Source organism: Streptomyces sp. NPDC091387, assembly GCF_044756945.1.
Taxonomy (GTDB): Bacteria; Actinomycetota; Actinomycetes; order Streptomycetales; family Streptomycetaceae; genus Streptomyces.
This window is the reverse complement of sequence record NZ_JBIVTZ010000007.1, coordinates 1-57671: the sequence shown is the minus strand read 5'-3', so window position 1 is coordinate 57671 and position 57671 is coordinate 1. Positions and strand designations below refer to the sequence as shown.

The 57671-nt window shown below is 71.1% G+C and carries 36 protein-coding genes and 3 pseudogenes (1 of these 39 running past the window's edge); 26 read left to right on the top strand and 13 right to left on the bottom strand.

Annotation, left to right across the window (positions count from 1 at the left end):
* From ACIQM0_RS15865 to ACIQM0_RS15845, 5 genes are all read left to right on the top strand, one after another.
* Positions 1-177, top strand: the 3' portion of a protein-coding gene (locus ACIQM0_RS15865) for a helix-turn-helix domain-containing protein (RefSeq protein ID WP_401286531.1). The gene continues 93 nt to the left of window position 1, outside the view; the window shows 177 of its 270 coding nt (coding positions 94-270); its start codon lies off the left edge, out of view; it ends in the stop codon at positions 175-177.
* A 60-nt stretch (positions 178-237) separates the two neighbouring features.
* The gene (locus ACIQM0_RS15860; protein WP_401286529.1) at positions 238-618 is read left to right on the top strand and encodes a PPOX class F420-dependent oxidoreductase; all 381 of its coding nucleotides are present in this window, start codon (positions 238-240) and stop codon (positions 616-618) included.
* Positions 619-771: 153 nt separating this feature from the next.
* Positions 772-2163 carry a hypothetical protein gene (locus ACIQM0_RS15855; RefSeq protein ID WP_401286527.1) on the top strand — a complete coding sequence of 464 codons (1392 nt, stop codon included), beginning with the start codon at positions 772-774 and terminating at the stop codon, positions 2161-2163.
* A gap of 190 nt (positions 2164-2353) precedes the next feature.
* The gene (locus ACIQM0_RS15850) at positions 2354-3196 is read left to right on the top strand and encodes a nitrilase-related carbon-nitrogen hydrolase (protein ID WP_363020805.1); all 843 of its coding nucleotides are present in this window, start codon (positions 2354-2356) and stop codon (positions 3194-3196) included.
* Positions 3193-4476: an aspartate aminotransferase family protein gene (locus ACIQM0_RS15845; protein WP_401286526.1), complete on the top strand. Its 1284-nt coding sequence runs from the start codon at positions 3193-3195 to the stop codon at positions 4474-4476. The genes ACIQM0_RS15850 and ACIQM0_RS15845 overlap by 4 nt, the downstream gene beginning before the upstream one ends.
* 95 nt (positions 4477-4571) lie before the next feature.
* Here the strand turns inward: ACIQM0_RS15845 and ACIQM0_RS15840 are convergent, their stop codons facing one another.
* Entirely contained in the window at positions 4572-5507 is a 936-nt protein-coding gene (locus tag ACIQM0_RS15840) for a hypothetical protein (RefSeq protein ID WP_401286524.1), read from the bottom strand.
* A gap of 328 nt (positions 5508-5835) precedes the next feature.
* Here ACIQM0_RS15840 and hydA point away from each other — a divergent pair, with 328 nt between their 5' ends.
* The 3 genes from hydA (at position 5836) to ACIQM0_RS15825 (ending at position 9865) form a co-directional block, all read left to right on the top strand.
* Positions 5836-7236: a dihydropyrimidinase gene (gene hydA / locus ACIQM0_RS15835; RefSeq protein ID WP_401286522.1), complete on the top strand. Its 1401-nt coding sequence runs from the start codon at positions 5836-5838 to the stop codon at positions 7234-7236.
* Between the two features lie 11 nt (positions 7237-7247).
* Positions 7248-8249 carry a TIGR03842 family LLM class F420-dependent oxidoreductase gene (locus tag ACIQM0_RS15830; RefSeq protein WP_401286521.1) on the top strand — a complete coding sequence of 334 codons (1002 nt, stop codon included), beginning with the start codon at positions 7248-7250 and terminating at the stop codon, positions 8247-8249.
* A gap of 65 nt (positions 8250-8314) precedes the next feature.
* Positions 8315-9865, top strand: coding sequence for an NCS1 family nucleobase:cation symporter-1 (locus ACIQM0_RS15825; protein WP_401286520.1), 1551 nt, complete (start codon positions 8315-8317; stop codon positions 9863-9865).
* Here the strand turns inward: ACIQM0_RS15825 and ACIQM0_RS15820 are convergent.
* A complete protein-coding gene (locus ACIQM0_RS15820; protein ID WP_401286518.1) occupies positions 9828-10598 on the bottom strand; it encodes a hypothetical protein in 771 nt (256 codons plus the stop codon). The genes ACIQM0_RS15825 and ACIQM0_RS15820 overlap by 38 nt on opposite strands.
* 198 nt (positions 10599-10796) lie before the next feature.
* Here ACIQM0_RS15820 and ACIQM0_RS15815 point away from each other — a divergent pair, with 198 nt between their 5' ends.
* The 3 genes and pseudogenes from ACIQM0_RS15815 to ACIQM0_RS15805 form a co-directional block, all read left to right on the top strand.
* Entirely contained in the window at positions 10797-11159 is a 363-nt protein-coding gene (locus tag ACIQM0_RS15815; protein ID WP_401286516.1) for a hypothetical protein, read from the top strand.
* Positions 11160-11353: 194 nt separating this feature from the next.
* Complete coding sequence (locus ACIQM0_RS15810; RefSeq protein WP_401286515.1) at positions 11354-12805, top strand: amidase; 1452 nt, start codon at positions 11354-11356, stop codon at positions 12803-12805.
* Between the two features lie 52 nt (positions 12806-12857).
* A pseudogene (locus ACIQM0_RS15805) lies at positions 12858-13238 on the top strand (response regulator transcription factor); the annotation flags it as partial.
* Between the two features lie 42 nt (positions 13239-13280).
* Here the strand turns inward: ACIQM0_RS15805 and ACIQM0_RS15800 are convergent.
* Positions 13281-14345 (bottom strand): biotin/lipoate A/B protein ligase family protein, encoded by a 1065-nt coding sequence (locus ACIQM0_RS15800; protein WP_401286514.1) that lies wholly within the window; start codon positions 14343-14345, stop codon positions 13281-13283.
* Positions 14346-14619: 274 nt separating this feature from the next.
* Between ACIQM0_RS15800 and ACIQM0_RS15795 the strand changes: the two genes are divergently transcribed.
* Together ACIQM0_RS15795 and ACIQM0_RS15790 are read left to right on the top strand one after the other, a co-directional pair.
* Complete coding sequence (locus ACIQM0_RS15795; protein WP_401286512.1) at positions 14620-14874, top strand: hypothetical protein; 255 nt, start codon at positions 14620-14622, stop codon at positions 14872-14874.
* 1077 nt (positions 14875-15951) lie between these two features.
* Entirely contained in the window at positions 15952-16692 is a 741-nt protein-coding gene (locus ACIQM0_RS15790; protein WP_401286510.1) for a hypothetical protein, read from the top strand.
* 96 nt (positions 16693-16788) lie between these two features.
* Here the strand turns inward: ACIQM0_RS15790 and ACIQM0_RS15785 are convergent.
* The 4 genes and pseudogenes from ACIQM0_RS15785 to ACIQM0_RS15770 form a co-directional block, all read right to left on the bottom strand.
* Positions 16789-17295: pseudogene (locus ACIQM0_RS15785) on the bottom strand (transposase family protein); the annotation flags it as partial.
* A gap of 167 nt (positions 17296-17462) precedes the next feature.
* A complete protein-coding gene (locus tag ACIQM0_RS15780) occupies positions 17463-18173 on the bottom strand; it encodes a hypothetical protein (RefSeq protein ID WP_401286509.1) in 711 nt (236 codons plus the stop codon).
* Complete coding sequence (locus tag ACIQM0_RS15775) at positions 18173-21127, bottom strand: hypothetical protein (RefSeq protein WP_401286507.1); 2955 nt, start codon at positions 21125-21127, stop codon at positions 18173-18175. The genes ACIQM0_RS15780 and ACIQM0_RS15775 overlap by 1 nt, the downstream gene beginning before the upstream one ends.
* 41 nt (positions 21128-21168) lie before the next feature.
* Complete coding sequence (locus ACIQM0_RS15770; protein WP_401286505.1) at positions 21169-21735, bottom strand: DUF2690 domain-containing protein; 567 nt, start codon at positions 21733-21735, stop codon at positions 21169-21171.
* A 1251-nt stretch (positions 21736-22986) separates the two neighbouring features.
* Between ACIQM0_RS15770 and ACIQM0_RS15765 the strand changes: the two genes are divergently transcribed.
* Together ACIQM0_RS15765 and ACIQM0_RS15760 are read left to right on the top strand one after the other, a co-directional pair.
* Complete coding sequence (locus tag ACIQM0_RS15765) at positions 22987-24042, top strand: cytochrome P450 (RefSeq protein WP_401286503.1); 1056 nt, start codon at positions 22987-22989, stop codon at positions 24040-24042.
* A gap of 155 nt (positions 24043-24197) precedes the next feature.
* A complete protein-coding gene (locus ACIQM0_RS15760) occupies positions 24198-25205 on the top strand; it encodes a JmjC domain-containing protein (RefSeq protein ID WP_401286501.1) in 1008 nt (335 codons plus the stop codon).
* A gap of 920 nt (positions 25206-26125) precedes the next feature.
* Here ACIQM0_RS15760 and ACIQM0_RS15755 read toward each other — a convergent pair.
* Positions 26126-27073 carry a methionyl-tRNA formyltransferase gene (locus ACIQM0_RS15755; RefSeq protein ID WP_401286499.1) on the bottom strand — a complete coding sequence of 316 codons (948 nt, stop codon included), beginning with the start codon at positions 27071-27073 and terminating at the stop codon, positions 26126-26128.
* Between the two features lie 249 nt (positions 27074-27322).
* On the opposite strand from ACIQM0_RS15755, the gene ACIQM0_RS15750 reads away from it, so the two are divergent.
* The 5 genes from ACIQM0_RS15750 to ACIQM0_RS15730 all read left to right on the top strand — a co-directional run bounded on the left by ACIQM0_RS15750 (position 27323) and on the right by ACIQM0_RS15730 (position 45912).
* Positions 27323-28672, top strand: a complete 1350-nt coding sequence (locus ACIQM0_RS15750; RefSeq protein ID WP_401286497.1) for a lysine N(6)-hydroxylase/L-ornithine N(5)-oxygenase family protein — start codon at positions 27323-27325, stop codon at positions 28670-28672.
* A 120-nt stretch (positions 28673-28792) separates the two neighbouring features.
* Positions 28793-29836 (top strand): iron-siderophore ABC transporter substrate-binding protein, encoded by a 1044-nt coding sequence (locus ACIQM0_RS15745; protein WP_401286496.1) that lies wholly within the window; start codon positions 28793-28795, stop codon positions 29834-29836.
* 124 nt (positions 29837-29960) lie between these two features.
* Positions 29961-44270 (top strand): amino acid adenylation domain-containing protein, encoded by a 14310-nt coding sequence (locus ACIQM0_RS15740; RefSeq protein ID WP_401286494.1) that lies wholly within the window; start codon positions 29961-29963, stop codon positions 44268-44270.
* Positions 44267-44476 carry an MbtH family protein gene (locus tag ACIQM0_RS15735; protein ID WP_024493728.1) on the top strand — a complete coding sequence of 70 codons (210 nt, stop codon included), beginning with the start codon at positions 44267-44269 and terminating at the stop codon, positions 44474-44476. Before ACIQM0_RS15740 ends, ACIQM0_RS15735 begins: the two co-directional genes overlap by 4 nt.
* Positions 44477-44691: 215 nt before the next feature.
* Positions 44692-45912, top strand: a complete 1221-nt coding sequence (locus tag ACIQM0_RS15730) for an alpha/beta hydrolase family protein (protein ID WP_401286492.1) — start codon at positions 44692-44694, stop codon at positions 45910-45912.
* Between the two features lie 49 nt (positions 45913-45961).
* On the opposite strand, the gene ACIQM0_RS15725 is transcribed toward ACIQM0_RS15730, so the two are convergent.
* Both ACIQM0_RS15725 and ACIQM0_RS15720 read right to left on the bottom strand, forming a co-directional pair.
* Positions 45962-47746, bottom strand: a complete 1785-nt coding sequence (locus tag ACIQM0_RS15725; protein WP_401286490.1) for an ABC transporter ATP-binding protein — start codon at positions 47744-47746, stop codon at positions 45962-45964.
* Between the two features lie 65 nt (positions 47747-47811).
* Positions 47812-49509, bottom strand: coding sequence for an ABC transporter ATP-binding protein (locus ACIQM0_RS15720; RefSeq protein WP_401286489.1), 1698 nt, complete (start codon positions 49507-49509; stop codon positions 47812-47814).
* A 243-nt stretch (positions 49510-49752) separates the two neighbouring features.
* On the opposite strand from ACIQM0_RS15720, the gene ACIQM0_RS15715 reads away from it, so the two are divergent.
* The 4 genes from ACIQM0_RS15715 to ACIQM0_RS15700 all read left to right on the top strand — a co-directional run bounded on the left by ACIQM0_RS15715 (position 49753) and on the right by ACIQM0_RS15700 (position 53587).
* Positions 49753-50820 carry a FecCD family ABC transporter permease gene (locus ACIQM0_RS15715; RefSeq protein WP_385352161.1) on the top strand — a complete coding sequence of 356 codons (1068 nt, stop codon included), beginning with the start codon at positions 49753-49755 and terminating at the stop codon, positions 50818-50820.
* Positions 50817-51917, top strand: a complete 1101-nt coding sequence (locus tag ACIQM0_RS15710) for a FecCD family ABC transporter permease (RefSeq protein WP_401286487.1) — start codon at positions 50817-50819, stop codon at positions 51915-51917. The genes ACIQM0_RS15715 and ACIQM0_RS15710 overlap by 4 nt, the downstream gene beginning before the upstream one ends.
* A 77-nt stretch (positions 51918-51994) precedes the next feature.
* A complete protein-coding gene (locus tag ACIQM0_RS15705) occupies positions 51995-52891 on the top strand; it encodes an ABC transporter ATP-binding protein (RefSeq protein ID WP_401287187.1) in 897 nt (298 codons plus the stop codon).
* Positions 52892-53053: 162 nt separating this feature from the next.
* Positions 53054-53587 (top strand): GNAT family N-acetyltransferase, encoded by a 534-nt coding sequence (locus ACIQM0_RS15700; RefSeq protein ID WP_401286486.1) that lies wholly within the window; start codon positions 53054-53056, stop codon positions 53585-53587.
* A 46-nt stretch (positions 53588-53633) separates the two neighbouring features.
* On the opposite strand, the gene argB is transcribed toward ACIQM0_RS15700, so the two are convergent.
* The 3 genes from argB to ACIQM0_RS15685 all read right to left on the bottom strand — a co-directional run bounded on the left by argB (position 53634) and on the right by ACIQM0_RS15685 (position 56070).
* A complete protein-coding gene (argB, locus tag ACIQM0_RS15695; RefSeq protein WP_401286484.1) occupies positions 53634-54554 on the bottom strand; it encodes an acetylglutamate kinase in 921 nt (306 codons plus the stop codon).
* A gap of 32 nt (positions 54555-54586) precedes the next feature.
* Positions 54587-55243, bottom strand: coding sequence for an isochorismatase family protein (locus tag ACIQM0_RS15690; protein ID WP_401286483.1), 657 nt, complete (start codon positions 55241-55243; stop codon positions 54587-54589).
* A gap of 107 nt (positions 55244-55350) precedes the next feature.
* Positions 55351-56070, bottom strand: coding sequence for a DUF2470 domain-containing protein (locus ACIQM0_RS15685; protein ID WP_401286481.1), 720 nt, complete (start codon positions 56068-56070; stop codon positions 55351-55353).
* 134 nt (positions 56071-56204) lie between these two features.
* Here ACIQM0_RS15685 and ACIQM0_RS15680 point away from each other — a divergent pair, with 134 nt between their 5' ends.
* Positions 56205-56795 carry a GNAT family N-acetyltransferase gene (locus tag ACIQM0_RS15680; RefSeq protein ID WP_401286480.1) on the top strand — a complete coding sequence of 197 codons (591 nt, stop codon included), beginning with the start codon at positions 56205-56207 and terminating at the stop codon, positions 56793-56795.
* A 429-nt stretch (positions 56796-57224) separates the two neighbouring features.
* A pseudogene (locus ACIQM0_RS15675) lies at positions 57225-57671 on the top strand (1,3-beta-glucanase); the annotation flags it as partial.

The following is a 57671-nucleotide window of genomic DNA, read 5'->3' as shown; positions in this document are numbered from 1 at the left end:
GACATCGCCCGCAACGCCGGAATCTCGGCCGAGACACTGCGCAAGATCGAGACCGGCCGCGCCCCCACCCCCGCCTTCTTCACCGTCGCTGCACTGGCCGGCGCGCTCGGCCTCTCGATGGACGAGCTGCTCATGCGCTGCGCCCCGGAGCCGGACGTCGTGCCGCTGGCCGGGTAGCCGGAGCGGAAGGGGTGAGGTGGGAGCGGGCCGCGCCCCTGCGGTGCGTAGGGTTGCGCCATGAGCCTCCAGGAGTTCGCCCGAAGCGAGTACGTCAGCCTCACCACGTACCGGAAGAACGGCACGCCCGTCGCCACACCGGTCTGGGCGGCCGTCGACGGGGACGAGCTGCTCATCTGGACCAAGACCGATTCGTGGAAGGTCAAGCGGCTGCGCAACGACAGCCGCGTCCTCGTCACCGTCTGTGATGCCCGCGGCCGGATCGCGCCGGGCGCCGCGAGCGCCGAGGGGACCGGCCGGCTCCTCGACGCCGAGGGCACCGATGCCGTGCGCCGGGCCATCAGCCGCAAGTACACCTGGAAGTACTGGCTGCTGGACTACCCGGCGATGATCGTCCGGCGCGGCAAGCGGCCGCACACCGGGATCGCCGTCACCTTCTGAGCCCCGGACGCCCGTACCGCCGGCGGCGCGCGCCGCCGAGCTCGTGCGCCGCTCGCACCAAGGCCGAAAAGAGCGCGTAGTCGTCCCGTAACACACCTGCGGTCGAATGCCTGCGGACTGGAAGGTTCCAGCCGACGGCGGCCGAGGGCGACGGTGACGGTGCATCAACATGCGGTGTCCATAAGCGAGTTCGCGCGCTACCTGCGATACCTGACGCAGCTGCTCGATCCCGCGCGGGGCTGGTACGGGGTCTTCCACGGACGCGATCCGGAAGGGATGCGGGCCTGTCTGGAGGGCGCCGAGATCCCGCCCTGGGATGTGATGGAGTCGCTCCTCGCGGATCTCGCGACGGCGCGCGGCACCGTGTTCGCCGAGCTGGAGTCGGTACGCGCGGCCGAGCTCTACGCCGCCTCGGCCGCGGCCCACGACCGCCGCCCCGGTGGGAGGCAGCAGCTCGTGGAGCGCCTGGAACTGATGCTGCGGGAACAGGCGCACGCCGCCCGGCGGCTGCGTACGGCCCATGCGGGAGGCGAGACGGTCGCGCTGGACGCCGAGTCGGCCGCCTGGGCCCGCGACGACCACGAACGCGCCTCGGCCCGCTGCGCGGAGCTGCGCCGGCGGCTGGCGGCGCTGGCGGTGCCCGGGGGCTGGTTCCGCGACGAGACGGATTCCGTGGCCGGGGCGCCCGGCGACGGTGCGCGGGCGGGTTGGGACGCCGCCCCCGAAGCCGTACCGGAGCCCGCTCAGCCTGCTGGACCCCCTGAGCCCGCTGAGTATGCCCCCGTCCCGCCCGGCCTCTCCCTGCCCGACCCGGGCCCCGCCCCCGCCCCGCCCGTGCGCGGAAGGCCGCGGGGCGCCCGGTTCGCCGGGCTCGACGTGGACGACGAGAGCCCGGTCTCCGTGGCGCCCCTCCTGCCCGTGCCACCGGTGACGGCCGCCGTGCCGCGCGGCGCCCGGTTCGGCGGCGCGCGGGGCGAGGACGGGGACCCGGCCACGCGTGCCGCCCCCGCTCCGGACCCCGCGGCGCTGAAGTCGGCCCGGGACACCGTCGCGGTTCTGCTCCGGCTGCGGACGGAGGGCCGCAGCGGGGAGGCGCACGGGGTGCTCTGCGAGGCGGCCGGGCTGCCCGCGGACCGGTTGCCGGTGCTGGCGGCGGAATTCCAGCGGGCGGGGCTCGACGCGGACTGGGGCACGCTGCTGTGGGAGGTCTCCTCGCTGTCCCCGGCCGTCCTCGCGGCGGCGGCCGCCGCACTGGCCGGGGCGGGGCGGCCGGAGGACAGCGGCCGGCTGCTGCGCCAGGGGGTGGCGCGGCCCGCCGCCGAGATCGCCGATGCCGTGGTCGCGCTCGACCGGGCCGGCCGGGGCACCCAGGCGCAGGCGCTGCTCGGCGCCTTCGTCCGGGTCAGGACCCCGCAGGACGCGGCCAGGATCGCGGAGGGCGATCCGCGCCATCTCGTACCGCAACTGCTGGCGGCGGCCCGCGGGGTGTCCGAGGCGCGGGAGCGGGACGTGGTGCACGCGCTGCGGGTGGCGGGGATCGGATAGCACCGGGACCCGCCCACCGGCCCTGTTTCCCGGGCTGGACCGCACGGGTGCGAAACATGATCGACTCCGCTGGTTCACGGCGATGGTCTTGCCCCGCTGTGTGACGGGGCTTACGTTCTCCTCTACGCACGTGTCTACGGGCGTAGAAAATGCCAAGAGGCTCTCTGACGCCGCGTCGAAGGAGCAGCTCATGTCCCACGTCGTACGCGCCGCACTCGTCCAGGCGACCTGGACCGGCGACACCGAATCCATGATCGCCAAGCATGAGGAGCACGCCCGCGAGGCCGCCCGTCAGGGGGCGGGGATCATCGGCTTCCAGGAGGTGTTCAACGCCCCCTACTTCTGCCAGGTACAGGACCCCGAGCACTACCGCTGGGCCGAGGCCGTGCCGGAGGGCCCGACCGTGCAGCGGATGCGGGAACTGGCCCGGGAGACCGGCATGGTGATCGTCGTCCCGGTCTTCGAGGTCGAGCAGTCCGGCTTCTACTACAACACCGCCGCCGTGATCGACGCCGACGGCTCGTATCTCGGCAAGTACCGCAAGCACCACATCCCGCAGGTCAAGGGATTCTGGGAGAAGTACTACTTCAAGCCCGGAAACGCCGGCTGGCCGGTCTTCGACACAGCGGTGGGCAGGATCGGCGTCTACATCTGCTACGACCGGCACTTCCCCGAGGGGTGGCGTCAACTCGGACTCAACGGAGCCCAGTTGGTGTACAACCCGTCGGCGACCTCGCGTGGCCTCTCCGGCTACCTCTGGCAGCTGGAACAGCCGGCGTCCGCCGTCGCCAACGAGTACTTCATCGCCGCGATCAACCGCGTCGGCCAGGAGGAGTACGGCGACAACGACTTCTACGGCACCAGCTACTTCGTCGACCCGCGCGGTCAGTTCGTCGGGGACGTGGCCAGCGACAAGGCCGAGGAACTCCTCGTCCGCGACCTCGACTTCGGGCTCATCGACGAGGTCCGCCAGCAGTGGGCGTTCTACCGGGACCGCCGACCCGACGCGTACGAGGGACTGGTGGAGCCGTGAGCAGCCTGCACCACCGCCACCTCGCCGTCAGCCCCGACTGGATGGCGCTCTACTACCGGCACCCGCTGGAGATCACCCACGGCGAGGGCCGCCACGTCTGGGACGCGGACGGCAACCGCTACCTCGACTTCTTCGGCGGCATCCTCACCACCATGACCGCCCACGCGCTGCCCGAGGTCACCAAGGCCGTCACCGAGCAGGCCGGGCGGATCATCCACTCCTCCACGCTCTATCTGAACCGGCCGATGGTCGAGCTCGCCGAGCGCGTCGTCACCCTCTCCGGCATCCCGGACGCCCGGGTCTTCTTCACCACCTCGGGTACCGAGGCGAACGACACGGCGCTCCTGCTCGCCACCGCGTACCGCAGGTCGAACCAGATCCTCGCGATGCGCAACAGCTACCACGGCCGGTCCTTCTCCGCGGTCTCCATCACCGGCAACCACGCGTGGTCGCCCACCGGCCTGTCACCGCTCCAGACGCTGTACGTGCACGGGGGCGTCCGCACCCGCGGACCGTACGCGCACCTGAGCGACGCGGAGTTCATCGCGGCCTGCGTGGCGGACCTGGAGGACCTGCTCGGCCACACCCGGGACGCCGCCGCGCTCATCGCCGAACCCATCCAGGGCGTGGGCGGGTTCACCTCACCGCCCGACGGGCTGTACGCGGCGTTCCGCGAAGTCCTGGACCGGCACGGCATCCTGTGGATCTCCGACGAGGTGCAGACCGGCTGGGGGCGTACCGGCGAGCACTTCTGGGGCTGGCAGGCGCACGGGGGCAGCGGTCCGCCGGACATCGTCACGTTCGCCAAGGGGATCGGCAACGGCATGTCGGTCGGGGGCGTCATCGCCCGCGCCGAAGTCATGAACTGCCTGGACGCCAACTCCATCTCGACGTTCGGCGGTTCGCCGGTCACCATGGCCGCCGGCCTCGCCAACCTCTCGTACCTCCTCGAACACGATCTCCAGGGCAATGCCCGCCGGGTCGGCGGGCTGCTCATCGAACGGCTGCGGGCGATCACCGCCGGCTCGGAGTGCGTCCGGGAAGTGCGCGGCCGGGGCCTGATGATCGGGATCGAGCTGGTGAAGCCCGGCACGGACGAGGCCAGTCCCGAAGCGGCCTCGGCCGTCCTGGAGGCGGCCCGCGAGGGCGGGCTCCTCCTGGGCAAGGGCGGCGGCCACAACACCAGCGTCCTGCGGATCGCCCCGCCTCTCTCGCTCTCCATCCCGGAGGCGGAGGAGGGTGCGGAGATCCTCGCCGACGCGCTGCAAGCGGCGGGGTGAGCCCGCGGCGGTGCGGCGCTCCCGGTCACGGCGAGGGGGCGCCGCCGGTGCGGCGCGCCCGCCGTGGCCGGACGGGACCGGTTCCGCCCGTCGGGCTACCGTCCGACGCGGTCGAACTTCACCGAGCCCCCGTTCCTCTCGTCGTCGGTGCCCCAGACTGCGCGCCGGCCGGGCAGGAAGGCGATGGCGTCGATCTTCCGGTCGTCCCGCTCGGTGAAGAGGGCCAGCGGGACCAGTTCGTGCGTCGGCTTCAGGCGCAGCACCGCGTCATGGGCCACGTTGACGGTGAGCCGGCCGGCGTCGTAGACGGCGGAGGTGAACGGCCCGTCGTCCACGCCGGGGTCCGAGGCCGACGAGACCATGACGGTGCCGTCGTCGAGGACCTTCAGGTCGCTGATGTGCCGTACCTCTGCCTGCTCGGGGAACGGCACGGCGAACTCCTGCCGCGCGCTGACGGTGCCGAAGTACGGGCCGTACGCGCCGATGCGCACCGAGGAGGCGCGCACGACGGCCGGCCGTTCGCCGCCGCCCCGCGTCGCCCACACCGCGAAGGTCCTGCCCGAGCGGTCCCGGTGCAGCGCGAAGCCCTCGTAGGCGTCGCCGTCGCGCCGGCCCGGCAGCGCGACGGGGTCGCCCTCGACCGTCGCCCGGCCGTGCTCCACGACGATGTGGAAGGCGTCGCCCCCGCCCGTCACGGCGATGTAGTGCCCGGGGAGGCCGGGCACCGCGTCGAGTGCCTCCAGACCGGCGGGGAGCACGCCGAACCACGGGAGTTCCCTGACCACCGGGTCCTGGCCGGGCCGCAGACGTACCGTCGCCACCCTGGACTCGCGGGCCCCCGAGTTGCCCCGTACGACGACGGCATCGGCCAGGCCGTCACCCACGGGCGCCCCCTCGGCCGTCGCCATGCCGCTCACCCCGCCCCGGCTGCCGGAGCCGACCCGCTGCCAGCCGTCGGACGGGCCGGCGGGGGGAGAGGTGGCGAACGACGCGCACAGGACGACCGAGGCGATGACTGCGTTTCTGATCATGGGGCGAAGCTAGGCGGCCGCACCCCGGGTCCGGGAAGGACCGCCGTTCGCCGTCCGGAGGGTTCCCCCGCACGGACTCGCGGCACTCGCCCGTCCGGGGCCCGGCACATCGGCGTATACGACCCGGCCCGGGGCCGCACCCGCGCGGCCGCACCGTGCCGGGCAGTGGGCCGCGCGCTGGGCCGGTGGAGTGCCGGACGGGTGAAACGGAAACGTCTTCAGCGGTTAGCCGCAGCGGTATTGCCACAGTGGGCAACCCACTTCTACGTTCTTCACCACGCACTGGTCTACGTGCGTAGACCCATTCCGCCACAGTGAGGAGGGGTACATGAGCCGCACCGTCATCCACGGCGGCCTCGTCATCACCGCATCCGACGAGATCCATGCCGATGTACTCGTCGAGGGCGGCCGCATCGCCGCGCTCGCCGCGCACGGCACCGACGCCGCAGCGAGCTGGACCGCAGACCGGACCATCGACGCCACCGGCAAGTACGTCATCCCGGGCGGCGTCGACGCGCACACCCACATGGAGATGCCGTTCGGCGGCACCTTCGCCGCGGACACCTTCGAGACCGGTACCCGGGCGGCGGCCTGGGGCGGCACCACCACGATCGTCGACTTCGCGATCCAGTCCGTGGGGCGCTCGCTGCGCGAGGGACTCGACGCCTGGTACGCGAAGGCGGACGGCAACTGCGCCATCGACTACGCGTTCCACATGATCCTCGCCGACGTGAACGCGTCCTCGCTCAAGGAGATGGACCTGCTGGTGGCGGAGGGGGTCACCTCCTTCAAGCTGTTCATGGCCTACCCCGGCGTCTTCTACAGCGACGACGGCCAGATCCTGCGGGCCATGCAACGGGCCGAGTCCAACGGCGGCCTGATCATGATGCACGCGGAGAACGGCATCGCCATCGACGTCCTGGTCGAGCAGGCGCTCGCCGAGGGCCGTACCGATCCGCGCTACCACGGAGACGTCCGGAAGGTGGCGCTGGAGGCCGAGGCCACCCACCGCGCCATCCAGCTCGCCCGCGTCGCCGGCGCCCCGCTGTACGTGGTGCACGTCTCCGCCGACGAGGCCGTCGCCGAGGTCGCGGCAGCCCGCCACAAGGGGCTTCCCGTCTTCGGGGAGACCTGCCCGCAGTACCTCTTCCTCTCCACCGACAACCTCGCCGAGCCGGACTTCGAGGGCGCCAAGTACGTCTGCTCCACACCGCTGCGGCCCAGGGAACACCAGGAAGCGCTGTGGCGGGGCCTGCGGAACAACGAGCTCCAGGTCGTCTCCACCGACCACTGCCCCTTCTGCTTCTCCGGGCAGAAGGAGATGGGCCGCGGCGACTTCTCGAAGATCCCCAACGGAATGCCGGGCGTGGAGAACCGGATGGACCTCCTGCACCAGGCGGTCGTCGACGGCCACATCTCCCGCCGCCGGTGGATCGAGATCGCCTGCGCCTCGCCGGCCCGGATGTTCGGCCTCTACCCGAAGAAGGGCACCATCGCCCCGGGCGCCGACGCCGACGTCGTCATCTACGACCCGGCCGCCGAGCAGACCGTCTCCGCCGAGACCCACCACATGAACGTCGACTACTCGGCGTACGAGGGAAAGCGGCTCACCGGGCAGGTGGAGACCGTGCTCTCGCGCGGTGAGGTCGTCATCGACCGCCGTACGTTCACCGGCCGCGCCGGCCACGGCATGTACACCCCGCGCGCCACCTGTCAGTACCTGGACTAGGAGCACCTGGCATGGACTTCGGACTCGTCCTGCAGACCGACCCGCCCGCCTCCGCCGTCGTCGGCCTGATGCGCCGCGCCGAGCGCAACGGCTTCCGCTACGGCTGGACCTTCGACTCGGCGGTGCTCTGGCAGGAACCCTTCGTCATCTACAGCCGCATCCTCGAACACACCGAACGCCTCGTGGTCGGGCCCATGGTCACCAACCCGTCCACCCGCACCTGGGAGGTCACCGCCTCCACGTTCGCCACCCTCAACGACATGTACGGCAACCGGACGGTCTGCGGCATCGGACGCGGCGACTCGGCGATGCGGGTGGCCGGCCGCCGCCCCAACACCCTGGCCCGGCTGGGCGAGGCGATGGACGCCATCCGCGACCTCGCCGAGGGGCGCGAGGCGGTCATCGACGGACAGCCGGTCCAGATCCCCTGGATCAAGGACGGCAAGCTGCCCGTCTGGATGGGCGCCTACGGCCCCAAGGCCCTGGCACTCGCCGGGCAGAAGGCCGACGGCTTCATCCTCCAGCTCGCCGACCCCTTCCTCACCGAATGGATGATCAAAGCGGTACGGGACGCGGCGGCCGAGGCGGGCCGCGACCCGGACTCCGTCACCATCTGCGTCGCCGCCCCCGCCTACGTCGGCGACGACCTCGACCACGCCCGCGAACAGTGCCGCTGGTTCGGCGGCATGGTCGGCAACCACGTGGCCGACCTGGTCACCCGCTACGGCGAGCACTCCGGTCTCGTCCCCGAGGCGCTGACCGCGTACATCGCGGGACGCTCGGGCTACGACTACAGCCACCACGGCCGGGCCGGAAACCCCGACACGGCCTTCGTACCGGACGAGATCGTCGACCGGTTCTGCCTGCTGGGACCGCCGGCGGCGCACATCGAGAAGCTCCGGGCCCTGCGCGACCTGGGCGTCGACCAGTTCGCCGTCTACAACATGCACGACGCCCGCGAGGCCACCATCGACGCCTACGGCGCCGAGATCATCCCCGCCCTCTCCGACTGACCGCCTCCCCGGTCGCACCGCCCCGCCCCGCACGGCACCGATTCCGAGCGAAGGGTCCAGCCGTCATGACATCGACCGTCCCACCGCCACCACCGCAGGACCGGATATCCGAGGCCCCCGGCCGTATCGAACTCGCCCCGGGCACCGTCCCCACCGACAACCGGTTCGTCAACGACGACCTGCTGCCCGTCCCGTTGGAGCGGCGCGACTGGACGACGTACAACTTCGCCGCGCTCTGGGTCGGCATGGCCCACAACATCCCGTCCTGGCTGCTCGCCTCCGGCCTCGTCGCCCTCGGCATGGACTGGAAACAGGCCGTCTTCACCATCGCGCTCGCCAACCTGATCGTCCTCGGCCCGATGCTGCTCACCGGGCACGCCGGACCCAAGTACGGCATCCCGTTCCCGGTGCTCGCCCGTGCCTCGTTCGGGCTGCGCGGCGCCAATCTGCCCGCGCTGATCAGGGCCGCGGTGGCGTGCGCCTGGTTCGGCATCCAGACCTGGATCGGCGGCGTCGGCATCTTCACCCTGCTCGGGAAGATCTTCGGCGGCTGGGCGAAGGCGTCCGAGATCGGCGGGCAGCCGTGGACGCTCTGGCTCTGCTTCGCGGTGTTCTGGGCCGTCGAACTCGCCATCATCTACCGGGGGATGGACGCCCTGCGCCGGTTCGAGAACTGGGCGGCGCCGTTCGTCATCGTCGGCGCGGTGGTGCTGCTGGTCTGGGTCGCCGTCAAGGCGGGCGGCTTCGGACCCCTGCTCGACCAGCCCTCGAAGCTCGGCTGGGGCAAGGACTTCTGGCCGGTCTTCTTCCCCTCCCTGATGGGCATGATCGCCTTCTGGGCGACGCTCTCGCTGAACATCCCCGACTTCACCCGCTTCGGCGCGGGCCAACGCGCACAGATCCGGGGCCAGTCGTTCGGTCTGCCCACCACGATGACGCTCTTCGCCCTGCTCTCGGTGCTGGTGACCTCCGGCTCGCAGGCCGTGTACGGCGAGGCGATCTGGGACCCGGTCCAGCTGGTCGCACGTACCGACAACGTCTTCGGGCTGCTCTACGCCCTGGTGACGGTGCTCATCGCGACCATCTCCGTGAACATCGCGGCGAACGTGGTCTCACCCGCGTACGACCTGGCGAACCTCGCGCCGAAGCTCATCAACTTCCGTACCGGCGCGCTCGTCACGGGTGTCGTCGGCGTGCTGATCATGCCGTGGAAGCTCACCGAGACGCCCGAGCTGTACATCTTCACCTGGCTCGGTCTCGTCGGCGGGCTGCTGGGTACGGTCGCCGGCATCCTCATCGCCGACTACTGGATCGTCCGGCGCACCGTGCTCGACCTCGCCGACCTCTACCGGCCGGGCGGCCGCTACTGGTACACCAACGGCTGGAACTGGCGGGCCGTCACCGCCTTCGCCGTCGGCGGCGTCCTGGCGATCGGCGGCTCCCACTCCGAGCCCGGAAAGGGACCGTTCCCGGCCGGTGGGCTGATCCCGTTCCTGAAACCCCTCGCCGACTACGGCTGGGCGGTGGGGCTGGCCTCGTCGCTGGTGCTGTACGTGGTGCTCACCGGCCGGCCCGGCGTCACGCCGTCCCCGTCGAACGGCCCAGCAGGGCGTTGATGTCGAACGACTCGTCCGGGGGCGGCGTGGACGTGGGCACCGGCTTGTCGAATCCGGAGAAGTTCACGGTCGCGTCCGCCCCGTCGCCCTGAAGGGTGAGCCGCAGGGGGTACGGCTTTCCGGTGGCCGCCACGTACAGGACCAGCGTCATGTTGTGCCGCATCCTGGTCAGCGGTATCACGGACGCCTTGCCGAGGGTGGTCGGCGCGGCCTTGTTGAGCGTGCCGGCGTCGTTGTCCGCGTTGTCGCTGACCAGCTGCTGGAAGGTGTCGAGGTCGCAGGCCTTCGTCAGCGTGAGCAGCCGGGGGTCGGTGGCGGAGGCCCTCATCCAGCGGCCGTTCAGGATCGCGGCGAAGGCCGAACCGCCGTCGGGGACCTGGTTCTTCCAGAAGTCCGCGTCCGGTTTGACCCAGACGTCGTTGCCGCGCTTGACGAGCTGCGCAGAGCCCTGGCTGTTGCCGAGATCCACCGAGCCGTCGCAGTTGCCGCTCCGGTCCAGGGTGAGGTCCAGGGACATCGGCGTACTGTCCCTGCCGAGGTCCCCGCGGCTGCTCAGGTGCAGGGAGTGTGCGTCGAGCAGGGCGTCGCGGGCGCGGTCGGCGATCTGCTGTGCGGTGAGATCGCCGATGTCGTCGGCCTGCGCCACGCCGCCGACGAGGCCGCTGCCGGTGACGGTGAGCACGATCGCCGCGGTCCATGCGGCAGCACGTGTGCCGAGGTGTGGACCGGTCACGTCGCCTCCTCGAAGGGTCATGGCGGGGCTGTTCAGGTCTGCGGTCCGATCTTTCGAGCGTACGCCGGGGCAGGGGCCGCCGCCCGGCGGACGGACGGCCACCGAGTGGGTGCGAAGAGTGACGTTCTGTGGCGTTTTCGGTTAGTGGGCGGGGGACGGGCGCCAGAGCACCCGGTTCGTCACGACCGAGAGGAAAACATGAGGAACACCATGCGGAGTCTGTCCGCGACCGTGCTGTGGGGCGCCGCTGTCGCGGGCCTGACCACGGCGTTCGCGGTCTCCGCCGGCCTGGCCGCGGCGGCCTCGGCCGCCGCCCCGACGGCGACGCCGCCGGGCCTCTCCTGCGACACGGGCAAGCACGCCGGCGACGACCACACCGGTTACGCACTGTGCCGGAACAACGGTGGCGCGACGCAGACCTTCTGGGTGCACCTGGTCTGCGGCTGGTCCCCGGACGTCGACGGCGAGCACGTCACGCTCAACCCGGGCCAGTCCGGCCAGTCGACCGCGCACTGCGCAGGCCTCGGTACCGGAATCGGCAAGATCACGGTCCAGCCGTAGGGCCGGAGGGCTCCTTGCGCTCGTGGGGCCGCATGAGGTACGCGAGTGCTTCCGCGGCCCCACATGTTCCCGAGAGCGGCCCCCGACACTCCCGCCGCACGGTTGAGCGGACCGCCCCGACTCGTTACCCTCCAGTAAGTTCGTTCGGGCGGACAGGTGCGCGCACCTGACGGTACGAGGGAGGCGGGCAGCACATGTCCTCAACGGAATCCATCGGAACGGACGTGGCGGCTCCGGCCGGACTGGCCGACAGCGCACGGGCCCTGGCGGACGGCCGCACCACCGCCACCCAGCTGGTCTCCGCCGCCCTCACCCGGATCGAGGCGAGCCAGGGGACCCTCAACGCCTTCCGGCACCTGCGCGCCGAGGCCGCACTCGCGGAGGCGGCCGAGGCCGACCGCCGACTGGCCGCGGGGGAGCGGCTGCCGCTGCTGGGCGTGCCCGTCGCGGTCAAGGACGACACCGATGTCGCCGGGATGCCCACCTATTTCGGCTGTGCGGGGGAGCTGCCCGCCGCCACCGCCGACAGCGAGGCCGTACGCAGACTGCGTGCCGCCGGAGCCGTCATCGTCGGGAAGACCAACTCCTGCGAACTGGGCCAGTGGCCGTTCACCGAAGGGCCGGCCTTCGGCGCCACCCGCAATCCATGGAACACCGACCACACCCCCGGCGGATCGTCCGGCGGTTCGGCGGCCGCCGTCGCCGCCGGGCTGGTGCCCGCCGCGCTCGGCTCCGACGGCGCCGGGTCCGTCCGCATCCCGGCGGCCTGGACGCACCTCGTCGGCATCAAACCGCAGCGCGGCCGGATCTCCGTCCACCCCCGCAGCGACGCCTTCCAGGGCCTCACCGTCAACGGACCGCTGGCCAGGACCGTCGGCGACGCCGCCCTGCTCCTGGACGCCGTCGCGGGCGCGCACCCCGACGACCCGCACCGCCCGCCGCCCGTCGAGGCCCGTGCCGCCGCCCTCCGTGACCCGGGACGGCTGCGCATCGCCGTCGCCTGGCGGCCCCCGCTCACCCTCACGCGGACCGCGCCCCACCCGGAGGTACGACGCGCCGTCGCCGCGCTCGCGGAGGCCCTGGCCGCACTCGGCCACCACGTCGAGGAGGCCCGGCCCCGCTACGGGCTGATCGGCCTGGGCTTCGTGCCCCGCGCCACCGCGGGCATCGCCGAACTCGCCGCGCTGCACCCCCAGCCCGCGCTCCTGGACGCGCGCACCCGCAGCGCCCTGCGCACCGGCACCCGGCTCGGCGGCCGGCTGGTGCGGGCGGCCAGGGAGCGCGAGGTGCGCCAGCACCGCCGGATCGGCGCGCTGTTCCACCCCTCCCGCGGCCGGGCCGGCTCGGGATTCGATGTGCTGCTCACTCCGACCACCGCCCTCCCGCCGCCCCGGATCGGCAGCTTCGACGGGCTGAGCGCCTGGCGCACCGATGTGGCGATCGCCGAGGCCTGCCCGTACGCCTGGCCCTGGAACGTGCTGGGCTGGCCAGGGATCAACGTCCCCGCCGGGTTCACCTCCGACGGCCTGCCCGTGGGCGCCCAGCTGCTCGGCCCGTCCCGCAGCGAGGAACGGCTGATCTCGCTGGCCGCCCAGCTGGAGGCCGACCGCCGCTGGTACGAACACCGGCCGCCCGCCGCGCCGTAGGCGTCACTCCGGGCGGCAGGCGCCGACCACCGACCCCAGCGCGGGGTCTTGTCGGACCGGGGCGGCGGGCTGCCTGCTCAAGTACACCGAACGGGCCGAACTGCTCCAGGCGATCCGCGTCGCGGCCCGTGGCGACGCCCTGCTCACGCCCGCCATCACCCGCCGGCTGATCGGAGAGTTCGTCGCCCGGCCTCCGGACCGTTCCACCGCCCCCGGATTCGAGAGCCTGACCCGCAGGGAACGCGAGGTCAGTGCCCTCGCCGCCCGAGGACTGACGAACGAGGAGACCGCCGCGCACATGGTGATCAGCTCGTTCACGGTCAAGACGCGCATCAGCCGCGCCATGATCAAGCTGGGCGCCCGCGACCGCGCCCGACTCGTCGTTCTCGCCTACGAGTCGGGGCTCGTCACCCCTCCCGAACCGAAGCGCTGAGCAGGGCCGGTGGGCCCTTTCCGAGGGGCGGCCGGGGCCCGGCTACGGCACCCGGGCGGTCCACTCCTCGGTGGCGAACTTCGTCCGCACCAGCTCCTCCGCCTGGGCCATCTCTTCGGCTGTGACGTCGCCGGTGGTGAGCCCGTAGCGGTTGCGGAAGGAGGCGATCATGTTCTCGATCACCTGTTCCCGGGCGAGGCCGGTCTGGCGGCGGAGCGGGTCGACGCGCTTCTTGGCGCTCTTGGTGCCCTTGTCGGAGAGCTTCTCCTTGCCGATCCGCAGCACCTCCAGCATCTTGTCGGCGTCGATGTCGTACGACATCGTCACGTGATGCAGGACGGCCCCAGGGCCACCATTGGAACCGACGATCCGCTTCTGCGCTGCGCCGGCGATCTTTCCGGCCTCCGTCGCGATGTCGTTGAGCGGCTGGTACCAGGCCTTGATGCCCATGTCGCCGAGGGCGCCCAGCACCCAGTCGTCGAGGTAGGCGTAGCTGTCGGCGAAGGAGAGGCCGGAGACCAGCGACTCCGGCACGGACAGGGAGTACGTGATGGTGCTCGTGGGCTCGACGAACATGGCCCCACCGCCAGAAATCCGGCGCACCACGGTCATTCCGTGCCTTGCCGCCCCCTCGGGGTCCACCTCGTTGCGCAGCGACTGGAAGCTGCCGATGACCACAGCGGGCGAGGCCCATTCCCAGACCCGCAGCGTGGGCGCCCGCCGCCCGGCGGCCACCTCGGTGGTGAGGACCTCGTCCAGTGCCATGTGCAGGGCCGGGGCCTGCGCTTCCGTGTGCACCAACTGCCAGTCGTAGTCGTTCCACTCGCTTGCGTGGGCCAGCGCTCGCCGCACGGCGATGCCGACGCCCTCCGCGGTCAGGCCGAGCATGACGGTCGACTCCGGCAGCCCCGCCGTGATCCGGGCCGCCAGGCCTGCGGCATCCGTTGAGGACGGGGCACCCTCCAGGGCCCTGTCCATCGCGAGAATCGCCTCGTCGGGCTCCAGGAAGAAGTCCCCGGCGACGCGCACGTCGCGTAGTACGCCTTCGTCGACGTCCAGGTCCACGACGACAAGCTTGCCGCCGGGCACCTTGTATTCTCCATGCACGGCTTGGTTCCTTTCCGGTGCGCGGCATGGGATAGACGCGCACATACCTCGCATCGCACTTTAATACCTGCGGGTCGCATCCATCACGACCCGCACCAGGCCACGTGCGGGGTCATCTCCACCAGCCTTGTGCCGGCCTGGATACGGTGGCGGCACGGCGACGATCCTGCGACACCCTCGGCCAGGGTTCACATGGGGCTGGTGGGCCGTCGACGCCGAGGGCTTCCTCGTGCAGTTCAGCGGAGGGCCCGCCCCCGAGCACCCACTGGCGCACGTGGACCGCGTCGACGCCGCAGCCGCGTGGGCGGAGGAACACCGGCCCCCATGGTTCAACCGTGGGCCCCTGCCGCTCCACGTCTTCGGCTGTAACGGCGAGTTGCCGACCTACACCCGGAACGATGTCCCGGATTCCCCGTTGCGGCTGTCCGACGCACCGGCAGTCATCGCGGGCGTTGCGGCCCTGGTCGAACCGAACAAGGCAGTGGGAGAAACCTGGAGCCTTTTCCAACCTCAGGTCGAGGCGTGGTGAAGGGCGACGGCGGTCCTTCGCGATGCCGGCGATCCGGTTGGTGACGCAGCGAGTTCCGCAGGAGGCACCGGCCCTTCAGGATGGCCATGGCCTGCTCGCCGGGCAGCGGATCCGGCCGATCGGCAGCAGGGTGCCATCCAGGATCACGAGCACCTTCGTCCGCACGGTTTCACGGCACCGTCCGCGCCCCGCCCCTGGCCGATCGCGACGGTCCACCGCTGCAAACGCGAAGCCGTCGGCGTCTCTGCCCACCCGAAACCGTCGCCGCCACGTACGGAAACCCGAGATGCCGCTGGGCGCCCTTTCGGATTCGTACCGGGCAATGGCTCAGTGCGGTGATGTGGCGTACCGCTTTCCGTTGCGGCACCGGAGCAGGAAACGGCGCGGTCTGCGCCCTCCTGGAGGCGCCCCGTCGCGGCACCAATCAGGATCAACGACATCGTGGAGGGCGTTCTCACTCTTCATCACGCATCAGAGTCGGTCGATGTCCGGCAACTCCTGCGCCAAGACCCGCGCGAGCCCTAAGCTGTGGCAGGAAGGGACGAATTTCCCATATCTCAGGAGGAAAAATGCCACGGGGGAGTAGGAGCCGACGCGATAATCAGGTGCTTGCCGCATGGATCGGCGGGGCCGCAATAATCATTGCAGCCACGATAACCGCAATTGTCACATTCGCAGGAGCCAGCTCCGGGGGAATCAATAACAACTGCAGTGGAACTAAAGTCGACTGCAATATCGACAACACCACAGAAAAGTAGCGAGAGGTAAGGGTTCGCCGCTATGACTGCCGTAAGGCGCGTATGGGCACCCGCTTTTGCGGCCTGCCTCACCCTCGCGATCTCCGCTTGCCAAGGTGGACCCAGCAATAAATGCACCGGGGCTGCAAATTGTCGCATATCGTACAATGCGCCGGAATCTCCAACTCCTGACGATTCCCCTCTGCATTTAATTGGATCGCTTGAGGGGTGCCCCGCGGGCTGGTATTTCGATCGGACACCGAACGAGATGAATAAATCGGGGAACCTGTCATTCGATGCACTGGCGAAAGACGGGGTACCTGTTTCGGGGTACGGAGGGATGCAGTTCTTGATAACGGCCACTACGCCGAGCAGAGAAGCTTCTCTCATCACGGGCATTCATGTCGATGTGTCGAACCGTACGAGACTCAAGAGCGGGGTGGTCGTCGCCAATACGACGGGCTGCGGAGCAAACTCAAACAACCGTCTCATGGACATGAATCTTGATCAGGATCCTGTGCAGTTGGGGTCTCGCGACAACATATGGGTGAAACCGACGGTCCCAGCGGTGCGCTTTCCCGTCCAACTCACCACCAAGGATTCCGAGGCGTTCGAGTTGTCCGCCTACACCGATTCCTTCGTCAGATTCTCGGTGAAAGTTGACTGGAGGGTCCACGGGAAAACGGGGACGAGCCTTTTCGACAACAAACAGCGCGGCTACATGGTGGCAGGTTTCGGAGATTTGCCAATTTATCAACTTGACGCAGGCAGAAAAACCATAATTCCATACGATAACGATATCCCGTTGGGTCCCACCAGTATTCCACAGGTTTGCGGAGAGTTCCTCCTCGGTGGGCAGAGGGTTCAAATTTTGAATGTCTCGGGTAACATCGATTGTGCTGTAGCGGCGAAGGTTGCCGATGCGTATGCCACCGGGAAGAAATATCGTGGCTGGAGTTGTTCGACCAACTCCCAGAGCGCGACGAGGAGCACTGGTGTTTTCAGTCATTGCGATAACCGGAAGGCGCGTGTCGCGCTTGTCCGGCCCGGAATCATTGGAAATTCTATCTCGACCCCATGAAATTGCTGAGCTTTTCAGACCTCACGTCTATGCGTATCAGCCCTTTCCAGCCCGATGGCGGCGCCGTCGAGGCAGACTGAGCCCCTTCCCTCTCGATCAGGTGGCGAGTTCGAGGGCGACGACGGCGCGGACGACGGCGCTGATCCGGGTGGTGCTGCGGCGGAGCCTCCGCAGGAGCCGCCGGCATTTGAGGGTGGCCATGGCACGTTCGCCGAGGCTGCGGATCTTGGCGTGATCGCGGTTGTGACGCCGACGCCAACCGCGCAGCCCCTTGCCCCGGAACGGGACGCGGACAGCAGGACCTGCGCCCTGGTGTGCCGTGTCCGCCCAGCACTTGACGCCGTCGGCGGTCAGGGCGGCGGGAATGCCGTGGGTCCGGGCCGCGGTCAGATCGTGCACGGCTCCGGGGAGCGCGTCCGCGGCTCAGATCAGACGGCCGGCTGGGTCCGCGAGGACCTGCACGTTCATCCCGTGGTGTTTCTTCTTCCCCGAGTGGTACGGCTGGTCGGCGGCGATGCGGTCGATCGGTAGCACGGTGCCGTCGAGGATCACGTACGCCTTGTTCCGGACGGTCTCCATGGCCTGTTCCAGCGTGGGCGCGAGTTGCGGCCAACCACCCGTCAGGTTGGAAACGGCTTCTGGACGGTCTACCTCGACGAGGGATGGGCCTGACCAGGCCGTGTATCGAAAGTGGACCTTGGGCTGTGAATGATCACGGATAAGGGCCCTGCCGTCGTCGGCAAGGCCCTTCGCGTCCGTTCGTTCGCTCGCTATGCCGCCGCGCCTCCGAGGATTCGCAGCGAGTACTTGTCGTACGCCCGGTGCAGAACCATCACCACGGGGCCCGAGGTGAATACTCCGCTGACGACGTACTCCTTCTTGTTCTTGGTCTCGGCAGCCCGCTCCTTGTACAGGGAGTCGGTTTCCCTCTTGGCCTGTTTGAGCCAGGAGGACGCCTTGGCGTGATCGATTCCCGCCACGTCCAGCTCGGTGCAGGCCGCGAGGAAGTCGAGAGCGCCGGACTTGTCCGTGCCGGTCCCGCACAGCAGGGACGACAGGTTCGTGTGGTCGGCGAATCCGGCTGACACCGTCGTTCCGGTGCCGCTTCCGGTTCCGCCGCGTCCGTGGATGTACGTTCTCATCTTCCCGTTGGGCATTTCCTGCCTGACGGGTTTGTCCAGGCTCAGCTTCCAGTCCTTCGCGAGCCGGGAGAGAAAGTCCTTCCCGGTGTATCCGGCGGCCATCGTGACCCCCGCGCCGATGCTGGGCCGGTCCTTTCCGGCCACCGCGTGCTTCGGCAAGTCGGTGGCAGGCGTCTCGGCCGGCGTGCCGGACGGCGTGGCTGCGGCCTTGGGCGCCGCAGCCGTCGGACGTTCGGATGCCGCCGTCTTCTCGGGGGTGCTCCGGCTACAGGAGACGGCCCCCGCCGCACCGATGGCGACCGCCATCAGTACGACGGGGACGCGCAGGGCGGTGCGCATCACAGGCCGCCGTCGTTGAGGCTGCAGATGCCGGGGTCGGCGAAGGAGGCCGGGATGAAGCCGACCGCGTCGAACACCACGTTGTCGTCTCCGGTGGCACCCTTCTGGATGTTGTCCAGCTCGATCCGGCCGCCCTTCCAGAAGGTGAAGGTGCCCATCTCGACCCAGGTCTCCTCGCCCGCACTGCGTGTTCCCTGGTTGATGCTGCAGTGATCGGGTTTGGCACCGGCCGAGTTCTCGCCCGGTATGAAGTCGTACCCGATCGATGCTTCGGCGCCATGGCTGGGCAGGTGGACATAGACCTTGTAGCGATTGCCGGGCTGGTCTCCGGAAGGAAGCAGTTTCGGGTTGATCTGCCACCGGCCGGTGATCTTGTGGAAGATCTCCCCGTAGCCGTAGCTGTGTGTGAAGTACACGTGGTGGTCGTACCCGGCGCCGAGCTGGTGAAGGTCGATGTTGCCGATGTAGGGAGTTGCGCGGTAGGAGCTGTCACCCCTTTGCATGGTGAAGTTGTCACCGGACTGGAGGGTGAACTTGCCGTCCCAGGCCCCCTCGAAGTCCCCGCAGTCGTAGGTGTCCTCGTGCTCTCCGAGGTCATCGATGACGATGGCGTTGGGATTGCCGTTCGGCCAGTCGAAGCAGTTGCCGTGGTCGTACTTGCTCTGCAACTCGGGTTCCGACGAGCCGAGCGAGTAGCGGAGATTCTCGGTGCTGGAGTTGCTGGTGCTCTGCGAGCCTATCCATTCCGCGCTCTTGCCCCAGTAGCACAGGTTGTTCCAGCTCGGGCACGGGTCCGCCACGGCCGGGTCACACGCATTGGACGCGTCGCAGAACAGGCCGTACGCGGGAGTCTTGAGGACGGACAGCGGCATGTCGGGCCGGACGTAGGACTCTTCGTTGTTCCAGGTCCGCTGGGGGGTCTCCGCCCAGCCGAGGATCTTCTCCGAGTAGTTCCACTCGCCGGGGCGGGAGGCGTCGTCATAGCTGTAGCGCAGGAACGCCTCCCGGTCCGCCGGGTAGCTCGGGTTGATCGGGTTGTTGAAGAAACCCAGGCCGGCGTAGGTACCGACGGTGTAGACGCCCGAGTTGTAGCCCCACAGCGCCATGTACCAGTTCTCGATGTACGCCGGGCTGCCGCTGTTGGCATTCATGCCCAGCGCCTTGAGCTGGTTCCACTTCTCGGCCAGGATGCCCAGACCTGCGGCGATGTTCGCCGCGTAGTCCGTGGTGACGGCGCCCGCGTGCAAGGTGTCCAGCTGATCGGGGTACCCCTCGTCCATACCGGTCGTGACCTGGGCGATGCCGTAGCCGCAGTCGGCCGCGGTCCGGTCGGGATATCCGTGGGTGCCGTTCCCGTTCCCGAGCCAGTCGGACCTGGTGACGTTGCCCGAGTCACCGTTCATGGAGTGCCAGGACGCCTGCTTGAAGTTGGACTCCTGGGCGAGGATGCCCAGCATGACCTGTGCGGGAATCTCGCCTCCGCCGGTCAGTGACGGCTTGGGGAACAAACCCTGCGGGGTGTAGCCGGCAAGACCGGTGTCGTGCCAGTTCTGCGGGCGCGAGAGCGTCAGTTGGCCGTGAACAGCCTGATCGACAGCCCACTCGACCTGGTTGGCGCTGGCCTGGAGAGCCTGACGCTTGGGGTCGTTGCGCTTGACGATGCAGGGGGTTTCCATCCTCTCGATCTTGCCGTGGACGGCCGCACCCGCCCCGGACAGGCACTGGGTTTCCGGCCCGCCCTCACCACAGTTGGGAGGATCGTCGTCATCGGACATGACGAACGCGGTCGGGCCCATCGGCAGCGACGCGTCCGACTTCGGCCGCTTGCGGTCGGCGTCCACGAGCTTGGTGGCCTTCGCACCCGTCTTCAGCGCGGTCGCCTTGACGGTCAGCGTTCCGGCGCCCTTGGCCCGGGACGAGCCGACGCCCTCGGTTATGCCCTTCATCTGCTCGGAGAACACCGAGTGGGTCACCAGGTGACCGAGGCGCGAGATCCCGGCCACACGGCCGTCCACCGCGTGCTTGGCGAGTCCCGGGGCCTTGCCGGTGTCGATTCCCTTCACGTCACCGACGACCGCGTCGCCATTGGCCATGGGGAGGAGCTTCACCTTGCCCTTCGGAGCCCGGCCCAGCTCGGTGAAGGCCTTGCCGTCGAAGCGGGAGATGACGCTGCTCCCGCCCTCGACCGTGCCGACGTCCACGGCGCCGTTCTTCGAGGCGGCCAGCGCGAACATCGGGCCGGGTACCTTGGAGAGCTTGCGGGCGGACAGCTTCGTCTTCCCGTTGTCCTTCAGGTCGACGAGATTGCCGGCGAGGACGCCGACGGTGCCCTTCTGCGTGGGCGTGACGTGCGTCAGGTAGCCGTCGACAGTGCGGCGGGAGGACACCGATCCGGTGGCCGCGTCGACCGAGATCACCGTCGTCGAGCCGACCGACGTGTCCGTGGCCGAACTGGAGGTGAACGCCACCTCGTCGCCCGCGCCACAGCCCGGCGTGAAGTAGGCCAGCTGCACCTGGTCGGGAACCTCGGTGACCTTGCCGTCGGAAAGACGGATCACCGCGGCGAAAGCGCCGCTCGCGTAGGCACCGGCCTTGTTGGACCAGACCGACGGTGCGTAGACCGCCGCCGCGTAGTTCCCTGAACCCGTGGTGCAGACGTAGCCCGTCCACGGGCCGACGTCGGACAGTTCCTTACGCTTGAGACGGGCGATCTCGTAGAAGGAGAACCCGTCGCTCTCCCGCGCCGCGAGGATGTGCAGACCCTCGGCGTCGCCGGTGGCCTGCACGATCTTGTCCGCCGACGAGGTGTAGTCCGCCCCCAGGTCCTTGCTGGGCGCGGAGAACAGGCGGGATGTGCTTTCCGTAGCGGCAGGGGCCGTTGTGGTATCTGCGGAAGCCATCGGGACCAGCGCGGCGGATGCCGCCACCACGCTCATGATGACCAGCGGATTCATGGACAAGTGTCGTATAAGACGTCTTTTACGCACGATGCTCCTTACATCCAGTCCGTGCATCTGCCGTGCATGACTGCGAGGCTCGCATCGACCGGCCAGTCATTGGATTTGCCGGGGTCCTGGATGACGTACCTCGTCGGCTCGGGGTCGTACGTGGCATTGACGTCGTTCCAGCACGCCTTCGCCGTCGTCTTCTTCCAGTTCCGCATTTTGGTGTAGGCGCCCGCCACACCGTCGCCGAGAAGACCCGCCGTATCGCCGGCCTGGACGCCGCCGTCGGGATCGCGTGTCGTCCACAGTGTCAGGTACACATAGTCGGGCGATGTGTCGAGATCGCGTGAGACTTTTGCCCATACTCCCTGACACATCGGCGACCACAGCAGCCGCACCGAGACCGACTCGTCCCCCGTGGCCACCTGCTGAAGAATCTCGGCGTCCTCGTCACACCCCATCGCAATGGGGTCCTTTCCCGAACACGTTTCCCGAAAGCAGTCGACTGCTGCCGCTGGGGACGCCTGTATTCCCTGAAAGACTCCGGCCAGCAGCGTCAGCGCTGCCGCCGCCGGCCCCCATCTACGTATGCCATGCACACACATCACCTCATACATTTATTTCTCCGTGCCGCACGATCGCGGCACGGACGGCTGTGTTCGTCCATCACCTCTGTGCCGCTCCGGGTGCCGGAGAGGCAGGCGCAGCCTATGTGAACGCGCCTGGGGTTATGTGGAGGTATTGCGTCCCCCGCCTGCGCGGATACCGAAGCTGGACATGTCGCCGCAGCGCACCTAAAAGGTGGTGTGCGGCCATAAGGGGATGTGCGTCAGAGGGTGTTTACGCGGCGAAACGCGGGGGTAATCGGTGCCCCTCGGGGCGGCGATTGAGGTGCAGACGTACCACTTGTCAGTTGTGCGTTTGTGGCACCACGGGGTGCGCAACCCCGGTAAGCCGAACCTGTGACTCAGAGCTTGTTATGAGATTTGGCTGAAAAGAGGCCGCCGAACGCGGCGAGGGCATACCCGCGGTCCGGGCCGCGGGACACATGCTGCCCGGACTGGTCCTGGACCTCGACGCCACGCCGGTCACCTGCCACTCCGAGGCGCAGACGCCCGTATCTCTTCGATGAATTCCTCGACGTTGCCGTTCAGCAGGTGGGGAAGCGGTCGGGACCGCGGTCAGGTGCGGGGACAGCACGGTGACGGTGGCGGCGTACGAACTCGTCGGTGCACTGGGCTTCCGCACGGTGGGTGATGGTGAGCTGGTCGAAGGTGTCTCCGGCCGGGCGGCAGGCGGTCCGTCAGCTACCCGCTCCGCGTCCCCGCTCCGTCGTACCGGGAAGAGTCAGGTCACCCCATGCGACCTGATCCGTCACGCCAGCCCCAGCGAGATGATGCCGGGGCAAAGCGGCGATGGCCCGTGCGAAACGTTAGTGAAACGTTAGGGGAACGTAAGCGCCGACTGAAATGGTGATAATCCCCCGCTGGGGGAAGACAGCCTCTTTCGGTTATGGCACGGGCGCGATTTTGGTCGCGTCCGTATTCCAGGAAATGGAGTAGTCATGAAGAAGATCAAGGCGCTTGTGAGGAAGTTCAAGAAGGACGAGGACCTCGCCAACCACGCGTGGGTTCTGCACGTCATCTAGTTCACCATTCGTTGGCTGGGGAAATCGACCATGTCGTTTCCCCGGTCAACGCCGGGGTGTTTCTCTGGTTTTCGCGGTCCGTGGCGACCGCGACCGTATCGGGTTGTGTCGCAGGCCGGGCCGCAGCGCAACGCACGGTCCCGCCCGTTCGATGTCTGGAACTCTCCGCCCGCGGCGGGGAACCCCTTTAATTGCCATTTTCAATGGAGGTGCGATTCTCGTGGAAGAGGCGGCACCGGCGGAAGTTCGCAGCCATTCCATCGTCTACGCCCCGCGGATTCAGGACCTGCTGGCCAGGGAAGAGAAAGTGTTCCGGATCGACGCGACCACGGTCGGCGTCTCCGACTGTGACCTGATGGCCGAAGTCGTCGCGGCGCGCCCTGTTCTGTCAACGGAGCGCTCGGTCTACAAGCCCGCGGCGGGAGCCGAGATCCCCCACGACAGCGCGACACGGACGATCCGTGCGCTCGGGCAGGACGTCATGGAGGGCATCCGCACTCCGCCGCCCCCGGCGAGCGGACTGGACGGCGCCTGGCCCTACGCGGCCACCTCCTACCTGCGCCAGTGGCTCTTCGCGTCCGACCCCCTGCCGGTCTCCCTGTTGTCGAAACGTCGCGTCACGCGCTCCCACACGCTCTCTCGGATCGTCGACCGTGCCATCACCGTCTGGCCGGAGACCGAAGGCGGGCACGAGCGCACCGCGCTGGCCGAGCAGATCCGCAGCGCTTCCGGCACCCAAGAGCGCAGGCAGGCCATCGCCATGTACCGGCGAGCGACAGCCACCCTCTGCGACGGCGTGGCCGCACTGGCCGGCAACGCACTGTGGCTCCTGGGGCCGGCGCGGGAACGAGAGGAAGCCCGCGGCGACCTCACCGCGGTTCTGTGGGAGACGCTGCGGCTGCTCCCGCCCGCGTGGATGCTGTACCGAACCGGCGGGGAGGCGTACACCGGACTGCACCCCGAGATCAGCGCAGAGGACAACGTCGCGCTCTTCCCCCTCCTGATGCATCGTCACCCGGATTACTGGCCCGATCCGATGGGGTTCCGGCCCGAGCGATGGGCCGGGGTGGCGGATCCCGAGAAGACGCCCGCGTTCATGCCGTTCGGGTTCGACGGTGCCCGTTGCTGGGCCAAGCACCTGGTCGTACCCCTCGCCGAACGCCTGCTGACCGTCGCTCTCGACAACCAGCTCGTCATCCGCAGCCCGCAGCAGGAGACCCACGTCCCCCTGCGCTCCCTGCTCTCCGTGCGGATCGACGTGAAAACCGGGGCATGACCGGCACCACGCCCCGGCGCCGCCCACCGATGCCGGCAGAGGCAATCCGCCCACCGCGTAGGACCGATCCCGCCGGGGAGCCCGCTCCAGCCCTCGTTCCGGGCGGACGCCGCAGGCCCGCGAGTACCGAACACCCTGACCCCACAGGAAACGCTATGGAATCGCCCACGCTGGCCGACTGGGTCGGCGACGTCACGAGTTTCACCAGCCACCAGTGGCAGCGCGAGCCCGCGGTCTTCACGCCGGAGACACTCGCCTCGCCGTTCGACCTCGACGAGTTGGACGCCGCCTTCGACTCAGGGCTGCTGCGCACCCCTTACCTGGAGATGGTCCGCTCCAACAAGGTCACCGTCCCGGCCGATGCGTACACCACGTCCCGCGTGGTCAACGGCACAACGCACCACGGCTTCGCCGACCGCGCGAAGGTCGTCGCACTCCTGCGCGCCGGGGCGACGCTGCTCCTGCGACATGTCGACCAGTGGCACCGCCCCACGGGCGAACTGGTGACGCGGTTGTCCGGGGAGCTCGACCGGCGCGTGGAGGCGTTCTTCTTCGTCACGCCCGCAGACGGTCAGGGCCTCGCGATACACCGTGACGACGCCGACGTGTTTGCCCTCCAAGTGGCCGGCCGCAAGACCTGGTACGTCCACGGCGCGCCGACGACGGCGGACTGGTCGTTGGGCGAGCTGCCGGACGACGAGCGCTCGCCCCAACTCCTGCGCAGCGTCCTCGAGCCCGGCAACGTGCTCTATATCCCGCGCGGCTTCGCCCACCGCGCGGTGGGCGAAGCCGGACTCTCCGCCCACCTGTCGCTGACGATCCGCGACCTCTCCCTGCAGGACCTGCGGACGGCCCTGGAACGGTGCTTGACCGAAGGACTGGACATCCCTGAGCGCCCGCTGGGGGAAGCCGCGATCGCAGACGCCTGCGCCACACTGCTCAGCCATGTCCGGGCGCAGCTCGCCACGGTCGAACCAGGAGACCTGCGACTCGCCGCACGGGCGGCACAGTCAGGGCAACAGGCCGAGCCGACTCGAGCGGAGACATTCGCCGGGACGGCCCGGGACTGGGAGGCCGGCGCACTCGGCGCCAAGCGCGCCGGACTGCCCTCCGTCGTACGCACATGGCGCAGACTGCGCGACGCGGCACGCACCGCGGACTGACGCGAAGCCACGAGGTCCGGGCCGTTGTCGGCTCGTCCGTTGTCCTCCACGTGCGGTCGCCCTCCACTGCAGCAGCTCGGCGGCCTCACGCCCAATGGCGTCCTGTGGGCCCGGATTGGGGAGCTGGGCGGGAACGCTGCGAACCACACGGCGAGTTGGGAAGCAACGGTGACCGGATCGGTGACTTCGATGGGCGGATCAGACATTGAACGGGACCGGGCGGGTCCTGCGGCTGCTGTGCGAAGGCGCGTGTCGTGAGTAGCTGGCAGGTGTCCCAACACGAAGGCAAACAGCGGCATTCGGTCGGTACGCGGAAGGGGTCGCCGTACGCCTTGTGGAGACCGCTGTCCTCACGAACGAAGGTGGCTGCGACGCGCACCTGCCGGTCCTAGCTGCGCAGTGCGATCCACCAGCGGACACCAGGCGGCGACGGCCCACTGCGAGTCGGTGAGGTCTGGTCTTCCTCGGCTCACCTCCGCTCGCGCGGAGGTGAGCCGCAGGGATGACCGTCCACGCCGAGGCGACGGGGGCGCTCTCCGCCCGACCGCCGGCCGCCCTCGTCGCGGAGCTTGGTGGTGATCCTGGGGCACCGTAGGTGCCGTGGGGGAGTCCTGGTAGACCTTGCGTATACGGCCGCGAGCTCGGCCTCGGCGGTCTGCCGGACCGCCCGCGCGGTCTCTGGTGCGGCGCCAGTAGTAGAACCTCGAGCGGGAGATCCCGAGGGGGATGTCGCCGCCGCTTCACGTGGAGCGGCGCTGGTGGTCATCGACGAACTGGCAGCGGCTCACCGGCGCGTCTGCGTCGCAAAATAGCGTGCGAAGAATGTCGCGTTCTTCCTCCGGGCTCGCGGATCCCTTTTCCGGTCGTTCCCGCGGCACGTGGGGGCGACCGGAGCCCGGCCGGGCCGGTGCTTCCCCTGCTCAGGGGCGGTTGGTGAGGTATCCGCCCATGGAGGTGAAGTACTCGGTCGCGGGCAGCTCCCGGCCGTCCTCGGTCCGTACCCGGGTGAGGGCGAGGCCGTTGTTGAGGCCCGTGCGGGCGTCGGCGCCGGCGACGATCACGACTCCCTCGCCCTCGCGGTAGAAGACGCGGCCGGGCGTCCCGCCGTAGCGGCCCTCCGACACGACGGCGGACATCACCTCCAGCCGCTTGCCGCGGTGGAAGGTGAAGGCGTTCGGGTACGGAGACGTCTGGGCGCGGACCAGTCGCTCCAGCGCGTCGGCGGGCCAGTCCCAGTTGATGCGGATGTCCTCTTCGGCGCGCTTGTGGAAGAACGTCGCCTGCGAGCGGTCCTGCCGGGTGAACTCGGTCTGCCCGGAGGCGATCAGGTCCAGCGCGCCGATGGTGACCGGGGCGATCAGCTCGACGGTCTTGTGGAAGAGGTCCACGGAGGTGTCGGCGGGCTCCACCTTCACCGCGCGCTGGTCGACGATGTCGCCGGCGTCGAGCACCTCGTCCATCATGTGGGCCGTGACGCCGACCTCGCTCTCGCCGTTGATCAGCGCCCAGATCAGCGGCGAGAAGCCGGCGTACTTGGGCAGCAGCGAGTCATGGACGTTCAGGGTGCCGTGCGGGGGCAGGCCGTAGATGCGCGGCGGGATCCAGGTGCGCCAGTTGTTGGCGACGATGATGTCCGGGGCGGCCTCCTGGAGCAGCCGGAACAGCTCGTCGTCGTCGGGCCGGTTGCGGATGATCACCGGGACGCCGTGCTCCTCGGCCAGGTCCGCGACCGAATCGCTCCAGATCTTCTCGTACGCGTGCTCGCTCTTGGGATGCGTCACGACCGTCACCACGTCGTGTTCGGAGTCCAGGAGGGCTTGCAGGGTGCGGTGGCCCCAGGTCTGGTAACCGAACATGGCGACCCGCATGGGTTCCTCCTCAGGTGAGCGACTGATCCGCGCCAAGTAAAGCAAGCCTTACCTAATGATGCAACGGGCCCTGATTTCTGGGGTGTTAGGTAGGGCGCTTGGTTATTGGTCCCGTTTTGTCTGGTCGACAGAGTCATTGAAGTCAGGTTAGCTTTACCTAAGTTCGACTGGCTGCCGCTCTCGGTGGGCCCGCGTCCCGTTCTTTTCGTCCACGCCTGACAGGCGGCTGTCCCGCACGATGGGAGTGACATGTCACAGGTTGATCCTGGCGACGCACCTCTGATCCACGACCTCATAGGAATCGGCTTCGGGCCGTCCAATGTGGCCATGGCGATCGCGCTCAGCGAGCACAACGCGCCTGTCGGCAGGCAGGAGGCGGTGACGGCGCACTTCTTCGAGCGCCAGCCCGCCTTCGGCTGGCACCGCGGCATGCTGATCGACGACGCGACGATGCAGGTGTCGTTCCTCAAGGACCTGGTGACGCTGCGGGATCCGTCCAGCGAGTACACGTTCCTGCGCTACCTCCAGAGCAGGGGCCGGCTGATCGACTTCGTCAACGGCAAGAACCTCTTCCCGCTCCGCGTGGAGTTCCACGACTACTTCGAGTGGGCCGCGGAAAAGGTCGACGACATGGTCTCGTACGGCCACGAGGTGATCTCCGTCGAGCCCGTCCTGCGTGACGGAGTCGTGGAGTACGTCGACGTGACGGCCCGCTCGGGCACCGAGACGGTGGTCCACCGCGCCCGCAACCTCGTCGTCGGCACCGGGCTGCGCCCGCTGATGCCGGAGGGCGTCGAGCGCACGGACCGGGTCTGGCACAACTCCGACCTGCTCGCGAAGGTCGACGCCCTGGAGGGCACCGACCCCACCCGGTTCGTCGTGGTCGGCGCCGGCCAGAGCGCCGCCGAGAACGTCGCCTACCTCCACCGCCGCTTCCCGCGGGCCGAGGTCTGCGCCGTCTTCTCCCGGTACGGCTACAGCCCGGCCGACGACAGCAGCTTCGCCAACCGGATCTTCGACCCGGAGGCGGTCGACGAGTACTTCACCGCCCCGGACGACATCAAGCGCAAGCTGATGGGCTACCACGGCAACACCAACTACTCCGTGGTGGACATCGACCTGATCGACGACCTGTACCGCCAGGCGTACCAGGAGAAGGTGCTCGGCACCGAGCGGCTGCGCTTCGTCAACATCTCCCGGCTGACCGGCGTCGAGGAGGCCGGGGACAAGGTACGTGCCACCGTCACGTCCCTGGTCACCGGCGAGGAGAGCACGCTGGAGGCCGATGTCGTGGTCCTCGCCACCGGGTACAGCCCGGTCGAGCCCCTCGGCCTCCTCGGAGACGTCGCGCGGCACTGTCACCGCGACGAGGAGGGCCGCGTCCGCGTCGAGCGCGACTACCGCATCGCTACGGACGACGAACTGCGCTGCGGCATCTACCTCCAGGGCGGTACCGAGCACACCCACGGCATCACGTCCTCGCTGCTCTCCAACACCGCGATCAGGGTCGGAGAGATCCTTGACTCGATCGTCGAGCGCGGCCTGAAGAACGCCTCGGACGAGCCCCGCCCGCTCGCCGACGGCGTCGCCACGCCCTAGTCGCTCTCATTTTTGGTCCGTCATCGGTCCGCCCCCCCACATACCGCCCGGCCCGCCGGCCGTACCCCTGTACGCGGCGCGCCCGGCACGCACAGTGAAAACCCCTTGAAAGGAACATCCGTGTCCACTGGTACACGCCCCGCGCTGACGCGGTTCGTCAGATTCGCTCCCCGAGTGGCAGTCGCGGCCGTCGCCGCCGTCGCTCTGGCCGCCTGTGGGGGCGGCGACGACAAGGCCGGGTCCAGTGCCTCGGCCGAGGCGGGCGCGAAGTCCGGAGCCTTCCCGGTGACGGTCCAGCACAAGTACGGCAGCACGACCATCGAGACGGAGCCCAAGCGGATCGTCACCCTGGGCCTCTCGGACCAGGACGCGGTCCTCGCACTCGGCATCAAGCCCGTCGGCTCGGTGGACTGGTTCAAGGAGAAGCCGTACGGCAAGTGGCCCTGGACCAAGGCCAAGTGGGGGTCCGGCGCACCGGACATCGTCGGCGAGCGCGACGAGTACAACATGGAGAAGATCGCCGCGCTCAAGCCCGACCTGGTCATCGCCCAGTACTCGGGGATGAAGAAGGAGCAGTACGACACCCTCTCCAAGTTCACCAAGGTCGTCGCCCAGCCCAAGGACCTGCCCGACTACGGGGCCTCGTGGCAGGTGATGACCCGCCAGATCGGCACGTCGCTCGGCAAGAAGGCCCAGGCCGAGAAGCTGATCACCGGCATCGACGCCGACTTCGAGAAGGTCCGTGACGAGCACCCCGAGTTCGCCACGAAGACCCTCGCCGTGGCCGACAGCTTCGAGGCGGGGAAGTACTCCGCGTTCACGAAGACCGACCCCAAGTCGATCTTCTTCTCCGAGCTGGGCTTCAAGCTGAAGCCCGAGATCGACAAGCTGGCCAAGCCGGGCTGGAACGCCGCCGAACTCAGCGCCGAGAAGCTGAACGTGCTCGACGTCGACCGGCTGGTCTGGGTGACCTCCAGCACCGACGCCAACGACCGGATCAAGGCCGAGCCGCTCTACAAGAACCTCAAGGTCAGCAAGGACAAGCGCGACCTGTTCGTGCCCTACCAGGGCCCGGACATCGGTGCCGCGTTCTCCTTCAACACGGTCCTCTCGATCCCCTACGCGATCGACGAGATCGTGCCGCTGCTGACAGCCGTCAAGTAGCGCACCGCCCCACCTCAGCACGACCGCACAGGGGTGCTCGTCCGACGGTGTGCCGGCCCGGCACACCGTCGGACGGGACGTCCTCTCCTTGCCGTACATCATCAGGGAAAGGCCATTTCGTACGATGTTTGACGCCGAGTCGGACCGGACATCCGCTGCCGGAACCCCCGTGACCGGTGGGCAGGCCGGTATCTGGTCAGCCCAGCAGATCGAGCCCGACAGCTCCGCCTACAACATCGTCTTCGCCCTGGACCTGTACGGCGCCACCGACCTCGGCCGGCTCGCCGCCGCCGTCCGGCAGGCCGTCGGGGAGGCCGACTGCCTGCACGTCGCGTTCACCCCCGGGGACGGCGGCCCGCGCCAGACCCCGGCGGCCGTCCCCGTCGAGGTGCCCGTCGTCGACCTGCGCGACGCCCCGGACCCCGAGACGGCCGCCGCCGACTGGACGGCCGCCGAACGCGAACGGCCCGTGGACCTCGGCCGGGCACCGCTCTTCGCCCAGGCGCTGCTGCGGCTCGCGGACGACCGGGTCCGCTGGTACCAGCGCTACCACCACATCGTTCTCGACGGCACGGGCGTCACGCTGATCACCCGCCGGGCCGGCGAGCTGTACACCCTGGGCGCCCAGGCCCCCGCCCGCCCCGACTGGTCCCTCACCCGGCTCGTGGACGCCGACCGGGACTACCGCGCCTGCGCACAGCACGCGCGGGACCGCGCCTGGTGGCAGGAGCACCTGGCCGGCCGGCCGGAACCCGTACGCCTCGTGGAGCGCGCCCCGTCCCTGATGGCACGGCGGCTGCGGCGCACCGTCGCACTCACCCAGCGGGACGCCGAGCGGCTGCACATCGCCGCCGGGCACGCGGGCGTCCGGCCGTCCCGGCTGCTGGTCGCCGCCGTCGCCGCCTATCTGCACCGGGTCACCGGCGAACAGGACCTGGTCCTCGGCCTCCCGGTCGCCGCCCGCCAGGACGCCGTGTCGGCCGTCGTCCCCGGCATGGTCTCCAACATCGTCCCGCTCCGGCTGACCGTCCGCCCCGGCACCACGGGCGCGGCCCTCGTCGACGGCGTGCGCCAGGAGATCTCCGAAGCGCTCGCGCACGGGCGCTATCGCGCCGAGGAGCTGGCCAGGGACCTCGGACTGGTCGACGGCGTCCCGGAACTCGTCGGCCCCACCGTCAACATCCTGCCCAGGGGCGAGGGATTCGGCTTCGAGGGGCTGGACGCCGCACTCCGCCCGGAGTGGCTCGGCCCGGTCAGCGACCTCGCGTTCGGATTCGCCGAGACCCGCGGCGGCCGGGGCATCGCCGTCCACCTCGACGCGGACGCGGACCTCTGCGACGCGGAGGCCCTCCGCGACCACGAACGCCGCTTCCTCACCGTGCTGCGCGCCCTCACCGAGGACCCCGGCCGGCCCGTCGGCCGCATCGAGCTCACCTCCGGCGCCGAACGGGGCCGGCTGCTCGGGGAGCTCGCCACCTCTCCGCGCGAGGTGGCCGAACTGTCCTGGCCCGCCGCCTTCGAGGCACAGGTGCGCCGCTCGCCCGAGGCCGTCGCGCTCGTCTGCGAGGACCGCGAACTCACCTACGCCGGGCTCAACGCCGCCGCCAACCGGCTCGCCCGGCTCCTCACCTCCCGCGGCGTGCGCGCCGCCGACGTCGTCGCCGTGGCCCTCCCGCGCTCCCCGGAACTCGTGGTGGCACTGCTCGCCGTGATGAAGGCCGGCGCCGCCTACCTCCCCCTGGACGCCGACCACCCCCAGGACCGGACCGCCTACATGCTGTCCGACGCGGGGGCCACCACCGTGCTCACCGTCCGGGAACTCGCGGACCACCTCCCGGTGACGGACGCCGGCCACCTCCTGCTCGACGAACCGGCCACCGCCGCCGCCCTCGCCGCCCAGGACGACACCGACCCGGGCACCCCGGTCGCCCTGGACCAGGCCGCCTACGTCATCTACACCTCGGGCTCCACCGGCCGCCCCAAGGGCGTCATCGTCACCCACGACGGCGTCGGCAGCCTCGTCGCCACGGCCACCGACCGGATCGGCGTCACCTCCGACAGCCGCGTCGTGCAGTTCGCCTCCGTCGGCTTCGACGTGACGGTCTGGGACCTGATCATGTCGCTGTGCGCCGGCGGCCGGATCATCGTCGTACCCGCCGAGCGGCGGGTCGCCGGCCCCGCCCTCACCGACTACATCGCCCACCACCGCGCCACCCACATGATCCTGCCCCCGTCGCTCGTCTCCGCGCTGCCGCAGGAGTGCGAACTGCCGGAGGGCGCCGTCCTCGTCGTCGGCACCGAAGCCGTCCCGAGCGAGCTGATCGCCCGCTGGTCGGGCCGGCTCCAGGTCGTCGTCGCCTACGGACTGACCGAGGCGAGCGTCAACTCCACGCTGTGGCCCGCCCGTTCCGGACGGCCCGGCCCCACCCCCATCGGCCGGCCCGACCCCAACACCCGTACCTACGTCCTGGACGCGGCGCTGCGTCCGGTGCCGGTGGGCGTCGAGGGAGAGCTCTACGTCGCCGGGCGCGGCCTCGCCCGCGGCTACCTGGGCCGGTCCGCCCTGACCTCCGAGCGCTTCGTCGCCGACCCGTACGGAGAGCCCGGCACCCGGATGTACCGCACCGGCGACCGGGTCCGCTGGGCCGCCGACGGCAACCTGGAGTTCCTGGGCCGCGCCGACGGCCAGATCAAGATCCGCGGCCACCGGATCGAACCCGGCGAGATCGAGAGCGCCTTCATGGCCGGCCCCGGGATCGCCCAGGCCGCCGTCCTCGTCCGTGACGACCACCGGGGCGTCAAGCGCCTCGTCGCCTACCTCGTCGGGGACGGCCACGACGCCGCCGCCACCGAGGCGGCCGTCACCGCCGCACGCGCCCAGGTGGCCGGCGCGCTGCCGGACCACATGGTGCCCACCGCCGTCGTCGTCCTGGACGGCCCCCTCCCGCTCACACCCAACGGCAAGCTCGACAGCCGCGCCCTGCCCGAGCCCCGGTGGACGGCCGTCAGCGGCACCGACGCACCCACCGGACCGGCCGAGACCGTGCTCGCCGCGCTCTTCGCCGAACTGCTCGGCCTGCCCTCCGTGGGCGTCCGGAGCAGCTTCTTCGAGCTGGGCGGCGACAGCATCGTCGCGATCCAGCTGGTGAACCGGGCCCGTGACGCCGGGCTCACGATCAGCCCGCGCGAGGTGTTCCGGCTCCGCACCGTCGAGGCCCTGGCCCGCGCCGCCGGAACGACGCGGGCCCCGGCCGCCCCCGAGACGGACGGCCTGGACGGCGACGCCCTGCCCGTCTCCCCGCTCCAGGAGGGCTTCTTCTTCCACGCCGCGTTCGACGCGGGCTCCGCGGACCTCTACCTGGTCCAGGAACTCCTGGAACTCGACGGGGCCGTCGACCCGGAACGGCTGCGCGGAGCTCTGCAACTGCTCCTGGACCGGCACCCGTTGCTGCGCGCCTCGTTCCGCCAGATCCCCGGCGGCGAGGTCGTCCAGCGCCTCGCCGGCCAGGTCACCCTGCCCTGGCGGCAGGCCGACACCGCGGAGACCACCCTCGACGACGTGCTCCGGGCCGACCGCGCCGAGCGCTTCGACCTGGCCCGGCCACCGCTGCTGCGCGCCACCCTCGTCAGGGACGGCCACCGGCACCGGCTGCTGCTGACCCTGCACCACATCGTCGCCGACGGCTGGTCGGTCTCCGTACTGCTGCGCGAACTCACCGCCGCCTACCGGGGCGAGGAACTCCCCGCACCGCCCTCCCCCCACCCGTACCTGGCCTGGCTGGCCACCCGGGACCGGGACTCCGCACGGGACGCGTGGCGGCAGGCGCTGTCCGGACTGGACGGGCCGACCCGGCTCTCCGCCCTCTCCGCGGCGGCGGACGACGAGCGGGCCCCGGCCAGGCCGGAACAGGTCGACACCCGGCTCCCCGAGGAGCTCGCCGCGGCCCTCACCGCGTACACGCGCACCCACGGCGTCACCCTGAGCACGGTCGTGCACGGCGCGTGGGCGCTGCTGCTCGGCGCGCTCACCGGCAGCCGCGACATCGTCTTCGGCACCACCGTGTCCGGCCGGACCACCGAGGTCGCGGGCCTGGACTCCGCGGTGGGCCTGTTCATCAACACCGTCCCCGCCCGGGTCGGCCTGCGCCCGGAGGAGTCACTCACCCAACTCCTGTGCCGCGTCCAGGACGAGCACACCGCGCTCCTGGACCACCAGCACCTCGGCCTGGCCGACATCCAGCGGCTCGCGGGTGGCGGCGAACTCTTCGACACACTCGTGGTGTTCGAGAACCACCCGGCCCCGGAGCCGACCGCCGACCGGGGACCCGACGCACTGCGCATCACCGGCAACGAGGTCTCCGACGCCGTCCACTACCCGCTCGCGCTCGTCGTCGAGCCGGACAGCGCCGGGCTGCTGCTGCGGTTCAAGCACGACGCCGCCCGCTTCGACCAGGTGACGGTGGCCGTCCTCGCCAACCGCTTCACCGCACTGCTGCGCACCCTGGTGTCCGAGCCCGGTCGCACGGTGGCCCGGACCGGGTTGCTGTCCGCGCGGGAACACGCACACCTCGCCGAGCTGAACGCCACCTCCCGGCCCGTTCCCGAGGCGACGCTCGCCTCGCTGTTCGCCGCGCAGGCGGCACGTACCCCCGATGCCCCCGCCGTCGTGTTCGAGGACACCACGCTCACCTACGCGGAGCTCGACCTGCGGGCCGAGGCACTGGCCCGCAGGCTGCGGTCGCGCGGCGCGGGCCCGGAGCGTTACGTCGCGGTGGCCGTGCCCCGGTCGGTCGAACTGATGGTCGCCCTGCTGGGCGTCCTCAAGACCGGCGCCGCCTATCTGCCGGTCGACCTCGACTACCCCGCCGAGCGGGTCGCGTTCGTGCTCGGCGACTCCGGCGCGCGTACGGTCGTGACCACCGCGGAGGCGGCCGGGCGGCTGCCCGGCGTACCGGACCTCGACCTGCTCCTCGTCGACCGGCACGACCCGGGCACGATGGATGTCGCCGATGTCCCCGTCCGGGCGGCCGGTCCCGACCACCCGGCCTATCTGATCTACACCTCCGGCTCCACCGGCCGCCCCAAGGGCGTCGCCGTCACCCACCGGGCCGTCGTCAACCGGCTCGCGTGGATGCAGGGGGAGTACGGACTCGGCGCGGACGACCGGGTCCTGCAGAAGACCCCGGCGGCCTTCGACGTCTCCGTGTGGGAGTTCTTCTGGCCCCTGGTGGAGGGCGCGACCGTCGTCCTCGCCCGTCCCGGCGGCCACCGCGACCCCGGCTACCTCGCCGGGCTGATCAGGGCGCGGCGGATCACCATGCTGCACTTCGTGCCGTCCATGCTGGCCGCGTTCACCCAGGCCCTGGAGTCCGCCACCGACCACCCGGACTGGGCGGCGAGCCTGCGGCGGGTGTTCTGCAGCGGCGAGGCCCTCACCGCTGCCCAGGCCGGTAACTGGTCGGAGCTGACGGCCCGTTCCGGACGGGCCCCCGTACCGCTGCACAACCTCTACGGCCCCACCGAGGCCGCGGTGGACGTGACCTCCTACGACTACGACCACGGCGCCGACGGTGACGCCGGAGCCGCCGTCGCCATCGGCCGTCCGGTGTGGAACACCCGGCTGCACGTGCTGGACCCGTTCCTGCGCCAGGTGCCCGACGGGGTGCCGGGGGAGCTCTACCTCGCTGGTGTGCAGTTGGCGCGGGGTTACCACGACCGGCCGGGTACGACCGCGGAACGCTTCGTCGCCGACCCGTTCGGCGGACCGGGCGAGCGCATGTACCGCACCGGTGACCTGGTGCGGCGCCGCACCGACGGCGCCGTCGAGTACCTCGGCCGCACCGACCGGCAGGTCAAGATCCGGGGCAACCGCATCGAACTCGGGGAGATCGAGGCGGCTCTGGCCGGCCTGCCGGGCGTGGCCCGTGCCGCGGTGATCGTCCGCGACGGCGCACTCGCCGGCTACGCCGTGGCCGGCGCCGGTACGGTCCTGGACACCGAGGCTCTGCGCGCGGCGCTCGCGGACGTGCTGCCCGCCCCCATGGTGCCGGGTGCCGTCCTGGCCCTGGACGAACTGCCGTTGACCCCGAGCGGCAAGCTCGACCAGAACGCTCTGCCGTCCGCGGCACCCGCCGCCCGCACCGGTGGCCGGGCTCCCCGCGACGCGCGCGAGAGCGCCCTGTGCGGGATCTTCGCCGAGGTGCTCGGCGTACCCGGGATCGGTGCCGACGACGACTTCTTCGTCCTCGGCGGCGACAGCCTCAGCTCGATCACGGTCGCCACCCGGGCCCGCGCGCGCGGGCTGACGATCGGCCCCCGCGACGTGTTCGAGTGCCGGACCCCGGCCGCGCTGGCCGCCGCCGCGCAGACCGCCGTCTCCGGCCCCTCAGCCCCCTCAGCCCCTTCAGTCTCCTCAGTCCCCTCAGTCCCCGAACCGGCCGCCGCCGCCCCCGACTCCGCCGACGCGGTGACCGTGCCCGCAGCCGAGGCCGGGCAGGCGGCCGCCGCCCTCAGAGCCGTGCTGGCCCTTCAGGAGCGGTCCGGTGCGGACGTGGACCCCGCCCTGCGGGCCCTGCTCGCCCAGCTGACCTCCGCCGCGGGCACCCCGCAGGCACAGGAACAGGAGCCGGCCACCCCGCTGGGCGGTCTGGTGCTGTCACCGCAGGAGACCGAACGGGTCGCCGCCACCGCCGGACTCCCGGTCGCCGACGTCTGGCCGCTCTCCCCCCTCCAGGAGGGCATGTACTTCCACGCCACCTACGACTCGGGCGAGGCGCTCGACGTCTACCTCTCCCAGGAGACCCTGGACTTCGACCGCCGCGTCGACCCGGACCGGCTGCGCGCCGCCTGCCGGACGCTGCTGGCCCGCAACACCGGTCTACGGGCCGGATTCACCGCCGACGGACTGCCCCGCCCGGTCCAGTTCATCGTGGACGGGGCCGAGATCCCGCTCGTCGAGGAGGACCTCTCCGGGCTGTCCGCCGCTGAGCAGCACAGCCGGACCGGGGAACTGCTGGCCGCCGACCGCAGGCAGCGCTTCGACCTGTCCTCGCCCCCGCTGTGCAGGCTGCTGCTCATCCGGCTCGGTGACGGCCGGGACCGGCTCGTGATCACCCATCACCTCATCCTGTGGGACGGCTGGTCCGCGTGGCTGTTCCTGGAGGAGCTGTTCACGCTGTACGAGCGCGCGGGCGACGCCACCGGACTTCCGGTCCCCGGCACGTACCGCGACTACCTCGGCTGGCTGGACGAGCAGGACACCGGGGCCGCGCTCGCCGCCTGGCGCCGGTCGCTCTCCGGCTTCGACGAGCCGACCCTGCTCGCACCCTCCGGTCGCGACACCGGCCCGGTCATCCCGGCCGACCACGACACCGTGCTGACGGCGCGGACCAGCGAACTGCTGCGCGCCACGGCCCGCCGGCACGGGCTCACCCTGAACACCGTGCTCAACGCGGCCTGGGGGCTGGTGCTCTCGGCGATGACCGGCCGCGCCGACGTCGCCTTCGGCACGGCCGTCGCCGGGCGGCCCGCCGACGTCCCGGACGCGGCCGGAATCATCGGGATGTTCCTCAACACCATCCCGGCGCGAGTCGCGTTCACCCCGGACGAGCCGCTGCTCGGCCTGATGCGCCGGATGCAGTCCGAGCGCGCGGCCGTCATGCCGTACGAGTACGTCGGACTCGGCGCCCTGCAGCAGGAGACGGGCCACCGCCGGCTCTTCGACACCCTGTTCGTCCTGCGCTCGGCCGACGGCGAGGACCGGGCTGCCGAACTGCGGCGGCGGCACGGCATCACCGCCATGTCCAACGTGGACGGCACCCACTTCCCGCTCACCCTGATCGTCACCCCCGGCAGCCGGCTGCGGATCACCCTGGCGGCCAGGCCCGACCTGTTCGACACCGAGGCCGCGACCACCATCCTCGACCGGTTCACGGCCGTGCTCGGCCGGCTCGCGGAAGGCCTCGACGGCGAGGACCCGGCCGGGGCCAGGACCGCCGGCGTCGACCTGCTGCTGCCCGCCGAGCGGACCGCGACGGCCGCCGCGCAGCGCAGCGGCCGCGAGCCGGTGCCCGACGAGACCGTCGCCGATCTGCTCGCCGCCCAGGTCGCCCGCACCCCGGACGCCGTCGCGCTCGTCTTCGGCGAGCGGGCCCTCACCTACGCAGAGCTGGACGCCCGGATCAACCGGCTCGCCCGGCTGCTGCTCGCCCGGGGAGCCGGTCCGGAGAAGGTGGTGGCGCTCGCCCTGCCGCGCTCGATCGAGATGGTCGCCGCGCTCTTCGCCGTACTGCGCACCGGCGCCGCCTATCTGCCCCTCGATCTCGACCACCCCGCCGACCGGCTGCGCCTGATGGCGCGCGACACCGGACCGCTCTGCCTGGTGTCCACCACCGCCGTCGCCCCGTCCCTGCGCGACTCCGAGGGCCCCGTCGCCCCCGAACTCCTCCTGGACGACGCGGCCGTGGCCGCCGAGCTGGCCGCGCTCCCGGGCGACGCGATCACCGACCCGGAACGGCCCGCGTTCGCGCACGGCGTGCCGGGCCGCCTGGACCACCCGGCCTACGTCATCTACACCTCGGGTTCGACCGGCCGCCCCAAGGGCGTCGTCACCCCGTACCGCGGACTGACGAACATGCAGTTCAACCACCAGAAGGAGATCTTCGACCCGGCCATCGCCTCGGCCGGCGGCCGGCGGCTGCGGATCGCGCACACCGTGTCCTTCGCCTTCGACATGTCCTGGGAGGAACTGCTCTGGCTCGTCGAGGGCCACGAGGTCCACGTCTGCGACGAACAGCTGCGCCGCGACGCGGAGGCGCTGGTCGCGTACTGCGACAGCCACCGCATAGACGTGGTCAACGTGACGCCCACCTATGCCCAGTTGCTCATCGAGGAGGGCCTGCTCGACCGCGACGAGGCCGCCGGAAAGCACCGGCCCGCACTGGTCCTGCTCGGCGGCGAGGCCGTCCCCGACACGGTCTGGACCCGGCTGCGCCGCACCGAGGGCACCTACGGCTACAACCTCTACGGGCCGACCGAGTACACGATCAACACGCTCGGCGGGTCCACCGCCGACAGCGCGACCTCCACGGTCGGCGTGCCGATCCGCGGCACCCGCGCCCACGTGCTGGACCCGATGCTGCGCCCCGTCCCGCCGGGCAGCCCCGGAGAGCTGTACATCGCCGGTACGGGCCTGGCCCGCGGCTACCACGACCGGGCCGCGCTGACGTCCGAGCGGTTCGTCGCCGACCCGTTCGGTGAACCGGGCGAGCGCATGTACCGCACCGGGGACCTGGTGCGCCAACGCCCCGACGGGCTGATCGACTTCCTCGGCCGCACCGACGACCAGGTCAAGATCCGCGGCTACCGCGTCGAGCTCGGCGAGATCTCCTCCGCCCTGTCCGCACACCCCGAGGTCGCGCACGCCGCGGTCGTCGTGTCGGAACGGGCGGGCACCAAGCGCCTGGTCGGCTATGTGGTGCCGGAGGAGGGCGCCGGGACCGGCGACGCGCTGACCCGGCGGCTGCGCGGCCACCTGAAGGCCGGACTGCCGGACTACATGGTCCCCGCCGCGCTCGTCACCCTCGAAACGCTGCCCCTGACCGTCAACGGCAAGCTGGACGTCAGGGCGCTGCCCGCACCCGACCTCGCCGGTACGGACACCGGCCGCGCTCCCCGTACCCCGCGCGAGGAGACACTCTGCGCCCTGTTCGCGGAGGTGCTCGGACTGCCCGCGGGGAGCGTCGGCATCGACAGCGACTTCTTCGATCTGGGCGGGCACTCGCTGCTGGCCACCCGGCTGGTCAGCCGGGCCCGCACCGCACTCGACGCGGAGCTGGCGATCCGGGACCTCTTCGAGGCACCGACCGTCGCCGAACTGGTGGCCCGCGCCACCCATTCCGACGGCGCCGCCCGTCCGGCTCTGACCGCCGGCGACCGGCCGGACCGGCTGCCGCTGTCCCACGCCCAGCAGCGGCTCTGGGTCATCCAGCAGATCGAGTGCACCTCGGCCGCGTACAACTTCTCGCTGGCCCTGCGGCTGCGCGGCCCGCTCGACCTGGCGGCCTGGCGTACCGCGCTCGCCGATGTGACGGAACGTCACGAGGCCCTGCGCACCGTCTTCTTCACCGCACCCGACGGCCAGGTGTGCCAGCGGGTGCTGCCCGCGGAGCAGGCGCACCCCGTGGTGGAGTGCCTGCGGGCCACCGAGGACGAGATACCCGGCATCATCGACACGGCCGTCAACCGGCCGTTCGACCTCGCCGCCGAACTGCTGCTGCGCACCACGGTCGTGGAACTGTCGCTCGAGGAACACGTCGTCGTGCTGCTGCTGCACCACATCACCACCGACGAGTGGTCGGACCGGCCGTTCCTGCGGGACCTGGCCACCGCCTACGCGGCGCGCCTCGACGGCACGGCCCCCGACTGGGAGCCGCTGCCCGTCCAGTACGCCGACTACGCCCTGTGGCAGGACCGGCTGCTCGGCGACCCCGCCGACGCGACCAGTCTGGCCGCCCGGCAGCTGGACCACTGGCGCACGGCCCTGGCCGGAGCCCCGGAAGAGCTGGAGCTGCCCACCGACCGGCCCCGGCCCGCCCGCCCCGCGTTCTCCGGAGCCGAACTCGACATCGCCTTCGACACCCCGGTCCACGAGGGGCTGAAGAAGCTCGCCAGGGAGTCCGGCGTCAGCATGTTCATGGTGGTGCACGCGGCCGTGGCCGCGTTGCTCCACCGGATGGGCGCCGGGACGGACATCCCGATCGGTTCCCCCATCGCGGGACGCGGCGAAGAGGCGCTGGACGAACTCGTCGGGTTCTTCGTCAACACCCTGGTGCTGCGCACCGACCTCAGCGGCGACCCCAGCTTCACCGAACTCCTGGGCCGGGTCCGCGACACCGACCTGGCGGCGTTCTCCCACGCGGACGTCCCCTTCGAGTCGGTCGTCGAGGCCCTCAACCCGACGCGCTCGCTCTCCCGCAACCCGCTCTTCCAGGTGATGGTCGGCTACCACGCCCGCACCGGCGGGGAGCTCCAACTTCCGGGACTGCGAGCGGAGTACGTGCCGTTCCGGATCCGCTCCGCCAAGTTCGACCTGGTGTTCAGCTTCACCGAGCACACCGCGGCCGACGGCGGCGCCGGATCGCTCGGCTGCCGACTGGAGTTCGCCACCGAGCTGTTCGACCGGGAGACCGCGGAGGCGCTCGGCGAACGGCTGCGCACCCTGGTCGACGCCCTCGTCGCCGCGCCCGGACAGCCGCTGTCCCGGGCCGAGATCCTCTCCGGACCGGAGCTGCGGACCCTCCTGGAGGGCTTCGACTCCACCGACCGTGAGGTCGACGAGGAGACCCTGCCCGCGATGTTCGCGCGGCGGCTCGTCGAACGGCCCGACGCCGTCGCCGTGGTGGACCGCTCCCGCTCGGTGACGTACGCCCAGCTCGACGAACGCGCCCGCCGCGTTGCCGGGCTGCTCGCCGCGCACGGAGTGGGGGCGGAGAGCGTGGTCGGGGTGGCCGTGCCCCGGTCCGTGGACATGGTCGCCACCGTGCTCGCCGCGCTGAAGCTGGGCGCCGCGTTCCTGCCGCTGGACCTCGTCCACCCCGGTGACCGGCTCGCCTACATGATCGAGGACTCGGGGGCGGCCCTGGTCGTCGGCACCGAACCGGTCGCGGGGAAGATCCCCGGGGTGGCGGGCGTCCCGCTGGTCCTGCTGGACGCGCCGGACACCGCAGCGGCACTGGACGCGCCACCCCGGACAGCCGTGCCGGACGGGCCCGCCGGCCTGGACCAGGCCGCGTACGTGATCTACACCTCCGGTTCGACCGGCCGCCCCAAGGGAGTGCTCGTGCCCCACGAGGGAATCTCCTCCCTCGTGGCCACCGCCGTCGACCGGATGAACCTGCGACGCGACAGCCGGGTGCTCCAGTTCGCCTCCACCGGCTTCGACGTCTTCGTCTTCGAGCTCTCCATGGCGCTGTGCCACGGCGGCCGCCTCGTCCTCATCACCGACGAGGCGCGGGTCGCGGGACCGGAACTGACCGACTTCCTCGCGGACCAGCGGATCACCCACATGATCCTGCCGCCGTCCCTGGTGTCGGCGCTCCCGCCCGGCTGTGAACTGCCCGAGGGATCGACCGTCCTGGTGGGTACGGAGACGGTGCCGCCGGACCTGTTCGACCGCTTCGGCGCCACCGCCGACCTGATCTGCGCCTACGGGCTCACCGAGGCGACGGTCAACTCGACGCTGTGGCGCGCCCGCGAGCACGGCGGCAGCCCGGCCGGCCGGGTACCCATCGGCAGGCCCGACCCCAACACCCGCGCCTACGTGCTCGACGAACGGCTGCGGCCCGTCCCGCCCGGTGTGGTGGGCGAGCTGTACGTCGCCGGGCGCGGGCTCGCCCGCGGCTACCTCGGCAAGGAGGCCCTCACCTCGGAGCGGTTCGTCGCCGACCCGTTCGGGGCGCCGGGCAGCCGGATGTACCGGACGGGCGACCGCGCCCGCCTGCGCCGGGACGGCAACCTCGACTTCCTCGGCCGGGCCGACAGCCAGGTCAAGGTGCGGGGCTTCCGCATCGAGCTGGGCGAGATCGAGGCGGCGCTCGCCGGACACCCCGGCGTCGCCCAGGCCGCGGTCGTCCCCGACCGGGACGGCGACATCGTCCGGCTGATCGCCTACGCGGTGCCCGAGTCCGGCGAACCGGACCCGCGGGAGCTCCGCGCCCACCTGGCCGGGCTGCTCCCCGAGTACATGGTTCCGGCCCTGGTGGTGCCGCTGGACGGCCCGCTGCCGCTCACGCCCAACGGCAAGCTGGACCGCGCCGCACTGCCCGCGCCCGACTGGTCGGAGATGACGGGCGACGCCCGGCCGGCCACCAGGACCCAGGCCAGGATCGCCGCACTGTTCCGCGAGATCCTCAAGCTCGACGCCGTCGGAGTGCACGACAGCTTCTTCGCACTCGGCGGCCACTCCATGGCGTCGATGCGCCTGCTGGGCCGCATCCGCGCCGAGTTCGGCGTCGAACTGAGCATCAGGGACGTCTTCGACGCGCTCACGGTCGCCGGCATCGCCGCCGCACTGGAGGGCGCGGCCACCGCCCGCCCCGCGCTGCGCCCGGCCGAGCGGCGGGCCGAGCCGCTGCGGGCGGCGCCCGTCCAGGACTGGCAGTGGCGGTCCTGCCGCGACGGACGGGGCGTCGACCACGCGCTGGTGCTGCGCTCCACGGGCGGGCTCGACGCCGGGGTGCTCGCGGCCGCGCTCGCCGATGTGGTGGCCCGGCACGAGCCGCTGCGCACCGCGTTCACCGAACGGGACGGCATCCTGTACCAGCGGCCCGCAGACGCCCCCGTCCTGATCGCGGAGACGTGCGCCGACCTGGACGCCCGGCTGGCCGAACTCGCGCGCCTGGCACCGGATCCGGCCACGGAGGCCCCCGTCGGGGCGCAGCTGCTCACCGGCCCCGACGGCGGCCAGGCACTGCTGCTGACCATGCACTACCTCGCCGTCGACGAATGGTCCGTGGTCCCGCTCCTCCGCGACCTGGTCACCGCCCACACGGCACGCGCCCGGGGCCTCGCGCCCGACTGGGAGCCGTTGCCGGTCGGCTACGCCGACTACGCCCACTGGGCGCACGAGGCCCTGGGCGACCTCACGGACCCGGACAGCCGGGGCGGGCAGCAGCTCGCCTACTGGCGCCGGACGCTCGACGGACTGCCGGGGCGCCTCGCCCTGCCGGCCGACGGTCCGGACCTCGCGGCCCCGGACACGGCCACCCGGCCCGGCGACCACGTCGGGTTCGTCCTCGACGAGGAACTGCACGCCGCCGTGGACCGGCTCGCACGGGCCACCGGCACCAGCATGTTCATGGTGCTCCACTCGGCCCTCGCGGCACTGCTCACCGGGCACGGCGCGGGCACCGATCTGCCGATCGGCACGATGGTGGCGGGACGGACCGACGGCCAGCTCGCCGATCTGGTCGGCTGCTTCTTCAACACGGTGGTGCTGCGCACCGACACGGCGGGTGACCCGAGCTTCGCGGAACTGCTGACCCGGGTACGGGAGACGACGCTGAGCGCTCTCGACCGGCAGGACGTCCCGTTCGACGCGGTCGTGCGGGCCACCGGACTGCCGCCCCGGGGGCCGCAGGTCATGGTGATCCACCACGAACAGGCCGACGCGGAGCAGTTGGAGGGCGGCATCGGCACGCTCGCCGCCGTACCGACCGGCGTCACCCGGGCCGAGCTGACCCTCAGCTTCTACGAGCCGCGCGGGGACGGCCCGGTGCACTGCGGGCTGATCCACGCCGCCGATCTGCTGGGCACCGAGAGGGCCGGGCAACTGGTCGCCGAATACCTGGAGTTGCTGCATCAAGTGGTAACCCATCCGGAACAGCCGCTGTCCGAGCTGTTCACCGCACCGTCCAAGAGGAGTGACAACGCATGACGACGAACCCGTTCGAGGACCCGCAGGGCAGCTTCCTGGTCCTGGTCAACGACGAGAACCAGCACTCGCTGTGGCCCGCCTTCGCCGAGGTGCCGGCCGGCTGGCGGACCGTCTTCGGCGCCGACACCCGTGAGGCGTGCCTCGCCCATGTGGAGGCGAACTGGACGGATCTGCGACCCGCGAGCCTCGTCGCCCTCCAGGGCTGATCGGCACGTACACCGCCGCCCCTCGACGAGACGTTCTCATCGAGGGGCGGCGGCGCGTGCGCGTCCGGGGCGGTGGTGGTCCGTGCCCGGAGGGCCGGGTCGGGGATGACCCTGCACTTACCCCGACATCGGGCCCGAGGCCTGCCACCGTCACCGCGGGGGTGCCAGCCTCGGTGGACGGTCAACCAGTCGTCGAGCGCAGGTGGGGGATCCGGATGAGGGACATATCGCGTAGGTCGGTGCTGACCGCGGCCGGGGCGACGGGGCTGGTGCTCGCCACCACCGGGACGGCGCGGGCGGCCGGCGCCGCTCCGGCCGCGGGGCCCGGGACGGGCCGGGTGCGGCTCACCCTGCCGGCGCCGACCGGTCCGCGGCGGATCGGAACCACCGCGCTGCATCTGATCGACCGCTCGCGCCGGGACCCGTGGATCTCACCCGCCTCGCACCGTGAACTCATGATCAGCGTGTGGTACCCGGCCTCTGACACCCATGGCCGCCGGCGCGCCCCCTGGCTCCCGCCGACGTCGACGGCCCTGTACAGCCGACAGGCCGCCCAGACGCTCATGACGCCGATGGACGACGTCGACTTCCCGGTGACGCACGGCTGGCAGGGCGCCCCCGTGGAGGTGCGCCGCCACGGCCATCCCGTGGTGCTCTTCTCCCCGGGCCTCAACACGATGCGTGCCATGGGCACCGCGCTGGTCGAGGACCTGGCCGCCCACGGGTACGTGGTGGTGACGATCGACCACACCCATGAGGCCTCGATCGTGGAGTTCCCCGGCGGCAGGGTGGAGACGGGCCCGGACCCGGACACGATCAAGGCGTTGCGGGTCCGCCAGGACGACACCCGGTTCGTCCTGGACGAACTGGAACGGCTGAACGCCGGAAGGAACCCCGACGCCGAGGGCCGCCGGCTGCCCCACGGCGTGCGCGGCTCCCTCGATCTGTCCAGGATCGGCATGTTCGGGCATTCGATCGGCGGTGACACGGCGGCGGGAGCCATGGCGCAGGACCGCCGTATCCTCGCCGGCGCCGATCTGGACGGCAGCGTCCACGGGACGGTCGGGAACACCGGGCTCGACCGCCCGTTCCTGCTGATGAGCAATGCCACCCACGGACGTCACAACGACCCGTCCTGGGCGACCTTCTGGTCGCACCTGCGCGGCTGGCGGCTCGAACTGCGGCTGCGCGACTCCGCACACCAGACCTACACGGACATGTCCCCGCTGGGGCAGCAGCTGGAAAGGGCGCTCCCGCTGCCGCCGGAGGCGGTCGCCGCCCTCACCAACTCCATCGGGACGATCGACGCCGACCGGGCCGTCGCCGCCCAACGCGCCTACCTGCGCGCGTTCTTCGACCTCCACCTGCGCGGCAGGGACGACCACCTGCTGTCCGGGCCGTCCCCGCGCTACCCCGACATCGCGTTCATCCCCTGAGGAGGGCGGCGCCGCTCGCGACCGTACGGAGCTCCGAACGTCCGCGCGGCTACCGCGCGTCCGCCGGCTCCCGGCGGCTGTCGGACCACGCCTCCCAGAGCGCCGCGTACCGGCCGCCCGCCGCGACGAGTTCGTCATGGCTGCCGGTCTCCACGATCCGGCCCTCGTCCAGGACGACGACGCGGTCGGCGGTCGCCGCCTGGGGGAGCCGGTGCGCGACCACCAGGCCCGTACGCCCCTCCAGGGCCCGCAGGGCCGCCTCCTCCAGCACCCGCGCACCGGCGCTGCCCGCGTCGGCGGTGGCCTCGTCGAGGATCGCGATCGGCGGGTCCGCGAGGACGAGCCTGGCCAGCGCCAGATGCTGTGCCTGGGTCACCGTCAGCCGGTGGCCGCCCTCGCCCACGACCGTGTCCAGTCCGTCCGCCAGCGCCTGGGCCCACTCCAGGGCGCCGACCCGGGACAGTGCCGCGCGCACCTCCTCGTCGGTGGCGCCGGGGCGGGCGAGGCGCAGGTCCTCGGCCAGCGGGCCCGCGAACACGTGCACCTCCTGGCTGATCAGCGTCACCGCGCGCCGCACACCCGCGGCGCCCAGCTCGGCCGCGTCGACCCCGCCCAGCGCGACGGTCCCGCCGTGCGGCTCGTGGACGCCCGCGATGACCTTGGCCAGCGTCGTCTTGCCGGCGCCGCTGGCGCCCACCAGGGCCACCCGTTCCCCGCTGCGCACCTCCAGATCGACCTTCCGCAGCACGGGAGCCCCGGTGCCGTAGGCGTAGCTGAGCGCGCTCACCCTCACCGAACCGTCCGCCGGAGCGCGGCCGCCGGGCGCGGTCTGCTCGGCCGGCAGCTTGGACAGCCCGACCAGCCGGGCGAAGCTGGCGCCCGCCGACTGGGCGTCGTCGATGAGGAACAGCGTGGCGTTGACCGGGTTGAAGAGGCTGTGGAAGTAGAGGGCGGCGGCGGTGGCCGTACCGATGCTCACCGAGCCGTTGTCCACCAGCAGGAAGCCCGCGCCGAGCATGGCCGCCAGGCCGATGTACTCGGCCAGGTTCAGCCGCGAGAAGAAGCCGGTGACGATGTGGATGCCGTCCAGCGCGAGGTTCCGCGCCGACGCGGAGCGCTGCTCCAGCAGGGCGGTGTGCGCGCGGTTCAGCCGGAAGGCCCGTACCGTACGCACCCCGCCGACGCTGTCGAGCAACTGGTGCTGGAGCGCGCCGGTCGCGACGCGGTGCTCGGCGTACACCGGAGCGGCCCGGCGCAGGTACCAGCGCACGGACAGCACCTGCACCGGCATCGCCAGCAGCGCCGCCACCAGGAACCGCCAGTCCAGCACGGCGAGTCCGACGAAGGTCAGCACGATGGTCAGCGCGGAGCGGGTGAACTCGGGCAGCGCCTGGCGCACCGACTTCGCGATCATGGAGACGTCGCTGGTGACCCGGGAGACCAGATCTCCCGAACCGGCCGCCTCGACGCGCTCCAGCGGCAGCCGCAGCGCCCGTTCGATGAACTGCTCGCGCACCGCGGCGAGTACGGTCTCGCCGAGCCGGGCCACGAGCGTACTGCCGACCGCGGCGGCGGCGCCGCGCACCAGGGCCACCACGATGAGCAGCACCAGGGGCACCGTCAGTGCCCGCGACCCCCGCCGCTCCACCACCAGGTCCACGATGTGGCCGAGCAGCGGAGCGGTCAGCAGGCCGATCGCGGTCCCGGCGACCAGCACGGTGACGGCGGCCGCGGTCAGCCGCCGGTGGCCGCGCAGCATGACGCGCAGGGCCGTGAGGCTCTCCGCACCGCTCGCCGTCGGCAGCAGCTCACGGTCCGCGCCAGGTGTGCTCATGGCCGCTTTCCCCTCTTCCTCCGTGTGCGTGTCCGTGTCGTGTGCGCGGTCCTCGTACGTGGACGTCATGCGAGCACCGCCGCACGGTAGCGCTCGTCGCCGGCGACGAGTTCGGTGTGGTGGCCTTCCGCGGTGACCGTGCCCTCGTCGAGGACGACCACCCGGTCGGTGACCGCGAGGAGGGCCGGGCTGGTGGTGATCAGCACGGTGGTGCGCCCGTGGCGGACCTCCCGCAGCCGGGCGGCGATCCGGGACTCGGTGACGGTGTCCACGGCGGTGGTCGGGTCGTGCAGCACCAGGACCGCGCTGTCGGCGGCGAGGGCGCGCGCGAGGGCGACGCGCTGTCGCTGCCCGCCGGAGAGGGACCGGCCGCGCTCGGCGAGCACGGTGTCGCCGCCGTCGGGCAGCAGCCGGGCGACCTCGTCCGCCGCCGAAGCGGCGAGGGCCTCGTCGACCGCGGCCGCGTCGTCGCGGGCCCCCGCCCGTACGTTGTCCAGCAGGCTGGTCTCGAACAGGTCGGCGTCGTGGTGGGCGACCAGGACGGCGCGGCGCAGCCCGTCCGGGCCGAGTGCGGTCAGCGGTACGCCGTCGAGCTCGATCAGCCCGTCGGCGGGGTCCCGCTCCCTGGCCAGGCAGAGCAGCAGATCGGCCGCCGCGGCCGGATCCCCGGTGACCACTCCGATCAGTTCGCCCGGCCGGATGTCGAGATCGACCCCGCACAGCGAGCCGAACCGGACCCCACTGAGGCGCAGATGTCCTGCGGCGCCGTCGGGCACCGCGGACTCGCCGCCCTCGACGGCCGCGGGGGAGTCCAGCACCTCGGCGATCCGGCGTGCGGAGGCGCGGCCTTGGGCGAACTCGGCGTTGACGTAGGTGAGCAGCTGGAACGGGCCGAGGAGGAACTGGGCCAGGCCCACCGCCGCCACCAGGTCGCCGATGCTGATGCTGCCGCGCATGGCGAGATAGGCGCCCACGATGCCGATGACCGCGATGAAGACGCCCGTCAGCGAGAGGACGGCGCCCTCGTGACCGGCCCGGCTGCGGGCCGCCCGCAGTGCCGCGGCGAGCGAGTCCTGGCTGGTGGTGCGGTAGCGGGCGACGGCGGCCGACTCGGCGCCCATGCCCTTGAGGACACGGAGTCCGGCGACCAGGTCGGCGGCGACGCCCGAGGCGTGCGCGGCCCGTTCCTGTTCGGTCTCGCTGCGTCGTTCGAGCGGCCGGCTGATGCGGTGCCCGAGCCACAGCAGCGGGGGGATGCCCAGCAGGACGAGGAGTCCGAGCGGGACGGAGATCCTCAGCAGCGCCACCGAGCTGATCACCAGCGCCGAGGTCGCCGCGATCCCGTACGCCAGGACCGTCGCCACCGAGCCCACCCGGCGGGCGTCGTTGGTGGCGATGCTGGTGAGCGCGCCGGGCAGCCGGTTCGCGTCGGCGCCGCCGCGCGGATCGAGCACCCGGGCGCCGAGCTCCATCCGCAGCCGGTGCGCGGCGCGTTCACCCGCGCCCTCGGCGAGCCGGGCGCTGGTCCGGTAGCAGTTCGACAGCACCAGGAACAGCCCCGCGAGCACCAGGAGCCAGCGCAGCAGCGCGTGGGAGGAGCCGGTGGCCACCGCCGTGTCGATGGCCGCGCCGATGACGACGGGTACCAGGGCCTCACACCCCTGGTGCACCGCGCCGAGCAAGGACGCGGTGGCGACGCGCCGCCGCTGCCCCCTGATCGCCCTGCGGAGGACGTGCCCCCCGGTCGGTCCTCCACCTGGCATGCGGGCCTCCGCGAAGAGTCTGGAAAAGTTAGGTAAGGCTACTCTAAATGAGTGGCCGCGATGTGCTGTCGGTCGCGATGCCCCCGGTCACGGCGGTGTGCGCCATTTCGCGCCAGGGGGACGCTCGTTGACCGTGCGGCACTGTTCGGTTAGCCTCACCTAAGTTGAATCCGGGGTCCTGCGTCACGTTCCGGCGCCCCATCGTTCGCGGTGCACCCGAACCGCCGTCAGGGGGAGTTGTCGTTGTCGGTCGAAACCCGGACGGCTCCCGAGGACCGGGCCGTCGCACACGGTGCCCCGCCGCCCGCCCGGACCGCGAACACCCTGCGGGCCCTGGGCCTGGTCGCGGCGCTGGCCGCCCTCGTCCTGGTCGGACTGCTCAGCGTGTGGGTGGGCACCCGCGGCATCCCGTTCACCGCCACCTGGAGCGTGCTCTGGCACCCCGACGGCTCCGAGACCTCGATCATCATCCATGACTACCGCATCCCCCGGACGCTCCTGGGGCTGCTCGTGGGCATGGCCCTCGGCCTGTCCGGCGCGCTGATGCAGGCCCTGACCCGCAACCCGCTCGCCGACCCGGGAATCCTCGGCATCAGCCTGGGCGCCTCCGCCGGAGTCGTCGTCGCCATCGCCTTCCTCGGGGTGGGCTCGGTCCTCGGCTATGTGTGGTTCGCCTTCATCGGCGCGGCCGTCGCCTCGGTCGCCGTCTACCTCCTGGGCTCCTCGGGCCGCACCCTGGCCACCCCCGACCGGCTGGTCGTGGCCGGGGCGGCGATGACCGCGGTCCTGTACGCCTTCAACTCGGCGGTGCTGCTGCTCAATCCGCGCGCCTTCGACCAGTACCGCTTCTGGACCGTGGGCTCCCTGTCCGGCCGGTACTACGACGTCATCTGGGTCATCCTGCCGTTCATCGCCGTGGGCCTCCTGATCGCCCTCGGCCTCGCCCCCTCGCTCAACGCCCTCGCGATGGGCGACCAGCTCGGCCGGGCCCTCGGCCTCAACGTCGGCCGCACCCGGGTGCTGGGCGCCGTCGCCGTCATGCTGCTGTGCGGCGCCGCCACCGCCGCCGCCGGACCGATCGGCTTCGTCGGCCTCGCGGTGCCGCACGTCGCCCGGTTCGTCGTCGGCCCCGACCAGCGCTGGGTGCTGACGTACTCGATGCTGCTCGCCCCGGTCCTGCTGATCGGCGCGGACGTCCTGGGCCGGGTGCTCGGGGCGCCGGGCGAGGTCCAGGTGGGGATCATCACCGCGTTCCTCGGGGCGCCGCTGTTCATCGCCCTGTGCCGCCGTCGAAAGCTGGTCATGCTGTGAGCGCCGTACGGGAGAAGGGTCCCTCCGGGACCGGCACGGGCACCGGGGAGCCGCGGGTCGTCAGCGGACTGGTGCTGCGCACCCGGCCGGGCGGGCTGTCCGTGCGGGTCCAGGGCCGCGTCCTCGTGGTGACGGCCGTGATGCTCGTCGCGCTCGTCGCGGTCGCACTCGTCACCCTCACCACCGGCGACTTCGAACTCTCCGTCGGTGAGGTCGTGCGGGCGGTGTTCGGCCACGGCTCCGGCGGCGCCGACTTCATCGTCAACACCCTTCGTATGCCACGTCTGTTGACCGCGATGTGCGTGGGCGCGGCCCTCGCGGTCAGCGGCGCCGTCCTGCAGAGCCTGACCGGCAACTCCCTCGGCAGCCCGGACATCATCGGCTTCACCAACGGCTCGGCCGTCGGGGCGCTCCTCGTCATCATCGTGCTGCACGGCAGCATGACCCAGATCGCGGTGGGCGCGCTGATCGGCGGCCTCGGCACCGCCGCCGCCATGTACCTCCTCATGCTGGGCAGGGGACTTCAGGGCTTCCGGCTGGTCGTCGTCGGCATCGGTGTCAGCGCACTGCTGCTCGCCGTCAACTCGTATCTGATCACCCGGGCGACCTGGCAGGAGGCGCTGGAGGCGCAGGCGTGGCTGATCGGCAGTCTCACCAACCGGGGCTGGCCGCAGGCGAACACCATCGGAATCGCCGTCCTCGTCCTGCTCCCGCCCGCCTTCTTCCTCTCCCGGCGGCTCTCCATGGTGGAGATGGGTGACGTCACGGCCATGGCGCTCGGCGTCGACGTCGCGCGCACCCGGGCGCTGCTGCTCGTCATCAGCGTGGCTCTCGCGGCCTTCGCCACGGCGGTGACCGGGCCCATCTGGTTCATCGCGCTGGCGGCGCCCCAGCTCGCCCGGCGGCTGACCCGGGCATCGGGTCCCGCACTGGTCCCCGCCGCGCTCATGGGCGCCCTGCTGCTGGCCGCGAGCGACCTGCTGGCGCAGCGCCTCTTCGCCCCCTCGCTGCTCCCGGTCGGCACGGCGACCGGGACCATCGGCGGGCTGTACCTCATCTGGCTGCTGATCACCGAGTCGCGAAAGAGCCGCGCATGACCCGAAAGACACGCACGACACGCAGGTCCGAGACGACCGGCCAACTCGCGGACTCCGCGACGGCGGAGGGGACTCATATGAACGGGACATCCCCGGCGGCCGCGCGGCTGCGGGCCGAGGACCTGACGCTCTCGTACGAGCAGCGGACCGTGGTCAGTTCGCTCGGCGTCGAGATCCCCGACCACTCCTTCACCGTGATCATCGGGCCGAACGCCTGTGGGAAGTCCACTCTCCTCAAGGCGCTCGCACGGATGCTCAAACCCCGTTCCGGGCAGGTGTACCTCGACGGTGCCGGCATCGCCACGTACCGCTCGCGCGAGGTCGCCCGCCGGCTGGGCCTGCTCCCGCAGTCCTCGACCGCGCCCGGTGGCATCACCGTCGGGGACCTGGTGGCGCGCGGCCGCTATCCGCACCAGGGCATGCTGAAGCAGTGGTCGGCCGACGACGAGGCGGCCGTTCTGGAGGCGATGCGGCAGACCGGTGTGCTGGATCTCGCCGACCGCCCGGTCGACGACCTCTCCGGCGGCCAGCGCCAGCGGGTCTGGCTCTCCATGGTGCTGGCGCAGCAGACCTCGATCCTGCTCCTGGACGAGCCCACCACCTTCCTCGACATCGCCCACCAGGTCGAAGTGCTGGATCTCTGCGCCGACCTGCACGCCCGCAAGGGGCACACCGTGGTGGCGGTGCTGCACGACCTCAACCAGGCGTGCCGTTACGCCACCCACCTCATCGTGATGCGGCCGGGCGGCACGATCGCCGCCGAGGGCGACCCGGCCACCGTCATGACCGCCGCACTGGTCGAGGACGTCTTCGGGCTGCCCTGCCGGATCATCGACGACCCCGAGACCGGCACGCCCCTGATGGTGCCTGCCGCGCCGCAGCGGTACGTACCGGAGGACCGCACGGCCCGCAGGGAGGGTCCCGGAGCCCCCGTCGCGTCGCTGATGGCGGAGACCGGCCGGGGCGTGCGCTGAGGACTCCGGCGTTGAACCATGCCTGCCCTGGGGCAACACCTGCCCCGGAGCGTCGACTTGGTAAATCAACTTAGGTAAGGCTAACCTAACTCTCATGGTTCACCGGGGTGTGCGGCGATCCGGCCGCCCTTCGCGCACGGTGGAACCCGAGGAAGGAACGCCTTGATCACGGCCACGCCGCAGCCCGCCGCCGCGCTGACGCGCACCCCGGACGCACCCCTTCCCGACGCGCTCCGGTTGCGCCGGGCGGGCCCCGGGGACGCCGCCGCACTCGTCGCACTCTCCGAGCCGTTCGCCCGCTCGGGCGCGCTGCGCCGACGGCCCCCCGCGGTCTACGCGGCCCGAGCGGCCGACTTCCTGGTCGCCGAGGAGCCCGACGGCACCCTGCGGGGCTGCCTCGCGCTGCGCGTCCACCTCGGCGCGGAGGACCACGGTCCGACGGCCGCGGGGGTCCTGTACAACTTCTGTGTCGCCCGGCAGCGGCAGGGCAGCGGCCTGGGCGCGCGGCTGCTGGGCGCGGCACTCGCCGGGGCACGGGCCCAGTCGCTGGGGGTCCTGTTCACCGCGACGACCGGCAGCGGGCGCCTCTTCCTCCGCCACGGCTTCGCTCCGGTCCGCCCGGCCGCGGCTCCGCGCGCGTGGGCACGCACCCTGGATCCCCGGCGGGGCGCGCGCGTTCTGGCCCGCGCGCTGTGACGTCGGTGGCGGGCCCCGGACACCGGGACCCGCCACCACGTGTGCGTCAGGCGTCCGGGAGGACGGTGGTTCCGGGGCTCTTCTCGTCCAGCACGGCACGCAGTACGGCGTGCGGCACGCGGCCGTCCAGTACCTGTGCCCGTCCCACCCCGGCGCGGACCGCCCGCAGGCAGCCCTCCATCTTCGGGAGCATCCCGCTCGCCAGCCCCGGCAGCAGGCCGCCCAGCTCCGCCGCCGTCAGGCGCTCGACGACCTCGGTGCTGCGCGGCCAGTCCGCGTACAGTCCCTCGACATCGGTGAGCATCACCAGCCGTTCGGCGCCGAGAGCGACCGCCAGGGCCGACGCGGCGAGGTCGGCGTTGACGTTGTAGACCTCCCCCTCGGTGCCGCGTGCGAGGGGTGACACCACCGGGATGCGGCCCAGCTCCAGCAGTGAACGGACGGTGTCCGGAGCCACGTTCACGATGTCGCCGACCAGACCGATGTCCACGGGCAGCCCGTTCACCCGGCCGGACCGGCGCACCGCCGTCATGGTGTGGGCGTCCTCGCCCGACAGGCCCACGGCGAAGGGCCCATGCGCGTTGATGGCGCCGACCAGTTCGCGCTGGACCCGTCCGGTCAGCACCATCCGCACCACGTCGAGGGTCTCCTCCGTGGTCACCCGCAGACCGCCCTCGAAGCGGACCTCCAGCCCGAGGCGGTCGAGCATCGCGCTGATCTGCGGGCCCCCGCCGTGCACGACCACCGGGGACAGGCCGGCGTGCCACAGCTCCACGACATCGCGGGCGAAGGCCTCCTGGAGTGACGGGTCCACCATGGCGTTGCCGCCGAACTTGACCACCACGACCCGGCCCCGCAGCTCCTCGGGCACGGCGGGACCCGTGCTTGGCCGGGTCCGTGTCCCGTTCCCGAGCCGTGGTGACTGTTCGTGGACGCCGGCTCCGGCCGTCGCGACCCCTGCGGTCATCTTGTTCCGTCTCTCCTGAGGTGGGCATGCCGTCACGCGTCGTGGTGGACCCGGCCGAGCAGCAGATCACGCAGCAGGCCGTCCGTCGTGCGGACCACCGCACTGCGAGCCGCCCAGCGAAGCGCCATGGAGTGCTCCTCGGCGGAGAAGTCGGCCACGGCGTCCGCGACGACGAAGGGCTGGATGTCGTTCATGAAGGCGTCCGCGGCGGTCAGCAGGACGCCCAGATGGGCGTGGACGCCGCACACGATCAGCTGATCGCGGCCCGTGGAGCGCAGCAGTCGGCCGAGGTGGCTGTGCAGAAAGGCGTTGGGGCGCACATGGGGCAGCACGTGCTCGCCGGGCCGTGGCGCCAGGGCCTCGACGATGGCGGAGTCCCCGGGGCCGTCGCCGATGCCGGGACCCCACACGTCGGCGACGAGCCCCCGCCTGCCGGGCGATTGGGCGGCGGGCTCGGCGCTGAAGACGACCGGGATGCCGAGCGTTCCGGCGAGTTCCCGCAACGCGGCGATGTTCTCGACCAGTTGGACGACCGGGGAGCGCCCGGCCGGGAACGCCCGTACGAAGTGGTTCTGCATGTCGTGGACGAGCAGGGCGGCCCGCCGGGGGTCGATGGTCCAGGAGGGCCAGGAACGGGGGAGGGCCGTGCGGTCGGGCATGTCGTAGGACTCGATGACTGGCAGGCCCATGACCGGCCCCTCCCCTGATGATCCGGTGATCCGGCTGTGGCGCGAGGAATCACTGAAACTTAGTGAAGCCTAACCTAAGTCGCCAGCTGCCAGGAGTCTCAGGCCTGTCAGGGGTGTGAGGCGTGGTGCTGGTGTGCGCAGCTCCGGGGTGCGGTGAGGAGCCGCCGGATCTGCTCGCCGGCGTCGGTGGCGTCGTGCGCGAGTGCCGGGAAGAGCAACTGGAGGTCGCAGTGGCCGGATTCGTACTCGCAACGCAGGGTGATGCCGTGGCGGTCCAGGGCGAGGGGGAGTGACCGGATCATGCCGCGCGGCAGCCGGGAACCCGCGAGTCCCAGCAGATCGGCCATCAACTCCTCGTGGGAGTCGGCCAGATGGGTCAGCATGGCGGCCTCCTCGGCGGCCAGCGGGTCGGGCTCGGCGAGGGCGATCTCGTCCAGCCCGACATCCGTCGCGCCCGCCGGGGTCCGCAGGGTGACCCGCGTCGTGTCGAGCCGCAGCGCGTCGCTGCCCGCGGGTGCCAGCCGGCCGGAGACCGTCACCCTGGCGCGGACGCGGTCGCGCAGCGGGGTGGGGGCGATGTCGGTGAACTCCAGCAGGGCGGCGAGGCCGCGCATGGGCGCCTCGGCGGCCTCCCGGGCCAAGGGGCTGTCCGGACGGGGATGAAGGGTGACCTGCCCCGTGGCGCTGACCGAGTGCAGTCCGATCAGGTCGTAGGCCTGTCCGGTCGTGGTGAGCGACAGCGAGGTCGCGCGGGACAGCACCGTGCGGACCAGCTCCGCGTCGGTCGGCCCGGGTTCGGTGGTGCCTGCGTCGGCGTCGGTGTTCAAGGCGACTCCCTGTGAAACGGATGCAAGTTAGGTAAGCCTAACCTTATTTTCGTCGAGCGTGCAGCCGTGTGACCGTACGGGCCACAGCGCATCGGGTGAGGGATGATCAAGTGGGCCGTCCGGGGAGGACTTTGATGAACATCACCTTGCGGGTGGACGGGACGCCGTCCGCCCCCGCGCTCCTGCTGTGCCCTTGGGCCGACGGGGACATCGAGCCGCTGATCGAGGCGTTCCGCGATCCCGCGCTGCGCCGTGGGGCGAGCGGTCCTCTGGAGACCCCCGAGGAGGTGCGGGGGTGGCTGGAGCTCCAGCGGCGCGGCTGGGTCACCGGCGAACGGCTGGGCTTCGCCGTGCGCGAGGACCACCCCGGCCCCGGCGAGGGCCGGCTGGTGGGCAGCGTGGCCCTCAAAGGGGCCGGTTCCGGCCGGGAGTCCGCCGAGGTCGGCTACTGGACGGCAGCGCACGCCCGGGGGCGCGGGGTGGCCCCTCGTGCGCTGGAGGCCCTCACCGGCTGGGCCTTCGGTGCCTTCGCGGCCGACGGCCTGGAAAGCATCAGGCTGCTCCACCAGGTGGACAACCTCGCCTCGTGCCGCGTCGCGGAGAAGACCCGGTACGAGTTTCGCGAGGTCCTTCCGGCCCAGCCACCCTCCTTCCCGAGGGACGGCCACGTGCATGTGCGCCAGGCCGGCGGCCCGGCCCGAACGGCGGCAACGGGCCAGGGGTGACGGGGGGTGCGACGGGTCAGGCGTCATGAGGCCGACGGTCGCGGCCCCGGATCGGGCACGGCGCCTTTGACTCTTGTCCACGCGGCGCCGGCCGTCGCCTCGCCGTGAGTGACGGCATTGGACACCTGAGGCATGTCGGCCCAAGCCGGACGGGGTGAGGGTGCCGACGTGCACTGGTACAGACCAGGGTCTTGACAGTCCATTGGTTCACTTCTTAAATCACGTAGTGAATTAAGTGTCCGTGCACAGCAGCCCCACAGTGCCCCCACAGTGTTTCCGCCGCACGTGTCTGCGTCCCCACCCGCACCCGCCCCACTTCCTGAACGGCACCCCGCCCCGGTCGGCGCAGCTTCGGCATGCCCCAACGCGCCCTGTCCTGTCATATGCATGACAGGCCCCCTTCCCCCTCATGCACCGGAAGGGAGAGTCATGGACTCCCCACGCTTGTCGCGGCGTCTGCTGCGCTCCGCACTCTCGGCCCTGACCCTGGCCCTGGTCACGACCGCTCTCGTGGGCGGCGGCGCCCCCGCGCCGTCCCCCGCCCTGTCGGGCGCCGCGGCCTCGGCCACCATGACGTTCGACGAGGAGTTCGACGGTTCAGCCGGCTCGGCGGTCAACGGCTCCAGATGGCAGATCGAGACCGGTGACAACGTCGACAACCACGAGCGGCAGTACTACACGGCGGGCAACAGCAACGCCGCGCTGGACGGCCAGGGTCATCTGGTCATCACCGCCCGCAAGGAGAACCCGAAGAACTACCAGTGCTGGTACGGCACCTGTCAGTACACCTCGGCCCGGCTGAACACCTCGGGCAAGTTCACCCAGACCTACGGTCATGTCGAGGCCCGGATGAAGATCCCGCGCGGTCAGGGCATG

Excerpts from the sequence above, each read along its gene's own strand:
- ACIQM0_RS15705 (WP_401287187.1), top strand. The coding sequence starts at position 51,995 with ATGAACGGGACATCCCCGGCGGCCGCGCGGCTGCGGGCCGAGGACCTG.
- ACIQM0_RS15770 (WP_401286505.1), bottom strand. The coding sequence starts at position 21,735 with ATGTATGAGGTGATGTGTGTGCATGGCATACGTAGATGGGGGCCGGCG.
- ACIQM0_RS15740 (WP_401286494.1), top strand. The coding sequence starts at position 29,961 with ATGTTTGACGCCGAGTCGGACCGGACATCCGCTGCCGGAACCCCCGTG.
- ACIQM0_RS15730 (WP_401286492.1), top strand. The coding sequence starts at position 44,692 with ATGAGGGACATATCGCGTAGGTCGGTGCTGACCGCGGCCGGGGCGACG.
- ACIQM0_RS15750 (WP_401286497.1), top strand. The coding sequence starts at position 27,323 with ATGTCACAGGTTGATCCTGGCGACGCACCTCTGATCCACGACCTCATA.
- ACIQM0_RS15810 (WP_401286515.1), top strand. The coding sequence starts at position 11,354 with ATGTCCTCAACGGAATCCATCGGAACGGACGTGGCGGCTCCGGCCGGA.
- hydA (WP_401286522.1), top strand. The coding sequence starts at position 5,836 with ATGAGCCGCACCGTCATCCACGGCGGCCTCGTCATCACCGCATCCGAC.
- ACIQM0_RS15830 (WP_401286521.1), top strand. The coding sequence starts at position 7,248 with ATGGACTTCGGACTCGTCCTGCAGACCGACCCGCCCGCCTCCGCCGTC.
- ACIQM0_RS15860 (WP_401286529.1), top strand. The coding sequence starts at position 238 with ATGAGCCTCCAGGAGTTCGCCCGAAGCGAGTACGTCAGCCTCACCACG.
- ACIQM0_RS15780 (WP_401286509.1), bottom strand. The coding sequence starts at position 18,173 with ATGCGCACCGCCCTGCGCGTCCCCGTCGTACTGATGGCGGTCGCCATC.
- ACIQM0_RS15735 (WP_024493728.1), top strand. The coding sequence starts at position 44,267 with ATGACGACGAACCCGTTCGAGGACCCGCAGGGCAGCTTCCTGGTCCTG.
- ACIQM0_RS15725 (WP_401286490.1), bottom strand. The coding sequence starts at position 47,746 with ATGAGCACACCTGGCGCGGACCGTGAGCTGCTGCCGACGGCGAGCGGT.
- ACIQM0_RS15850 (WP_363020805.1), top strand. The coding sequence starts at position 2,354 with ATGTCCCACGTCGTACGCGCCGCACTCGTCCAGGCGACCTGGACCGGC.
- ACIQM0_RS15755 (WP_401286499.1), bottom strand. The coding sequence starts at position 27,073 with ATGCGGGTCGCCATGTTCGGTTACCAGACCTGGGGCCACCGCACCCTG.
- ACIQM0_RS15815 (WP_401286516.1), top strand. The coding sequence starts at position 10,797 with ATGAGGAACACCATGCGGAGTCTGTCCGCGACCGTGCTGTGGGGCGCC.
- ACIQM0_RS15690 (WP_401286483.1), bottom strand. The coding sequence starts at position 55,243 with ATGGGCCTGCCAGTCATCGAGTCCTACGACATGCCCGACCGCACGGCC.
- argB (WP_401286484.1), bottom strand. The coding sequence starts at position 54,554 with ATGACCGCAGGGGTCGCGACGGCCGGAGCCGGCGTCCACGAACAGTCA.
- ACIQM0_RS15720 (WP_401286489.1), bottom strand. The coding sequence starts at position 49,509 with ATGCCAGGTGGAGGACCGACCGGGGGGCACGTCCTCCGCAGGGCGATC.
- ACIQM0_RS15775 (WP_401286507.1), bottom strand. The coding sequence starts at position 21,127 with ATGAATCCGCTGGTCATCATGAGCGTGGTGGCGGCATCCGCCGCGCTG.
- ACIQM0_RS15790 (WP_401286510.1), top strand. The coding sequence starts at position 15,952 with ATGCAGTTCTTGATAACGGCCACTACGCCGAGCAGAGAAGCTTCTCTC.
- ACIQM0_RS15680 (WP_401286480.1), top strand. The coding sequence starts at position 56,205 with ATGAACATCACCTTGCGGGTGGACGGGACGCCGTCCGCCCCCGCGCTC.
- ACIQM0_RS15760 (WP_401286501.1), top strand. The coding sequence starts at position 24,198 with ATGGAATCGCCCACGCTGGCCGACTGGGTCGGCGACGTCACGAGTTTC.
- ACIQM0_RS15825 (WP_401286520.1), top strand. The coding sequence starts at position 8,315 with ATGACATCGACCGTCCCACCGCCACCACCGCAGGACCGGATATCCGAG.
- ACIQM0_RS15840 (WP_401286524.1), bottom strand. The coding sequence starts at position 5,507 with ATGATCAGAAACGCAGTCATCGCCTCGGTCGTCCTGTGCGCGTCGTTC.